The following is a 56,997-nucleotide window of genomic DNA, read 5'->3' as shown; positions in this document are numbered from 1 at the left end:
GCGACGTTCTGCCCGTCGATGCGTATTTCCCCCTTGTCCACGTCGTAGAAGCGCAGCAGCAGGTTGATCAAGGTGGACTTGCCGGCGCCGGAGCGGCCGACCAGGCCGACTTTTTCGCCCGGACGAATGTGTAGCGTCAGCTCATTGAGCACCTGGCGCTCGCCGTTGTAGTTGAAGCTGACCTTGTCGAAACTCACCGCGCCACCCGTGGTGACCAGCTCTGCAGCACCCGGCGCATCCTGTACCTTGGGGCCGCGGGTGAGGGTGGCCATACCGTCCTGCACGGTGCCGATGTTTTCGAACAGCGAGGTAATTTCCCACATGATCCAGTGCGACATGCCGTTGACGCGCAAGGCCATGGCGGTGATTGCCGCCACGGCCCCGGTGCCGACCTGGCCCTGGTGCCACAGCCACAGTGCATAGCCACCGGCACCAAAGATCAAGCCCACCACCAGCGCCTGGTTGACGATTTCGAACTGGCTCACCAGGCGCATCTGGCGAAAACCGGTCTGCTTGAAGTCTTCCATGGCTGCGCGCGCAAAGTGCGCTTCGCGGTTGGAGTGCGAAAACAGTTTCACCGTGGTGATGTTGGTGTAAGCGTCAGAAACCCGCCCGGTCATCGACGACCGGGCATTGGCCTGCTCCTGCCCGACTTTGCCCAGCCGGGGTACGAAATACAGCATGGCCAAGCCGAACAGCACGACCCAGGCAATGAAGGGCAGCATCAGTTTCAGGGCAAAGCCACCGGCCAGGGCAATGATCGCGATGAAATACACGCCAATCCCCGGCAGGATTTCGATAAGGGTGAACAGCACATCGCGCACTGCCAGTGCCGTCTGCATCACCTTGGTTGTGACCCGGCCAGAAAACTCGTCAGAAAAGAACGACAAGCTCTGGCGCAACATCAGGCGGTGAAAATCCCAACGCAGCCGCAGCGGCAGGTTGATCGCCAGCACCTGGTGCTGAACCATGGTGCGCAGCGCCACCAGCCCGATGCTGACCAGCAGGACGATGCCGATACCCCACAGCACACGGCTTTCCTCGGGGCCAACAGTACCGCCTGCCTGCCAGGACGCGAGCAGGTCGACCACCTGGCCGAGGAACGCGAACAGCCAGGCTTCGTATATCGACACCCCGGCACTGAGCAGTGCCAGCGCCAGAATGTAGCCACGGGCGCCGCGGGTACAAGCCCACATGAAGCGCAACAGGCCAACGGGCGGCGGTGGTACCTCATCGGGTGGGAAGGGGTCGAGCCGACGTTCAAAGATACGCAGCATGCTTGTCTCCGGAAAACGGTTTTTGCTTGGCCAATGCCCTGCCGGCTTGCCTTTGCCGACTTTTGTTTTTAACCCGGAAAAGGTCGGCCTTGGGGTGTTTGTTAACAAACCTTTGCAACTCATTACATTTCAGATTGATTTCATTCTGCCTTGATGCTGTATAATTGACGCAACTTTGTGTTCCGCATCATTTTCGTCGTTTTTTTGACGTGAGTCATAAGGCGTCAGCAGAGGATGTGACACATTCCGCCTTCAAACCGTTTCAATTTACCTTTTGTAGAGCCAGTGTTTTGACTAATGGAATGCAGTTGTTGGCGATTTCCGGCCTGAGCGTCGAGAGCAGCCAGCTTCATCAACAAGGACTGTACTGGTTAGCCTGTGACGCCGCCGAAGACGCCTCCTTGCTATGCCGCCAGGTGGTCGAAGGCATGCCCGATAATGCCAGGGCAGCACTGATCGCCGATGCGCAAGCCATGGATGACGTGCTGGGTGCGCTCGGCGCAACGCGCGGCCCGGCCGAGCTCGCGTTGTATGAGGCCAACTCGCAAGCCACCCGTTATCTGGTTGAAGACCTGCCTCGTCTTGATGCCCGTGGGCGTGTGCTGGTGCTGCTGGCACCGGCACACGCCTGGGCGGATACCGAAGTCGAGCACTGGTGCAATGCGCTGCGCCCGGCGTTGTTGGCTGAAGCGGCGTTGCTGCTGGTCGTCAGTGGGGGGCAGAGCACCGCCTTGGTCGAGCGCCTGCGCGTTTTCAACCAGTGCCTCGACGGCCTGGGGCAGGTGTACCGTGGCAAAGGTGGGGTGCGCTACCTGCAGCATTTCTGGAGCAACCCGCTTGGCAAAACCGCCACCCGGGACATGGAGCTGACTCGGCTGAGCGCGGGCTTTGCCGTTGCTGCCACGCATGAGGCACCCAGCGACACCGGTGGTGACGAGTTGCTGTGCCTGGCCCAGCGCCCGGTACTGGAAGGCGCGCCAGCCTTCTCCGAACACTGGCAGGTCTGCGAAAGCTTTGAGGAACTGGGGGGCAAAGCCAGCCGTGCGGTGTCTGCCACGGTGATCTTTGCCATGGACGGTGGGCAGCGTCTGGATAGCCTGGCGCGCCAGTTGCACCACCTGCGGCAGTCGCGTGGCAACGCCTTGAAGCTGGTGGTGCGCGAAATGGCGCCGACCCTGCGTTACCAAGACGAACAGTTGCTGCTGGCTTGTGGTGCCAGCCAGATCGTGCCGTTCGGTGCCAGCTTGTCACGCTTCCTGACCATGGTGGAGAGCATCCAGGGTTACGTCTGGCGTCGACACCTGCCAACCGACTTCGATGCCTTGCTGGCACGCCTGCGGCCGCTGGCCATCTGCGGGTTGGTAGCGCCACGGGCGTTCGCCGAGGCTGTGCAAAGCATGTGGCACGGGGTGCGCAACGGCGAAATCGTCCACCAGTTGCTGGTGTTGCGTCCGGCGCCCGGCCTGACCCCGCTGCAGGCTTGCTCGCGTACGGTATTCCGCCGTGATGGCGACATTGCCTGCGTGGTTGGCGAGGTGCTGTTCCTGTTCCTGTTCGCTTGCCGCTCGGAAGGGGTCGAGCAGGCGCTTGACCACATCTTCCAGCTGTCATGGAAAGAGCTGTTCATCAGCCAGGAGGTGCTTGCCGGTGTCGACAGCCTGGCCACTCCGGCTTTCCTCGACCGCAACCTACCGCAGCCACCCCGCAGCGACATGGCGGCGCAGTTGCCTGCACAGGCATGGTCGGCACTGGCACCGCGCAAGGTTGGCCTGGCCAAGCGGGGTGGCGCATGAACTTCGTGCAACTGCTGCAGGTGGTCGGCATTACCGCACTCGTCACGCTGGGCCTGGCCTTGTTGCTCGTGCACCTGTGTTCGGCATTACGTGACGGGTTGCGCCGTCGCCTTCCCCCCCGTTACCTGAAACCGCTGGGCGTACGCCGCCGCGCTGCACACCAGGAACCCCAGAATGACTAATACCACCATCACCCTCCCGGTACTGGCCCGCTGGCCTGGACTGGGAGGGTGGAACCTCTATTTTTTTGCAAAGTTTCTGCTGGTCGCACTTGGCATGCTCGACTTCCAGGCGCTGCCGAACCTGTTGTTTGCTGCGTTTCTGCTTATCCCTTTGCCGGGCCAGTGGCTGCGTATTGCCCGGCAACTGCTGGCGGTGCCAATCGGTATCGCGCTTTTCTACCAGGACACCTGGCTGCCACCCTTCAGCCGCTTGCTGGCGCAGCCGGGGGTGCTGGACTTCTCGTGGGACTATCTGCTCGAGCTGCTGGGCCGCTTCATCAACTGGAACCTGCTGGGGGCGCTGGCAATGTTGCTGGTGGGTTACCTGTACCTACGCCATTGGCTGCGCCTGAGCACCCTGAGCCTGCTGGGGTTGGCATGGCTGTCGGTCGGCGGCTTGCCGTTGCTGGGTGCAAGCCAGGCGCCCGGCGTGGCGGCGCGCACCGCAGCCGAACCCGCGCCTGCCACTGCAGTAGCCGACAATGCCACGCTCGACAGCTGGCTTGAGCGCTTCTTCGCCAGTGAGCGCGAGCGGGTGACGGCATTCCCTGCCGTTAATGCCGATGAGCAACCGTTCGACCTGCTGGTAATCAACATCTGCTCGCTGGCCTGGGATGATCTGTCTGCCGTGGGGCTGCGGGACAACCCGCTGTTGTCGCGCATGGACGTGATCTTCGACCAGTTCAACTCGGCGACCTCCTACAGCGGCCCGGCCGCCATCCGTGTGCTGCGTGCCAGCTGCGGACAGTCGTCGCACGCTGGCCTGTACCAACCGGCTCCGGAGCAGTGCCTGTTGTTCCAGAACCTGGCCCGGCTGGGTTTCCAGAGCAACACCTTGCTCAACCACAGCGGCCGGTTCGACAACTTCATCGGCGACATTACCCAGCAGCACATGCCGCAACCCGGCATGCGCAATACCGACTTTCCACGGGCGCTGGTGGGCTTCGACGGTTCGCCGATTGCCAGTGACCTGGATGTCCTGCGCCGTTGGTGGGGGCAACGCAAAGGCACCCCGGACGAGCATGTGTCACTGTTCTACAACAGCATCAGCCTGCATGACGGCAACCGTATCGTCACTGCCGACGGCGGTACCCGCGTGGCCGACTATGCCACCCGCGCCAATCGCCTGTTTGGCGAGCTTGGCACCTTCCTTGACGAACTGGAGCGCAGTGGCCGCCGGGTAGTGGTGGCCATTGTCCCTGAGCATGGGGCCGCGTTGCATGGTGACCGTATGCAGTTGTCTGGCATGCGCGAAATTCCCACGCCGTCGATTACCCATGTGCCGGTCGGCCTGAAGTTCATCGGCATGGGCCAGCCTGCCCGCAACGAGCCGCTGCGGGTCACTGCTGCCACCAGCTACCTGGCGCTGTCCGAGCTGATCTCGCGTGTGTATGCGGGCCTCGGCCAGCAGCAGGTGCTGGATGTGCCCGGCCTGCTGACCGACCTGCCAACCACCGAGCAGGTTGCCGAAACCTCTGGTGCACAGGTGCTGAATTACCAGGGGCGTGCCTACATGCGCCTGCAAGGCCAGCCTGACTGGCAGCCCATCCCCAAGGAGCGCCCATGATCACTGGCAAGTCAGACCCGTCCGACCGTAGCGACGATATTGCCCAGTTGCGTCAGCACCTGGACATGCCAGAGCTGAACTACCAGGACATCTCGATGCTGGTGGGCGTTCAGCAGGCCCTGCAGCGCTGGCCATTGCTGGGTGAAAGCTGCAAGGCCAGCAGCGACGAAGCGCTGTACGCAGCTGTCACCCTGCGCGAGAGGGTCGCGCCATGACCAGCCTGGCATTGCATGGGGTACGCGGAGGCCTGGGGCGCAGCGCCTTGCTGGCTGCATTGGGCTACGCGCTGCAGGGCGTGGGCGAGCGGGTGCTGCTGATTGACCTGTGCCCAAGCAACTTGCTCGGGCTGCACTTCAACCTGCCGCTGGATACGTCCGAGGGCTGGGCGCTGGCCGAGCGGGAAGGGCGGCCGTTCAGTGATGCCGTGTACGAGGTGCTCGATGGCCTGTGCCTGCTGCCGTACGGCAACCTGCCTGGCGGTGCGCAGCACCGTGTGCCCGATGCGCAGTCATGGCGCGCTCGCCAGGTCGAGCTGGCCGAGCATTTCGACTGGCTGTTGTACGACCTGCCGCAACTGCCGGGCGATACCACCGGCAATGGCATCGAGACTGATGTACGGGTACTGGTGGCAGAAGCCGAAATGGCCAGCCACCTGCTGCTCGGGCGACGCCCGCTCGAGCACTTCGACATGCTGCTGGTCAACCGCTACGACCCGGCCAGCCGCTTGCAGAGCGATCTGTTGATGGTGTGGCGTGACCTGTTTCGTGATCGATTGCCGATCCAGGTGGTCCATCGCGACGAAGCCTTCCTCGAAGCGCTGGCGTACAAGGCTCCCCTGGGTCTTTACGCACCGCAGAGCCTGGCCTGCCGGGATGTGCAAAGCCTGGCGGTGCGCTGTCTGACGAGGCGCCAGCCGTGACCCTGACCCCTCTGTCGGCCTATACCTGGTTCACTGTCCGTGGCGCGCGTCTGCCGGTCGCGTGGCTGTTCACCCTCGGCGTGTGGTTGGCCTTCCTGTTTCTGCGCCTGGAGTCACCCGCCTGGCAGGCGCTGCTGGCCGAGCGCCAACGCCTGTACCCGCAGCTGGCGGGCAAGCGCCCAACCCTGGGTGACCCGCTGCGTCTGTTGATCCAGAGCCTGTGGTTGTTGCTGCGGCGCCAACCGCAGGCACGTACAGCAGGGCCTGGCCGCCGCGCGTTGGGCGCGGTGCGCATGCACCTGCGGGCGGCAGGCGGGGTGGCGCGCCACTACCGCGGCCTGCTGATCGATGCATTGCAACAGGTACCCGCGCGCTACCGCGCCAGTGCTTTCAAGCACCAGGCCTCGGCACGCCTGCGCGGCCTGAGCGTGTTTGCCCGGCGGGCGTTCTATAGCGTGCTGACGGTATTCGCCCTCAGCCTCGCCCTGCTGTGCGTGACGGAACCGTTCGGCTATCTGGCGCAACTGATGTTCATCTGCCTGCTGCTGGTCATCGCCCTGCTGGTGCGACACATGCCGGGGCGTTTCCCGACCCTGATGCTGATCGTGCTGTCGACCATCATCTCGTGCCGCTATCTGTGGTGGCGCTACACCTCGACCCTGAACTGGAACGACACCACCGACTTGGTATTCGGGGTGATCCTGTTGGCGGCAGAAACCTATTCGTGGTTCGTGCTGATCCTGGGTTACATCCAGACCAGCTGGCCATTGCAGCGCAAGCCGGCAAACCTCCCGGCCAACGTCAGGCACTGGCCAACCGTCGATTTGCTGATCCCTACCTACAACGAAGACCTGTCAGTGGTGCGCACCACGGTAATGGCCGCGCTGGGCCTGGACTGGCCACGCGAGTGCCTGCGCATCTATATCCTCGATGATGGCCGCCGCGACGCGTTTCGTGCCTTTGCCGACGAAGTCGGGGTAGGGTATATCGTGCGGCCCGACAGCAAGCATGCCAAGGCCGGCAACCTCAACCATGCGCTGGGCGTCACCGACAGCGAGTTGATCGCCATCTTCGATTGCGACCATGTGCCGGTGCGCTCCTTCCTGCAACTGACCGTGGGCTGGTTCCTCAAGGACGCTAAACTGGCGCTGGTGCAGACACCGCACCATTTCTTCTCGCCTGACCCGTTCGAGCGCAATCTCGGCTCGTTCCGCCGCCGCCCCAACGAAGGGGAGCTGTTCTACGGCCTGATCCAGGACGGCAACGATATGTGGAACGCGGCGTTTTTCTGCGGCTCGTGTGCTGTGCTGTGCTGCGCCGCACTGCGCTGGAAAGCATCGGTGGTTTTGCCGTCGAGACCGTGACCGAAGATGCCCACACCGCCCTGCGCCTGCATCGCCAAGGGTGGACGTCAGCCTACCTGAGCATTCCGCAGGCTGCGGGCCTGGCCACTGAAAGCCTGTCGGCGCACATCGGCCAGCGCATTCGCTGGGCCCGTGGGATGGTGCAGATCTTCCGCACCGACAACCCGCTATTCGGGCGTGGCCTTAGCCTGTTCCAGCGGGTGTGCTACGCCAACGCGATGCTGCACTTCCTGGCCGGCCTGCCGCGGCTGGTGTTCCTGACGGCGCCACTGGCGTTCCTGTTGCTGCATGCCTACATCATCTACGCACCGGCATTGATGATTCTGCTGTACGTGCTGCCACACATGATCCACGCCAGCCTGACCAACTCGCGCATGCAGGGCAAGTACCGACAAACCTTCTGGGGCGAGGTCTACGAGACCGTACTGGCCTGGTACATCGCCCGCCCGACCACGGTGGCGCTGTTCGCGCCGAAAAAAGGCACGTTCAACGTCACCGCCAAGGGCGGCCTGATGGAGCAGGAACAGTTCGACTGGCGCATCGCCCAACCTTACCTGTGGCTGGCGGCGCTCAACGTGGTGGGTCTGGGCTTTGCGGGGTGGCGCCTGGTCACCGGCCCGACGGCAGAAATCGGCACGGTGATCGTCAGCTCGCTGTGGGTGATCTACAACCTGCTGATCATCGGTGCCGCAGTTGCGGTGGCCGCCGAAGTGCGCCAGGTGCGCCGCGCCCATCGGGTGCAGATGCGCTTGCCGGCGGGGCTGATGCTGGCCAGCGGTCATGCCTACCCCTGCACCCTGGTCGACTACTCCGACGGCGGTATCGGCCTGCAGGTACAGCCCGGTCTGGAGCTGAAACCGGGGGAGCAGGTACGCCTGCTGCTCAACCGCGGCCAGCGCGAGTTCGCCTTCCAGGCGTGCGTCACCCGTACCGTCGGGCAACACGTGGGCCTGGTGTTCCGCGACCTCGCCCTGCAGCAGCGTATCGACCTGGTCCACTGCACCTTTGCCCGCGCCGATGCCTGGCTTGGCTGGAACGAGCAGCACGAGGTCGAGCGCCCGCTGCGCAGCCTGATCGATGTGTTGAAGCTGGGCGGCGTCGGTTACGTGCGCCTGGTCGAGCACATGCCGCCATGGCTGCGGGCGTGGTTGCGCCCGTTGCGTTCGCTGGCGCTGTGGCTGGCCAGCTACTGGCCCCGCACACCGCGGGCAATCCCTTCCATGAACCCTGTTGATCGAGACGCATGATGACTGGTTATCCCGCGCGTACCTGGGGCCTGGCGATGGCGCTGTTTACCGCCTTGTCGCAGAGCGCCGCTGCTGCTTCTGTAGCTCCGCTTGCCGAGCCTGCGGTACCCACACCCACGGTACCAAACTGGCAGGTTGCGAAAACCTTCGAGCAGCTTGGACATGCGTCCGACAGCCTGCTGCTGGGGGTACGCAACAGCGAGCATATTGAGTTCGGCCTGCGTCGCGATCGCCTGGCCACCGATGCCAGCTTGCAACTGGACTACACGCCTTCGCCAGCCTTGCTGCCGAACCTGTCGCACTTGCGCGTCTACCTCAACGACGAGCTGATGGGCGTAGTTCCGGTGGAAAAAGAGCAGTTGGGCCAGCGTGTGCGTCGCCAGCTGCCGTTGGACCCGAAACTGCTCGGCGACTTCAACCGGGTACGTCTGGAGTTTGTCGGGCACTATACCGATGTCTGCGAAGACCCGGCCCACAGCGGCCTGTGGCTTAACCTTAACCGCAAGAGCCAGGTACAGTTGCACGAGCAGGCGCTGGTGCTGGAAAACGACCTGGCGTATTTCCCGTTGCCGTTCTTCGATACCCGCGACACCGGCAAGGTAGTGCTGCCGGTGGTGTTCAGCGGCGTGCCGAGCCTGGGCGAGCAGCGTGCGGCGGCAATCCTGGCATCCTACTTCGGCAGTCAGGCCGGTTGGCGCAAGGCCAGCTTCCCTGTGCTGTACAACCACCTGCCGGCCCGTGGCGAAAAACCTGCACCGAGCATCGTGTTTGCCAGCAACGACCGTCGCCCGGCGTTCCTCGCCGATCTGCAGCAGTTCCCGCCAGTCGACGGCCCCGTGCTGCAGGTGATCGATCACCCGGACGACCGCTTCAGCAAAGTGCTGCTGGTGCTGGGCCGTAACGACGACGACCTGATCAAGGCCGCCTCGGCGCTGGCGGTCGGCAACAATCTGTTCCGCGGCGCGCGCGTCAAAGTGGAACAGATGACCGCGCTGCAACCGCGTCAGCCCTACGATGCGCCGAACTGGACGCGCACCGACCGCCCGGTTCGATTTGCCGAGCTGCTGGATTACCCCGAGCAACTGCAAGTCAGCGGCCTGCAACCGCGGCCGGTGACACTGGAACTGAACCTGCCGCCCGACTTGTTCGTCTGGCGCAACCAGGGTATTCCGCTGCGCACCCTGTACCGCTATACGGCGCCAGCGGTGACCGACGAATCGCGCCTGAGCATCAGCGTCAACGATCAGTACATCACCAGCATGCCGCTGGTGGGCAATGACCGGCGCGGCGGTACCCTTGAGGAAATGCGCCTGGCAGTGCTGTCCGGTGACAACACTGCATTGACCGAGAACTCGCTGGTGCCGGCGCTGAAGATTGGCGACCGTAACCGCCTGCGCTTCGACTTCAGCTTTGCCAGTACCCTGGGCAGCGCCCAGCGCGATCGCTGCCAGACCTCGCTGCCGGTGGACGTGCGTGCAGCAATCGACGACAACTCCACCATCGACCTTTCCGGTTACCACCATTACATCGCCATGCCCGACCTGCGTGCATTCGCCCGCAGTGGCTTCCCGTTCAGCCGCATGGCCGACCTGTCCGAGACGCTGGTCATCATGCCGGCCAAACCTACGGCGATGCAGGTCGGCACTTTGCTCGACACGGTTGGCGGGTTGGCCGGACAGATCGGTTACCCGGCGCTTGGCCTGCAATTGATCGACGACTGGCAACAGGTCGCAGCGGCAGACGCCGACTTGCTGCTGATCGGCAGCCTGCCCGAGGCCCTTCGCGACGCGCCCGACCTTGGCCTGTTGCTCAGCGCCCAGCGTGACTGGTTGCTGCAGGGCCGCAGCGCATCGCTGCCCGGTGGCCAGCGTTTCGATACTGAGCCGGTGGCTGCAAGCAGCCGCGTGGCGGTCAGCGCCCAGGCGCCGATTGCGGCCATCACCGGGCTGAAGTCGCCGTTCCACGAGCAGCGCAGTGTTGTGGCCTTGCTGGCCAACAGCGACAGCGATTACGCATTGCTGCGCGACGTGCTTGGCGATGTAGGCAAGCTCGATGCGGTGGCGGGTTCGGTAACGCTGGTACGCAGCAGTGGCGTGAGCAGCCAGTTCGTCGGCGAGCACTACTTCGTGGGCGCGCTGCCGTGGTGGCTGCTGCTGTGGTTCCACTTGTCCGAGCACCCTGTGTTGCTGGCGGTGATCGCGGCTGTTTGCGTGGTGCTGTTCGCCTTCTTGTTGTGGCGGGCACTGCGCTGGGCAGGCAAGCGCCGCTTGGGTGAGGCGGGGTGATGATGCGTCAGATGCTGGTAGGGCTGGTCGCCTTAGGCCTGCCCGTTTTCGCCAATGCCGGGTCGGTTTGCCCATGGCCTGCCTGGGAGCGGTTCAAGGCCGAGCTGGTGAGTGTGGATGGGCGGGTCATCGACCCGAGTGACGAGCGCCTGATCACCACCTCGGAAGGGCAGAGTTACGCGCTGTTCTTCGCCCTGGTAGGCAACGACCGACAAACCTTCGCGCAGTTGCTGCGTTGGACCAGCAACAACCTCGCCGAGGGTGACCTGGCCCGGCATCTGCCTGCCTGGCTGTGGGGCCGTGACGGGCAGCAGCAGTGGCAGGTGCTGGACGCCAACAACGCCAGCGATGCCGATCTGTGGATCGCCTACAGCCTGCTGGAAGCAGGGCGGTTGTGGGACCAGCCGGCCTACACGCAACTGGGCCAGCACCTGCTGTGGCGTATCGCCGCGCAGACCGTGCGCAAGCTTCCAGGCCTTGGCGTGATGTTGCTGCCAGGTGACTACGGCTTCGAAGACGCCCAGGGTACCCGCCTGAACCCCAGCTACCTGCCGCTGCAGTTGCTCGACCGCTTCAGCGAGGTGGACCCCTTGTGGGGGGAGCTGGCGGCCAACACGCGGCGTTTGTGGTTGGCATCGTCGCCAAAGGGCTTTGCACCGGACTGGTTGCTGTGGACGCCGGCCGGAAAGCCAGCGGCAGACACGAAACATGGCAATGCCGGTGATTATGACGCCATTCGTGTGTACCTGTGGGTCGGCATGTTGGCCGAGGGGGCGGCGCAACGCCGCGAACTGGTCGCCCATTATGCGCCGATGGCGGCATTGACCCAGCGCCAGGGGCTACCTCCTGAGCACCTGGATGCACGTAGCGGTGAAGCCCGCGGCCATGGCCCGGCGGGTTTCTCTGCGGCCTTGCTGCCATTGCTTGCTGCCTCGCCAGAGCACGTGGCCGGCCTGGCGGCCCAGCGCCAGCGCTTGCGCGAACAACCGGTCGAGGCCAAGGCGTATTACAGCCAGGTGCTGGCGCTGTTCGGCCAGGGCTTCGACGAGGCCCGTTACCGTTTTGACCCGCACGGCCGCCTGTTGCCGGCCTGGAGTGCGCCATGCAGCGAATGATCGGCGTGTTGATGCTGGCGGCAATAACCTGCCAGGCAGATGCACAACCCAAGGATATCGATGAACAGCGCCAATGGCTGCTGGACCAGGTACGCCGCGGCGAAGCGCTGCACCGTGACGACCTGGTGCGCGATGCGCTGGGCCGTTTGCAGTTGCTTGAGCCGCGCAACCCGGAGGTATTGCTGGCGGCCTTGAGCCTGGCATTGCGCGAGAAGAACAGCAGTGAAGCCGAGCAGTTGAGTGCGCGGATCAGTGCCGTGGCGCCTGGCAGCCTGCAAGCACGTCAGGCCGCACGCCTGCTTGAACTTCAACAACCGGCGCCTGCGCGGCGCTTGCAGCAGGCGCGTCTGCTGGCGGTTACCGGCCGTAATGAAGAGGCGCTGGCGATGTACGAACAGTTGTTTGCCGGCGAACCACCCAGCCTTGAATTGGCCCTGGACTACTGGCGCGTGCGCGGCAACCTGCCAGGCCAACGCCCTGAGGCGATCCGCCAGTTGCAGCGGTTGGATCAGCAGTACCCGGGCAGTGCCGGGCTGCGCCAGACACTGGCCGGTTGGTTGTTCGCCGAAAAGCGTGACCGCGAGGCCTTGGCCCTGCTCGATCAGCTGGCGCGAGACCCCGGTGCACGGGATGCCGCTGCCCAGCGCGAGTTCGACTACCTGTCCGGGCAAGCCGTGAGTGCAACCAGCGCGGCAGCCTGGCAGGCCTTTCTTCAGCGTTACCCAGCTTCACCGTTGTTGGCACAGGCCAGCGAGACCTTGCAACAGCAGCGCAAGCTGCTGGCCGACCCGGCATGGCAGGCCGGTCAACGGGGTAAGGCATTGCTCGACAAGGGCCGTAATGCCGAAGCTGAAACGCAGCTGCGCCGCGCCCTGCGCCAGTACCCGGGCGATGCCAGCCTGCATGGGGCCCTGGGTTATGCGTTGATGCGCCAGGGCCGCCATGAAGACGCCCATGCGGCGTTCCGCGCGGCGAGCGCCAAGGAGCAGGACACCTACTGGATCAGCCAATGGAAGGACCTGGAGTCGTCCAGCCAGTATTGGGCCCTGCTGAAGAAAGCCGAGCAGGCCCTGGAGGCGAAAGACGTGCGCGGTGCGCGCGCACTTTACCGGCAGGCTCGCCAGCAACGGCCAAAGGATGAATACGCGTTGTTGGGCCTGGCAGATGTCTCGCTGGCCGAGGGCGATGTGGCGGCTGCCGAGCGGCAGTACCTGCAGGTACGGCGTATGGCGCCGGATAACGAAAGTGCCGTGCGCGGCTTGATGCGCGTTTACCAGGCGCAGTCGCCAGGCAAGGCGCAGGCATACCTGGACAGCCTGCCACCACGGCAGCAGGCGCAGTTCGCCAGCCTGCGACGCAGCCTGGAACTTGCGCGCCTGCGCCAGCAAGGGGACGAAGCCCTGCAGCGCGAGGACTGGTCGACGGCCAGCCATGTGCTGGGCCAGGCTTCAGCCCTGGCTCCCGATGAGCCTTGGCTGGTGTATCAGCTGGCCAACAGTCTGCGTCACCAAGGGCGCACTGGCGAGGCCGACGCGGCATTTGCCAGGCTGGTGCAGCACCAGCCACGTGATCCGGCAACGCGCTATGCCCACGGCCTGTTCCTGGAGTCCAGCGACCGTGATGCCTTGGCTCTGGACAGTCTGAGAGCGGTACCTCAGGCGACCTGGAGCGCGGACATGCACGCGCTGGAGCAACGTGTTCAACGGCGTATGACCCTGGCCTCTGCGCAGCAGTTGCAGGCACAAGGCCGCGGTGCCGAGGCGACAGCCTTGCTTGAAGCCGGCCTGGCGCGTGGTGAAGGCAGCTCGGACGACTTGATGCTGTTGGCTGACTGGGCAGCCGCGCGTGGTGAACATGGCAAGGCGCGCAGCTATTACCAGCGTGTGCTGGTCGCGCAGCCTGGGCGTCCTGATGCACGCCTTGGGGTGATGGAAAGCGCCGTGGCCGAAGGCAACCTGCAGCAGGCCCGGCACATGCTGGGCGTGAAGGTGCCACAATTTGCCGCTGATGACGGCAACGCCCAGCGGCGCCTGGCGGCGCTGTGGACCGCGTTGGGCGAACACGATCAGGCGGCCAGGCTGCTTGACCGGATTGCCGCGCAGCAGACGCGACCCGATCCGTTGTTGCGACGCGACGCAGCCCGCCTGGTAGCGCAGGATGATCCTCAACGAGCATTGGACCTTTACGCGGCAGCGATGGCTGATGCGCAGTTGCTGGACCGTGCTGCCGTAGCGCCACGGGATGACCGTGCATTGACCCTGGCCAGCCGCGAGCGGGATGGCGACGACTGGCTGGCCCGCAGCCTGCGCAGTGATGTGGACGCCCTGTATCGCCAGCGCAATACCCATGTGACGCTGATGCATGACTACGGCTGGCGCGAGGATGACGGTACGCCCGGCACGTCGGAGCTGAGTACCCAGTCGACCTTGTTGCATGTCGACACTCCTTGGCAGGAGGGCACCGCGTTTGCGCGAGTAGAGCGCATTGGCATGGATGCGGGGTCGTTCGAGCCGAACGATCAGGGAAGCTACACCCCCGACTTCGGCAGCTGCCAGTTTGTTGGCCAGACCGCTGACGGCAAAACACTGCCCGCGTGCACGGGGGGATCGCAGACTGCAAACGGCAGCCTGTTGGCGTTGGGTTGGCAGGGCAGCCGCTGGGCGTTCGACCTGGGCACCACCCAGGGCTATGCAATCAACAACTGGCTGGGCGGCGCAACGGTCAACGGTGACCTCGGGCAGGTTGGCTGGTCGCTGACCGCCTCGCGCCGGCCGATGAGCAATTCATTGCTGTCGTTCGCCGGCGCACGCGACCGCCCGACGGGCGTGCGCTGGGGCGGGGTCACTGCCAATGGCGCCACGCTCGGACTGAGCTGGGACCAAGGTGGCGACAACGGGGTGTGGGCCAGCCTGGGGCACCATTGGCTGTACGGCGAAAACGTGGCCGACAACCAGCGGACCCGGGCCATGGCCGGCTTTTACCACCGCGTGGTGGAAAAGGCCGACGAGCGTGTCCGTGTTGGCGTGACGCTGATGCACTGGCGCCATGACAAGGACCTGGGCGGCTACAGCCTGGGGCAGGGCGGTTACTACAGCCCGCAGCGCTACAGTTCGGTGGGCGTGCCGGTCAGTTATGCCTGGCGCAACTACGACTGGTCGCTGCTGCTGGAAGGTTCCGTCAGTTGGTCTCAGGCTCATAGTGGCAGTAGCCGCTTGTACCCGGACGCACACATCAACCGCAAGGTACTGGCAAATTATGGCGTCGATTCCAACATCGATGCGATGACCGAAGCCAGCGACAGCAGCGGGTTGGGCTACCGCCTGCGCGGTCTGTTCGAACGGCGCCTGAGTGACCAGTGGGTACTGGGCGGCGGCTTCGACTGGCAGCACAGCGATGACTATGCGCCTAGCCATGGCATGCTCTACCTGCGCTACCTGTTCGAACCGTGGCGAGGCAACCTGGCCCTGCCGGTGACACCGCTGGAGCCTTACAGCGAGTGGCGGTGACGGCAATCGCTGCGTTGCAAGGGGCGCGCCTGCACGGGGCGATGCGGGCCAAGGGTTGACACCAGGCACGCCGCCCCACCATTATCCAGCCATACCTACGCAACGGGCTTGCCAGCATGTCCACATCCAACCACGCCATTTCCGCTTCGGGCTTCATCGCTCAGGCAGACGCGTGCGTTGCCGTTGCCAAGAAATCCAAGAAACAGCCGCTCATCTGACCGAGGCGCGCTGTCTCGTCAGGTGGGCTGACGAGACAGAAGGCGCCAGGTATCCCTGCCACCACTTCCACTCTTCACCCTGCTGACGCTGACTTTCGGTCAACATCAGGAGTTTTTGCATGTCGAATTTCCGTGGTATCTGGATCGCCCTCGTCACGCCAATGCGCGCCAATGAAATCGACTTCCCAGGCCTGGAAAAGCTGGTGAAGAAGCTGCTCGAAGACGGTGTGGCCGGTTTTGTGGTGTGCGGTACCACGGGTGAGGCAGCGGCGTTGTCCAAGGCCGAGCAACTGGCAGTGCTGGATGCCGTGCTGGCCTGGGTGGAGCCTGGCAGGGTGGTGATGGGCCTGTCAGGTTACAACCTGGGTGAGTTGCTGGCGTTCCAGGCTGAAATCCAGCAGCGTGACATTGGCGGACTGCTGGTTCCCGCACCTTGCTACATCCGCCCTTCGCAGGCTGGCATCGAAGCCTTCTTCGCCACCGTGGCCGATGCCGCCAGCGTGCCAGTGATCGTGTACGACATTCCCTACCGCACTGGCGTACGCATGGAACGTGAAACCCTGCGCCGTATCGTGCGCCATCCACGCATTGCAGCGGTGAAAGACTGTGGCGGTGACAGCGAGACGACCATGGCCCTGATCGAGGACGGCCACGCCCAGGTGCTGGCCGGTGAAGACCTGCAGATCTTCAATAACCTGTGCCTGGGTGGGGCAGGGGCCATTTCAGCCTCCGCACATGTGCGCGCCGACCTTTACGTACGCATGGTGCAGCAGGTTGACAGCGGTGATTGGGCCGCCGCGCGGGGTACGTTCTACCAGTTGCTGCCCTGGATCAAAGTGGCCTTTGCCGAGCCCAACCCGGCCGTGGTCAAGGCGGCATTGCAGCTGCAAAGCCTGATTGCAGACGAGCTGCGCGAGCCCATGCAGGCGTGCACGAATACCACCCGAGACAAGTTGCAAAGCGTGCTGTGTTCACTCGGCGCCTGAAGCGGCAACGGTTGATGGCGGGTTGACAAGCCGCCACACCCGGCATATACCGTTGGTTGTCAGGAGCCGCGCATCAATGGCGATGTCGCGGCCTCCACACCGAACCCAAAGAGCAAATGAGCTCTCTCCGCATGCGGAGAGGGCTTTTTTTCGTCCCTGAAAAATAACAACAAGAGGTGGTCAACATGCGTCATGGTGATATTTCCAGCAGCAATGACACCGTCGGCGTCGCCGTGGTCAACTATAAGATGCCGCGCCTGCATACCCGCGATGAAGTGCTCGAAAACGCCAGGAAAATCGCCGACATCATTGTCGGCATGAAGCAGGGGCTGCCGGGCATGGATCTGGTGATTTTTCCGGAGTACAGCCTGCAGGGCATCATGTATGACCCGGCCGAAATGATGGAAACCGCCGTGGCCATACCCGGCGTGGAAACCGAAGTGTTCGCCCAGGCCTGCCGCAAGGCCAATGTCTGGGGCGTGTTTTCGCTGACCGGCGAGCGCCATGAAGAGCACCCGCGCAAATCCCCCTATAACACGCTGGTGCTGATCGACAACAATGGCGAGATCGTGCAGAAGTACCGCAAGATCATCCCCTGGTGCCCGATCGAGGGGTGGTACCCGGGCGACCAGACCTACGTTGCCGATGGCCCCAAGGGCCTGAAGATCAGCATGATCATCTGCGATGACGGCAACTACCCGGAAATCTGGCGCGACTGTGCCATGAAAGGCGCTGAGCTGATCGTGCGCTGCCAGGGTTACATGTACCCGGCCAAGGATCAGCAGGTGCTGATGGCCAAGGCCATGGCGTGGGCTAACAACTGCTACGTTGCAGTGGCCAACGCCGCGGGCTTCGATGGTGTGTATTCCTACTTCGGTCACTCGGCAATCATCGGTTTCGATGGTCGTACACTCGGCGAGTGCGGTGAAGAGGAGATGGGTATCCAGTACGCCCAGCTGTCGATCTCGCAAATTCGCGATGCGCGGCAGAACGACCAGTCGCAAAACCACCTGTACAAGATCCTGCACCGTGGCTACAGCGGTATGCATTTGTCTGGCGACGGCGACCGCGGCATTGCCGAATGCCCATTCGAGTTCTACCGCACCTGGGTGCTGGATGCCGAGAAGGCCCGCGAGAACGTCGAGGCCCTGACCCGGCGCACCTCGGGGGTGGCGCAGTGCCCGGTCGGCAGCCTTCCCTACGATGCCAAGGAAAAGGAAGCCCGCTGACGGGGTTGCCCAGCGTGCCTGCGGGCACGCTGTTTCACAAAGCGAGGGGAAGACCATGCCGTTCTTGAACGACCTGCTGGAGCAGACGCGTCGCGATGCGTCCTCCAGTGCTGCACTGAGTGCCGAAAACTGCCACACCCGGGCAATCGTCGAGACCCACCTGCGCATTGAAGACACCCTGGAGTCGCGTTTCCGCTTCGATGTCGCTGCCGTCATGCAGGTAGTACGCAACGAAGTGCTGGGCCAGGACGAAGCCTTGCAGGCCATCGAAGATGTGCTCACGGTGGTGCGTGCGGATATTCTCGACCCGCGCCGCCCGCTGTTCACGGCATTGTTCCTCGGCCCGACCGGGGTCGGCAAGACCGAGGTCGTGCGTGCCCTGGCCCGCGCCCTGCACGGTGATGCCGATGCCTTCTGCCGGGTCGACATGAACACGCTGGCCCAGGAACACTACGCCGCTGCTCTGACCGGCGCGCCACCGGGCTATGCTGGCGCCAAGGAAGGCCGCACGCTGTTTGACCAGGCGCTGCTGGACGGGAGCCAAGGGCGCCCTGGGATCGTGCTGTTCGATGAGCTGGAAAAGGCCGGCAAGGAGGTGTCCCAGGCGCTGCTCAATGTGTTCGACAATGGCCTGCTGCGCTTGGCCTCCGGTGAAAAGAGCTTCAATTTCCGTAACACACTGGTGTTCATGACCAGCAACCTGGCGGCAGACGAAATACGCCAGCACCGGCTGGGCCCGCTGGCGCCGCTGCGGCGTCTGCTTGGCCTGCAGGCAGGGCGCCGCGAGCGTTTGCTGGGGCTGGTGCGGCGGCGCCTGGTGAAGCGTTTTTCTGCCGAGTTCGTCAACCGCATCGACAGCACTGTGGTGTTCAATGCCATCGAACAGGAGGTGAGCGAGCGCATCGTTGAACTGGAGGTGTCGCGCCTGAACCGGCGCCTTGCCAAGCATCACTGCCACCTGCAACTGGATGCGGCGGTGGTTGGCAAGCTGGCCAGCGAAGGCCATGACCTGGAGTTTGGCGCGCGTGCGCTCAAGCGCTTTATCCGCCATGAGCTGGAAGTGCCACTGGCCGAGTACCTGCTTGGTAACCGCATCCCATGCCAGGCAGAAGTGACGTGCATGACGGTGGTCGGCCGCCTTGAGCGCGGGCGCATCCGTTTTTCGTTGCCGACATGACGGTTGTCACAGGATGGTGTGATGAGTAGACAAGACAGGCAATTGAAGGTGGGCTTGCTGTTCGCCGAAACCGGCGTTACCGCAGCCATTGAACGCTCGCAGCGCTTTGGCGCGCTGCTGGCGGTCGAACAGGTTAACCGCGAGGGGGGCGTACTTGGCGAACCGGTTCTGACCCTGGTCGGCGACCCCGGGGGCGACCCGGACCGTTATCGCAATCTGTGTGACGACTATGTGCGCAACCACGGTGTGCGCCTGATGCTCGGCTGCTACATGTCGCACACCCGCAAAGCCGTGATGCCCGTCATCGAGCGCGCCGATGGCTTGCTGTTCTATCCCACGCCCTATGAGGGCTTCGAGTACTCGCCCAATATCATCTACGGCGGGCCGGCACCTAACCAGAATAGCGCGCCACTGGCGGCATACCTGACACGTCATTACGGTGCCAGGGTCGCCTTCGTCGGTTCCGACTACATCTACCCGCGGGAAAGCAACCATGTCATGCGCCACCTGTACAAGCAGCATGGTGGCGAAGTGGTGGAAGAAGCCTACATGCCCCTGTACCCCTCGGCCGATGACCTGGCCCTGGTGGTCGAGCGGGTGGTGCGTTCTGCCCCTGACGTGGTGTTCTCGACCGTGGTCGGTACGGGGACGGCAAGCTTCTACCAAGCAATGGCGCAGCGCTATGGCAATGGCCCTCGGCCGCCGATCGCCAGCTTGACTACCAGCGAGGCAGAAATTGCCGAAATGGGGGCCGAGGCGGCCCGTGGCAACATCGTCGTGGCACCCTACTTCACCAGCGTCGAGTCACCGCAAAGCAACGCATTCGTCAGTCAGTGCCGTGCGTTCTTTCCGGCCGATGTGCGCATCACTGCCTGGGCCGAGGCGGCGTACTGCCAGATGCGCATGCTGTGCCAGGCGGTAAATGCCACCGGCAGCCTGGAGGTGGAGGTAATCCGCAATCACCTGTACCACGCGAGCATGGATAGCCCCCAGGGCAGGGTGCAGGTGGAGCAGCAGAACAACCACTCGCACCTGTTTTCACGTATCGGCGAGATCGATGCGCGCGGGCAGATCTGCATCAAATGGCAATCGCCTACGACCATCCGCCCTGACCCCTATGTGGTGGTTCACAACCTGGACGACTGGACCGTGAGCATGATGGGGGGCGGCCCCTCATGAGCACGTCGAACATCCTGAACACGCTGCGTGAACTGCACGTGGGCATCGTTTGTCCGCCCAGTGAAATCACTGATGCCCTGGTGTTGCAACTGATGCGTATCGGCTGCTCGGTGAAGCAGTGCTGGCCACCGCCCAAGGCGTTCGACACCCACACCGACCTGGTGTTTTGCGGGGTGTTCGAAGGCCGCCACCATGCCGAGCTGGGCAAGCTGCTGGCCCAGGGCGGCGTACGCCTGACCGCCATCGCCTTGGTGGAGTACGAGAGCCCGACCATTCTTTCGCAAATCCTGGAGCTGGGGTGTCACGGCGTGATGGTGCTGCCTCTGGACAACCACAAGGTACTTCCGGCGTTGGTGTGCGCCAGAAGCAACAGCGAAGCCCAGGCCCGCTTGATGCAGAAGAATGCCCAGTTGCAGGAGCGTCTGGAGCACCAGGCCGACATCAACAAGGCCAAGGTCCTGCTGATGGCGGCCCAGGGCTGGCAGGAGCCTGAAGCTCATGCCTACTTGTCGAAAGAAGCGATGAAACAGCGGCTGTCGATGTTGGAAATGGCAAGAAAAACCCTAAAACAATTCGAATGAGAAGAGGTTGCCATGTTGTACGGACTGGTTCTGCTGTATGTGGGTGCGGTGTTGTTCATCAACAGCATCTGGCTGATGGGGCGTATCACTGACCGCGAAGTGGCGGTGATCAACCTGTTTGTCGGTTTGCTCAGCCTGTTGGTGGCGGTCTACCTGATCTTCGTGGTGGGCTCGGCCGAAGGCATCAAGGCCGGTGCCTTGACCCTCCTGTTCGCCTTTACCTACCTGTGGGTGGCTGCCAACCAGGTGCTGCAGGTTGATGGGCGCGGGCTAGGCTGGTTCTGCCTGTTCGTCAGCGTGACGGCGCTGGTGGTGACAGTCAGTTCCATCCCTGGCGCCGAAGGGCTGTTGAAGGTATGGGATGTGCTGAACTGGGCGGCGTGGACGGTGTTGTGGTTCAGCTTTTTCCTGTTGCTGGCGCTGGCCAGGAAGATCCAGCGTCTGGTGGCGGCAATGACATTGCTGTGCGCGATCTTCACCGCCTGGGTGCCCGGGCTGTTGATCCTGTGGCAGCAGATGGGCTGACGGCCATGCGGCCGCTGTGGAGCAGCCTTGCGCTGTGACGCTGCCCTTACGGCAGGCGCTTTTCCATCGGCTGATACACCAGCCCGGCAAACTCACCCACGTCGCCTGCCAGGGTGAAGCCGTAGCGTTGGTAGGCGGGTACAGAGGACAATGATGCCTTTACCGTCACCACCTCAGCGCTGGCATGCGCCAGTGCTGCGTTCATCAGGCGCTTGCCTATACCCTGGCGTTGCAGGCCTGGTGCAATGAACAGCATCGCAATGTGACGGCCTTCCTTGAGCTCGATCAGCCCCGCGATAGCGCCTTCGACAAAACAGGCCAGCATAAGGTTGTCACCTTGCATGCGCTCGGCAAACGCCTGGGGTGCTGACACCTGGGTAAAGGTCTCGATACCTTGCGCCGACAGCGTGGGCGCGACAGCCTGCATGAAGGCATCCATGCACAAGGCGCAGGCTTGGGGGAGGTCGTCAGGGGTGAGCGTGCGTACTTGCATGGTAATCGTCCTTGTCGGGTGTCCTTCTGTTGCCCACTTAAACCTGTTACGGGTTCAGAGGCCGATGCGGCATCAAGCTGCCTTGGCAGCGCCCGGCTTGCGTTCGCCAATCAGGATGTCTTCGAAGAATGCACCGACAGGTTCGGTAGGGTGGCACAGTTGTATCTCCAGCACCCACACCACCTCGCTCGGGACAATCTCCACCTCGGCCAGCTTGTCCTGGCTATACAACACATGCGGGAAGTCGGCGATGCGATGCCCGGCCAGGTTGCGCTCCAGCTGCCAACCTTTGGCCTGGGCACTGCGCTCGGCGAAGTCATACAGTTCACGTCCGGTCAACCCGCGGCCCCAGGCCTGACGGGTCTCGTCGAACACTTCATGCAGTGCCTTCACGCAGGCGTGGTGCAAAGCGTGCTGGCCAAACACGAAGGTATCGCCATAGTCACCTTCATAGCCATCCCATACCGGCCCAACGTCGACCACGACGATGTCCGTGGTACGTAGCACACGTTGAAGGTCAATGCCTTGCCGTGGCGTACGCACGGTATCGTCACCAAAACGGATGTAGGTGGGGTGCCAGGTGTGTGAGGCGCCCATCGCCTGGAGGGTATGCGCGGCCATCTCCAGTGCCTGGGCGGTGGTCATGCCGACCTGCAGTTGGCTGGCAATGGCGGCCACGGCCCGTACCGACTGTTCGCGGGCTGCGAGCATGCCGTCCAGCGAATAACGTGGGCCGACCTTTTCCAGCTGAGGGTGCAGCGTGCTGGCTGATGAAGCCTGCGTTGTCCGTGCGCCGCTGGCGACAAAGGCCTCGGCGACAAAGCGATGGGGCTGTACCCCTGCTGCAAGGCATTGCTCGCGGACCTGGGTGATCATCGTGGCATTGCCACAGGCATAGACCTGGGTTTCGACCCAGCGATGCGTCTGGCTGAGCGCCACCTGCTGTATACGTGCCTGGGCCGAGAGCACCGGTTGCCAGCGAAAGTGCGGGTGCACACGGCTGGACACGTCGAGAAATTCGCGGTCATAGAAATCCGCCGGCGAAGAGCCGCCCCAATACAGCGTGACGTCGGCATCGCCGGCCAAGGCCGTCAGCAACAGCGGCTTGATGCCGGCGTAACCTGTGCCAGTGGCGAAAAGGATCAGCGGGCGTTGGTCATCGTGCTGCCAGGTACAGGCGCCCAGCGGGCCCTCGAGCTTTACCGTTGCACCTGCTTGCAGGGTGGGCAGCAAACCTTCAGTGAACAGGCCGCCGCTGACCTTGCGGATGTGAAACACCAGTTGCCCTTGTTCCCGGGCAGGCAGGTTGGCAATGGAGAAACAGCGGCTGTCACCGTTGTCCAACTGAAACCGCATGTACTGGCCCGCCCGCACCTCCAGCGGCTGAGCAGGCTGCAACACCAGCTCGACGATATCTGCGCTCAGCGCGCGCTTGCCAACCACCTGTGCCTGGGTTTCCAGTGCGGGTGCGTCCAGTGACCAGCCGGGTATTTCCAGGCGCATGTCGCTGCAGGCATGGCTCTGGCACAGCAACATCTCGTCGGCGGCCAAGGGGTAGGAAGGCGGCGGTGTGTCCGCATCCCGCTGCTTGTCCTGATGCTGCCCCGACACCACCTTGACCTTGCACGAGCCGCAGGCGCCGCGGCGGCAGGAGAAGGGTACCGGCAGGCCGCTGGCGAGCATGGCGTCGAGCAGCAGCTCCTGGCTGGCTTCGAAGGTTTTGCCCGAGGGCGACAATTCAATGACGTGGCGGCTTTGCATAAGCACCTCGGGGCAAATGGAGGTTCGATTGTTGCTATAGTCCAGGACCAGCAGAACCTCCAGTTTTGGATATTTCATATGGTCCAGCTTCGTAAATGGCAGCCACTGCTCAAACTCGATGGGGCACAGGCTTCGTACCGGCAGATCGTCGAAGGGCTGGTGGCCGCAATCAGCGAGGGTCGCCTGCGCCCTGGCACACCGTTGCCGGGCACGCGGCAGATGGCGCAACTGCTGAACGTCAATCGCAAGACCGTGATCCTTGCTTATGAGGAAGCCGAAACCAAAGGCTGGCTGCAAAGCGTGCAACGCCGGGGCACCTTTGTCAGCCAGCAGCTGGCGCCTGGCACAGCGGCCGTTTGCGGTGCCGTGCGGCCTTTTGCCCTGGCGCTGCCAGAGGAACCCGCCGTTGCCTACTTCAAGGCGAACGAACAGGCTGTAGCCCAGCAAGGGCGGCCGGGGGCCTTGTTCTTCGACAACGGCGCCTGTGACCATCGCCTGCTGCCACAGGCTGTACTGCACCGCTATTACCGCGATGCCTTGCGCAGCAGCTTCAGCAGCAATAGCGTGCGCCACGGCAGCGAGTGCAGCAGCCGCAATCTGCGCAGCGCCCTGGCCGACATGCTGCGGCACAATCGCAGCCTGAACGTTGGCGCCGAGCATATCTGCCTGACCCAGGGGGTGCAGATGTCGCTGTCCCTGGTGGCCAGTGTGTTGCTCAAGCCGGGTGACGTTGTGCTGGTCGAGCGCCTGAGTTACCCCCCCGCCTGGGAGATCTTCCGTCAGCTGGGTGCCCGCCTGGTGACTGTGGAGCTGGACCATGAGGGGTGCCGGGTCGATCAGCTTGATGCCCTGTGCCGGCAGCACAAGGTGCGGATGATGTACATAACACCCCATCACCAGTTCCCGACCACGGTCAGCCTGCCAGCCGGGCGCAGGCAACAGCTGCTGGAGCTGGCGCGCCAGCATGCCTTTTGCGTGGTCGAAGAAGATTACGACTACGAATACCACTTTGCCGGGCGGCCTTATCTGCCGTTGGCCAGCGACCGCCAGCAGCGGCACGTGGTTTACATTGGCTCACTGTCCAAGCCTTTGGGCAGCACGTTCCGTTGCAGCTATATCGTGGCACCGGTGGAAGTGACAACCGTGCTGGAACGCAGGGCGATGTTGACCCTGGGGCAGGGCGATGCAGTCATGCAGCAGATGTTGGCGGACCTGATCAATGATGGCGAACTGAAGAAGCACTTGCGCCGCGTCAACCGCGAGTACCGGCGCCGGCGCGAAACCTTGTTGGGGGGCTTGCGCGATGCGTTTGGCGAACAGATCAGCGTGCAGGCGCCAGAAGGTGGCCTGGCGCTGTGGGTGAGGTTTGCCGATGAGATCAATGTGGATCAGTTGGTCGACAAAGCGCTGGAACGGGACCTGGTGGTGCGCAGTGGGCGACAGTTTTCACCGTTTGGCCATGCCGAGAATGCCTTGCGCCTGGGGTTTGCTTCGCTGGATGCGGATGAGATTCGGCAGGCGACCCAACGGCTGGCAGACGCCGCGAAAGCGATTGGCAAGGCGCGGTGGCTGTAGGCATGGCCTTGTGTCGCGACAGGGGATGGCACGGGCTTCGCCCGTGTTCGCGGGCAAGCGCGCTCCCACAGTGATCGCGGTGGGCTCAGGATTTGTGCAGGAGGGTTACGCCCCCAAGGGGCGCGAGGCCTCTGGGCCTCAACGCATTCCGTTCGGTTACCGCACATAACCGCATCTCGGCGCCTCAAGCCTGCGCCAGCACCTCCGATAGCAGCACACCCACCCTCGAATCTTCGATCAGAAGTGGTGCCAACAAGGAGTACTGCCCGCATGCTTGCCAACCTGAAAATTCGCACCGGAATGTTCTGGGTGTTGTCGCTGTTCAGCCTGACCCTGCTGTTTTCGACGGCCAGTGCCTGGTGGGCTGCCGTGGGTAGCGACCAGCAGATCACTGAACTGGATCAGACTGCGCACCAGTCGGACCGGTTGAACAATGCGTTGCTGATGGCGATTCGCTCCAGCGCCAACGTGTCTTCGGGCTTTATCGAGCAGTTGGGTGGCCATGACGAGAGTGCAGGCAAGCGCATGGCGCTGTCGGTGGAGCTGAACAACAAGAGCCAGGCGCTGGTCGACGAATTTGTCGAAAACGCCCGTGAACCCGCCCTTCGCGTGCTGGCAACCGAGCTGCAGGCTACCTTTGCCGAATACGCCAAGGCGGTGGCCGGGCAGCGTGAAGCGACCCGCCAGCGTTCGCTGGAGCAGTATTTCAAGGTCAACAGCGATGCCGGTAATGCCATGGGGCGGTTGCAAACCCTGCGCCAGCAGCTGGTGACCACACTGAGCGAACGTGGCCAGCAAATCATGCTCGAGTCCGACCGGCGTCTGGCCCGGGCGCAATTGCTGAGCCTGTGCCTGCTGGGCATGACCGTGGTGCTGGCGGTGCTGTGCTGGGCGTTCATTGCCCAGCGTGTGTTGCACCCCCTGCGTGAAGCCGGCGGGCATTTCCAGCGCATTGCCAGTGGCGACCTGAGCGTGCCGGTGCAAGGGCAGGGCAACAACGAGATCGGCCAGCTGTTCCATGAGCTCCAGCGCATGCAGCAGAGCCAGCGCGACACCCTTGGGCAGATCAACGACTGTGCCCGGCAGCTGGACGCCGCCGCCACGGCGTTGAACGCGGTCACCGAGGAAAGCGCCAACAACCTGCGTCAGCAGGGGCAGGAGCTGGAGCAGGCCGCCACCGCCGTGACCGAAATGACCACGGCAGTGGAGGAGGTTGCGCGCAACGCGATCACCACCTCGCAAACCACCAGTGAATCCAACCAGCTGGCCGCGCAAAGCCGCCGGCAAGTCAGCGAAAACATCGACGGCACCGAAGCCATGACCCGCGAGATCCAGACCAGCAGTGCGCACCTGCAGCAGTTGGTGGGGCAGGTGCGGGACATCGGCAAGGTGCTGGAAGTGATCCGCTCGGTGTCCGAGCAGACCAACCTGCTGGCGCTCAATGCTGCCATCGAGGCGGCCCGTGCCGGTGAGGCCGGGCGCGGTTTTGCGGTAGTGGCGGATGAGGTGCGCACACTGGCCTACCGCACGCAACAATCGACCCAGGAAATCGAGCAGATGATCGGCAGCGTACAGGCGGGGACCGAAGCTGCGGTAGCATCCATGCAGGCCAGCACCAACCGCGCCCAGTCGACACTGGACGTGACCCTGGCCTCGGGACAAGTGCTGGAGGGCATCTACAGTGCGATCGGCGAAATCAACGAGCGCAATCTGGTCATTGCCAGTGCGGCCGAAGAGCAGGCTCAGGTGGCGCGGGAAGTAGACCGCAACTTGCTGAACATCCGCGAACTGTCCAACCATTCTGCGGCAGGTGCGCAGCAGACCAGCGAGGCGAGCAAGGCGTTGTCGGGGCTGGTGGGGGAGATGACGGCGTTGGTGGGGCGGTTCAAGGTTTGAGGCGCTGCGCCTGCGTGGAACATTAAGATAAGGTTAAACTTATTTAAAGTTCCCCTTGCGGGTTGACTTCGATACTACGCTTGAATAAAGTTCGACCGCCCCGAGCGCGGGGCCTTTTTTCCCTTCACTGAAGAATTCAATGGACACAGTATCTCGTCGCTGCCTGACCTCTGCCGAATGGCCGGGTCAGGCACTTGAACCGGAACACCGGTCCCGACACCCTGGTCGGGCAAGCCGCGCCAGAGCCTGATGCTCCGCCGTGACTTGCCGCCGCCGGTGTTGGCCGGTTGGAGGCAAGCTCATGAACCTCACGTCATTCGTTTCACATCGCCAGCCTGCGTGCCTTGCGCCGCGGCAGGCCCGCGCCTGGCCGCGGCGTCTGCACGGCTACCTTGACCACCACCAGCACCCCCCAAGTAGTTGCGGGGTGCTGGCGCGTCTTCATGCACGCTTGAGCACCCGCACTTCTCACTGAATAAAAGATATTGAACGGTATCTTTGTGCTCGAACTTTTCACGTTAAAAGTTCGCGGGATAACTATTGCCCTGTGTTTATGAAAAGGAATCAAACCATGGATTGCGCGAGTAGAAAGTTCGCTGCCGACACAACTTCCGACTCTCGGCAGCGGACAGACAACTGTCGGAAAGAACCAGCATTATTCAGCGACCCGACATGCCTTCGTTCACCGCCTGAGTGAAACGTCTGTGTGTCGTGCCGCCGCAGCGGCAGGAGCACAGCAACATGACTGTCAAACACCGTAACACCTCATCGGCCAAGGCCGAACGCGAAACCCGCCTGTCCACCCGCGCCGCCCGTGAAGCGCGCAATGGCCTGGCGGTCACCCTCGCCAACCTCGATGCCAGCGAACAGGGCCTGACCGAGCACGAAGCCGCCAAGCGCCTGGCGCGCGATGGGGCCAACCAGGTTGCCCACGACCCGCAACCCCACGCCCTGGTGCAGCTGCTCAAGGCCCTGAACAACCCGTTCATCTATGTTCTGCTGACCCTGGCCGGGATCAGCTTTGTCACCGACTACTGGCTGCCGGTCAGTGCAGGCGAAGCAGACGACGCCGACCTGACCAAGGTCATCATCATCATGACCATGGTCAGCCTCAGCAGCCTGCTGCGCTTCTGGCAGGAGTACCGCTCGAACAAGGCTGCCGACGCGCTCAAGGCAATGGTGCGCAGTACTGCCACGGTGTTGCGCCGCGAGCAGATCGGGCAAGCCCCGCGCCTGCGCGAAGTGCCCATGGACGAACTGGTGGCCGGCGACATCGTGCAGCTTTCTGCAGGTGACATGATTCCCGCCGATATCCGCCTGCTTGAAGCGCGCGACCTGTTTATCAGCCAGGCCGTGCTCACCGGCGAAGCGTTGCCGGTCGAAAAGTACGACACCTTGGGTAATGTCGCGCAGAAGTCGGCCGCCGAGCATGGCGCACATCAGGACAACCTGCTCGAGTTGCCGAACATCTGCTTCATGGGGACCAATGTGGTCAGTGGCCGCGCCCGCGCCGTGGTGGTGGCGACCGGCCGACGCACCTATTTTGGCTCGCTGGCCAAGGCCATTGCCGGTTCGCGCAGCCAGACCGCTTTTGACCGCGGCGTGAACAGCGTCAGTAGCCTGCTGATCCGCTTCATGCTGGTGATGGTGCCGGTGGTGTTCATGATCAACGGTGTGGTGAAAGGTGACTGGGGTGATGCCTTCCTCTTCGCGCTTGCCGTGGCAGTGGGCCTGACCCCGGAAATGCTGCCGATGATTGTCAGCGCCAACCTGGCCAAGGGCGCCGTGGCCATGGCCCGGCGCAAGGTGGTGGTCAAACGGCTGAACGCCATCCAGAACCTGGGCTCCATGGATGTGCTGTGCACCGACAAGACCGGTACGCTCACCCAGGATCGGATCATCCTCGAGCACCATGTGCGCTTCGACGGCCAAACCGACAAGCGCATCCTCGAGCTGGCCTGGCTCAACAGCCATCACCAAAGCGGCATCCGCAACCTGATGGACCAGGCCGTGCTGCATTTCGCCGGCCAGGACCGCCAGTTCCAGGCGCCTTCCGCCTACGCAAAGGTCGACGAACTGCCGTTCGACTTCATCCGCCGCCGCCTGTCAGTGGTGGTGAGGAATGCCTTGGGCGATCACCTGCTGGTAAGCAAAGGGGCGGTCGAGGAAATGCTCGCCATCGCCACCCATGTGCAGGAAGGCGACAAGATCGTTGCCCTCGATCCGTGCCGCCGCCAGCAGCTGATGGCCAGTGTCGATGCCTTCAACCAGGACGGCTTCCGCGTGCTGGTGGTTGCCACCCGGCAGATCCCGGCGGCCGAAGGCAAGGCGCAGTATCACACCGAAGATGAGCGCGATCTGGTCATCCAGGGCTTGCTGACCTTCCTCGACCCGCCCAAGGAAACGGCCGGCCCGGCCATTGCCGCCTTGCGCGACATGGGCGTGCAGGTAAAGGTACTGACCGGCGACAACCCGGTGGTCACGTCCAAGGTCTGCCGTGAAGTGGGCCTGGCGCCAGGCCAGCCGTTGCTCGGCCAGGACATCGAGGGCATGGACGACACCACCCTGAAGCTTCAGGTGGAGGAGCGCACCGTCTTCGCCAAGCTCACCCCGTTGCAGAAATCACGGGTGCTCAAGGCCCTGCAGGCCAATGGTCACACCGTGGGCTTCCTTGGCGACGGCATCAACGACGCCGCCGCCCTGCGCGATGCTGACGTCGGTATCTCGGTGGACAGCGGCACCGACATCGCCAAGGAATCGGCCGACATCATTTTGCTGGAAAAGAGCCTGATGGTGCTCGAGGAGGGCGTGCTCAAAGGCCGCGAAACCTTCGGCAACATCATGAAGTACCTGTGCATGACTGCCAGTTCCAATTTCGGCAACGTGTTCTCGGTCCTGGTGGCCAGTGCGTTCATTCCGTTCCTGCCCATGCTGGCGATCCACTTGTTGCTGCAGAACCTGATGTATGACTTTTCCCAGCTGTCGCTGCCCTGGGACCGCATGGACAAGGCGTTCCTCAGCAAGCCACGCAAATGGGATGCCCGCAACATCGGCCGCTTCATGTTGTGGATAGGTCCTACGTCGTCGATCTTCGACATCACCACGTTCGCCCTGATGTGGTACGTGTTCGCCGCCAACAGCGTCGAAATGCAGGCGCTGTTCCAGTCTGGCTGGTTCATCGAGGGCTTGCTGTCACAGACGCTGGTCGTGCACATGCTGCGCACTCGCAAGGTACCGTTCTTCCAGAGCACCGCTGCATTGCCGGTGGTATTGGCAACGGGGCTGGTCATGGCATTGGGTATCTACATCCCGTTCTCCCCGGTGGGCGCGATGGTTGGCCTGGTGCCGCTGCCGTGGCAGTACTTCCCTTGGCTGGCCGCCACCCTGCTGGGCTACTGCGTGGTTGCCCAAGCCATGAAGACCCTCTATATCCGCCGTTTCGGCCAGTGGTTCTGAGCGATGCAAGGAGAGCAGACCATGCGAGTACTGATTTGTGCAGGACGCAACTACGCCGACACCCGACGCTGCCGCCAGGCCTTGGACGACGTCCAGCGCCAGCGGCCGATCCGGGTGTTGATCCACGGTGGCAGCCAGTTTCTTGGAGGGGAAATCGAAAGCTGGGCGCGCGAGCATGGCGCCGATCTGGTGCGTTACCCGCCAAACTGGCAACTGCACGGCAAGCAGGCCGAACGCTTGCGCAACCTGTTCATGCTCAACGACAGCCGCCCTGACCTGTTGCTTGCCTTGCCCGGTGGCGATGACACCGAGGAGCTGCTGGCCAGGGCCCGTGGCGCCGAGGTTCAGGTGATGTGCGCCAGGCAACCGCGCCAGCCCGAGCGGGGCGATTGCAGCTAATGCAAGCGCCTGGGGCCGTACGGCACCTGCGGGCTTGCCCGCGAAGCAGGCGCCTCGGTTTCACGGCCTCAAGCTTTGCGCAGCCGCCCTGGGCGGCTGCTTAGCCTGGCTGCGCCGCCAGATCGTTACTGACGTTGCGCCCCAGCACCAGCACGGTGACAAAGCCACAGCCCACCAGCGCCGTGGCCAGGCTCAGCAGTACCGCAGTGCCCAGATGGTCCACGACTTGCCCGCCGAAGAACGAGCCCACGGCAATGATCACCTGGAACAGGGCCACGAACAGCGGCATGCCACGTTCGACATCCTTGGGCGCCACGACAAACATCCAGATATTGGCACAGGCCGGGAACGCACCGAAGGCAAAGCCCCACAGTGCGATCAGCATCGCGGCACCCGTCATGCCGGTGGCGAAGTGCGGGAACAGGGCGGTGCTGACTGCGATCATGAGCGCGACCAGCATCAGGGTATGCCGCACGCTGCGGTTGGCGGCAAAGCCGGCGAAGATGTTACCCATGAAGCCGGCTACGCCATACAGCAGCAACAATGAACCGATCGTAGGCCCGTCAAAGCCGGCATTCTGTTTGAAGAACGGTGCGACGTAGGTGTACGCAGCAAAGTGCGCCAGGCCGATCAGCAACACGGCGATCAAACCGACCCGTGCTTGCGGGTTGATGAACAACGCCGGCAGGTCGCGGATGCGAATGGCCTTTTCCGGCATCAGCCGCGGCAGCAGGAACACCTGTGCCAGCAGCACCGGTACGCCTACCAGTGCAGTGACCAGGAACGTCATGCGCCAGCCCATCAGGCCACTCAGCCAGGTGCCGACAGGCACGCCCACTACCGTCGCCAGGGTTACGCCCGCCATGATGATGGAGTTGGCTTTGGCTACGCCCATCCCGTCAGGTGCCAGGCGGCCGCTGAGGGCGATGGCTGTCGCCCAGAAGCCGCCGATACTGATACCCAGTAGCACACGGCCGACCAACAGCAGGTTGAAGTCGCCGGCGTAGGCCACGATGGCGTTGGCGATGATCATGATCAGCGTCAGGCCGATCAGCAGGTAGCGCCGGTCCAGCGCGCCGACGCCTACGGAAATCAACGGGGCGGCTAACGCAGCCATGATGCCGGGCAGGGTCACCATCAGGCCGGCAAGGCCTGCACTGATGCCCAGGTCGCTGGCCACATCGTTCAGCACGCCCACCGGGAGGAACTCACTGGTGACCAGGGCGAAAGCACCCACGGCTACCGAGAGGATTGCCAGCCATTGCTGGGTCACGCTTTGTTGGCTGTGTTCGGGAAGGCCGCGAGGGGCCTGGCTGTTGCTTGGCATGGGTTAGGTTCCATGAGGGATCTCGCCTGTAGCAGGCGCAGGAGCGGGGGGATTTGCAGGGGATTGTAGAGGCGGCCTTGCCTGGCCGACAGGCAGGCCGCTCGATAGTAATCATCAGTGCAATCGATGAAACGCCTTGTGGAGCGCGCGCTGGCAGCGACTACGCCCTACCGGTACCGCACGGTGCAGGCCATGGCAATTTGCAGCCTGCAGCGTCAGCTTCTCTTTCCTGCGTCGTATACCGGGGGTACCCAGCGAGTGATCGAACGCACCGTACGGGCGTCGCCGTCGGCTACTTTTGCTGTTGCTCACCCTCCACCCACTGCTGGTAGGTGATGCGGCTGATGTGCTCAGTACGATAGTCGTCAAGAAAGCGGTTGTGCTTGTTTTCTTCGGTGTGATGATGACGGAAGCCACACTTCGCCTGGGCCGCCTGTGACTGGCTGTTGTCAGTGTAGTAGCCGCACCACAGTGCCTGCAGTTTCAGGGTTTCGAAGGCGTGGCGCATGACTTCCCGCACCGCCTCCGGAACCAGGCCTTTGCCCCAGTAGGGAACCCCGATCCAGTAGGAAATTTCACCTTCCTGTTCACTGATCTCGAGGTTGCTGTTACTGCCAGTCAGCAGGCCGACACAGCCTACGGCACGTTGATTCTGCTTGAGCTCAAGGGCGTACACTTCGGGGTGGTTGAACACTTCGCGAATGACCTCGCGGCTGTGCTCCACACTGGTGTGCACAGGCCAGCCCGCAACGGGGCCGACGCGCTCGTCCTTGGCATATTCGTACAAATCAGCAGCGTCGCTCTCCAGCCAAGGGCGAAGCAGCAAACGTTCGGTTTCCAATTTCATGTCCTGTACTCGTGTCTGGTCCGTGGGCCAGCGTATGGCCGACTGGCCACGCTGTAAACGTCGCTACCTTGGCATTATCGGTACTTTTCGAAACTGCGCGGGTGCTTGATGTTAGGCTGTTGGCTCTATCTGGCGGTGGTACCGAGTGCGATGCATCACATTCCGAAACTTTACGCGGCTGGTGATCCGATCCAGACAGGTGAAAGCACGCTTGCCGATGGGCAGGGGGCGCCACTGTCGTTCGGTCATGCCTATCTGACACTGCTTGTGTGCCTGTCCGGGGCTGCCCGTTTCACGCTGAACTTCAAAGAACATGCTGTCAGGCGCGCAGATGTGCTGGTGCTGGCCGAAGACACCATAGCCTTGCTCAAATGTCGCTCACGATGCTTCAAGGTGTTTTTCTGCCTGATACCACAAGCACTTGCTGCCGAGGTCGCCTACCCACTGCCCAATTCATTGTTCGTCTTTCTGCACGACCATCCGCACTGTGCACTTGCCGAAAGCGAGAGGCCGCTGCTGGAAGGGTGGCTGAGGCAAATGCGCGATATTGTGCGCTGCTGTGCCACTTATCAGCACATCATGCTGCGCAACCAGCTGCAGAACCTTTTCCTGAAGATTGCCGAGCAGCTTCCCGTGTTACCGACAGCAGGCAGGGCGTTCAGCCGCAAGGAAGCACTGAGTTGGCGATTCTGGGAGCTGGTAGGCAAACACAGCACCCGGCAGCGCGAGGTTAAGTTCTATGCCGACGCGCTTAACATCACCCCGTTCTATCTGTCGCAACTGACAAAGGTGTATTTCAATGCCAGCCCGAAAGGTTTGATCGATCGGCAGGTGACCCTGGAAATCAAGGCACTGCTTTCCTACAGTAATCACGCTGTCGGGCAAATTGCCGATGCGCTCAATTTTGCCGACGCGTCTTACCTGTGCCGCTATTTCAAACGTCAGACCGGTTTTTCGCTTTCCAGCTACCGCAGGCAAGCGCAGAACGTGCAAGGGCAGGGCTGACGCTTGCACAGCGGCGCCTGCCGAGGACGCTTAGCAGCGTGCTCGGCAGGCACGGTATGCTATGGCGAGACCAGCACATCACACTGCGATTCGTTCAATACATGCTTGGTGACGCTGCCCACCAGCAGTTCCTCCAGCGCGCTTGCCCCCTGCTTGCCGACCACGATCAGGTCGCACTCCAGCTCCTGTTCCTGCTCGGCAATGCGCCAGCCAGGGTCGCCGTGCACCAGGATCTGCCGTGCATCGGCCAGGCCGGCAGCCTCACTCAGCGCCGCGAGCTGTACTTGTGCATCCTTGCGGATGACATTGCGGTAGTGGGTGAGGGTGTCGTGGTCGAGATGGGCGAAGCGCACGCTGGCTTCGAACGGGGCTTCGTACACATGCAGCAGAATGATCTCTGCTTGCGGGGCAATGGCCTTGGCCAATTCGAGGGTGCGCAGTGAAACGGACGAAAAATCGACTGGCACCAGCACGGTACGGTAGGCATCACGAGGGGCCGGCTTGACCACCAGCAAAGGGCAGGGCATGCGGTTGAGCAATTTCTGCACGGTCGAGCCCAGCAGCAGGCGCCGCGCCACGCTCTGGCCCCTGGCCCCACACACCAGCAGGTCGCTGTGCTTGTCCTGCACCACCCGGTTGATCTCCGTGATCACCGAGCCGCTGGCGACCTGCACGCCAGCGGAGATACCGTAACGCTGGAACAGCAGCGCTGCCAGTGCGTGGGTTTTCTCGCCTGCGCAATCCAGTACGCGTTTCAACAGATCGTCATCAGGCGTCACCAACTGTTTGAGGCGCTCGAAGGGTGCCGGGTTGGCAACGTAGAGCAGGTCCAGCGAGGCCTGTTGCGCATCGCTCAGGTAGGCCGCGCGCTCAGCGGCGTTGCGGGCATGTGGGGAAAGGTCGGTGGCAACCAGTATGTGTTTCATCGGGTTCATGTGGGGCTCCTTGGCCAAGGCCGCGCACAGAGATCAAGCGGTAAACCTTGAGCACTGTGCGCCTGGCGGTGCTTGAGTCATTCCTTGCGTGCAGCCATCGTCGCGCGAACCCGGCGCGAGGGCTTGATCTGGATCAATGGCGTGTAGGTGTAGCGGCAGGTCATGCCGGCAACAGCACTGCCGGTGTAGCTGCAAGGCTGATTACCCAGGGCTGGCGGGCCGCCTCATTACTGTCTTGACCCTCAGCCTCTCAGCCCAGATTTCCCAGTGGCTTCTGCCATGAAACCGCATTAACTGTCGCAGCGCTGTCGGCCCTGCAACAGCAGCAGTTCGGTGAGCGTGTCCATGGCCGGTGTTGCCTGGCTGCCTTTACGGGTCACCAACTCGTAGGGGTCGCTGACCGAGGCCATGCTCAAGGGCAGTATGCTGACCTGTTGATTCATTGCACATTGCTGGGCCACGTCGATCGACACCAGCGCAACGAAGTCAGGACGGTTTTGCAACAGCGACAAGGTCGCCAGGATCGAAGTGGTTTCAACCAGGTGCAGCGGGAAGCGCAGCCCGGCATCGTGAAATTCGCGCTCCAGTTGCACGCGCATGGGCATGTTGGCCCGGTAGACGATCCAGCGGCTCTCGGCCAGGTCGGCAAGGCTCAGGCTTGGCGCATGCTTGAGCGGGTGGTCGATGTTGGCGATGACCGCCAGTGTCTCATCCTGGACAAAGGTGCTGGCGAACAGCTGCGGCGTATTGCTGACACTGGTGCGGCACAGGGCGATGTCCAGGCGGCCGCTCTCGATCTGCGTCAGCAGCGACTGGCTGGTGTCTTCGATGATTTCGAACGACATCTGTGGCTGGATGCTGGCCAGCTGTGACACCGCCTTCATCAGCAACGGCACCGCGCCCATGATCGCCCCCACAGCCAGCCGGCCGCCGACCCCACGCAGGATTGCATCTAGATCGTGCCGCAGGTTGGCGATATCGGTCTGTAACAGGCGTGCGTAGCGGATGGCGCAGTGTCCGGCGGCCGTGGGCTCCAGGCCTCGGTTGGTGCGGTTGAACAGCACAGTGCCGAAGGTGGTTTCGATTTCCTGCAAGGCCTTGCTGGCACCAGGCTGGGTAAGCCCGACGCTGCTTGCTGCACCGAGCAGCGAGCGGTGCTCGTCCAACTCGATCAACAAGCGCAGGTGGCGGGCGTGCAGGCGGGACATGATCGAATTGAGCGATGGGGTCATCTGGTATTCGTCCTGGTTATACCGATATGGATTGTTCTCAATACCATGGCCAGCCGCGCATTCCTATACTGGCGCTGCACAGTGTCGCATCCAGTGCCGCTGAAACGCCCAGAACAATAAAGCCAGGAGCCTGCCAAGCCTTATGTCCCTGATCAACTACATCACCCAGATTCAATTCGATATCGGTGCCATTGCCTGCCTGCCTGCCGAATGTGAGCGCATTGGTATAACCAGGCCTTTGATCGTGACCGACCGTGGCGTGCGTGCCGCCGGTATCGTCGATACGGCGTTGAACACCTTCGGCAGCGATACCACACAACTGCCGATCTACGACGGTACGCCATCCAACCCCAACGAGCATGCCGTGCGTGAGGCTGTGGCCATGTTCAAGGCATATGGCTGTGATGGCATCATCGCCATTGGCGGTGGCTCGGCAATCGACCTGGCCAAGGGGGTGGCTGTGTGTGCCCGGCACGACGGCCCGTTGAAGGGCTTTGCGGTGATCGAGGGCGGCCTGGCCCGGATCACCCCGGCAACTGCGCCGGTGATTGCCGTGCCGACTACAGCCGGCACGGGGAGCGAGGTCGGGCGCGGTGCCATCCTGATACTCGATGACGGGCGCAAGGTGGGGGTGATCTCGCCCCATGTGGTGCCCAAGGCCGCCATCTGTGACCCGGCACTGACCCTCGGGTTGCCGGCACACCTCACGGCTGCCACCGGCATGGACGCGATTGCCCACTGCCTGGAAACTTTCATGGCACCTGCGTTCAATCCGCCTGCCGACGGCATTGCCCTGGACGGCCTGTGGCGGGCCTGGCGCTTCATCGAACGAGCCACCCGCGAGCCGGGCAACCTGGACGGGCGCATCAACATGATGAGCGCATCGCTGCAAGGTGCGCTGGCCTTCCAGAAAGGCCTGGGCTGCGTGCACAGCCTTAGCCACGCGCTGGGCGGGATCAACCCGCGCCTGCACCACGGCACCCTCAATGCGATCTTCCTGCCTGCCGTCATCCGCTTCAACCGCACGGCCGAAACGGTGGTGAATGAACACAAGATGCAACGCATCGCCCAGGCGATGGGGCTGGCCGATGACAGCCAGATCGAAGATGCCATTCGCGACATGACCCGTACGCTGGGCCTGCCGACCGGCCTTGGCGAACTGGATGTCAACCCGGACCTGTTCCCGCGCATCGTCCAGGGCGCGTTGGCCGATCACAGCCACCGCACCAACCCACGTGAGGCATCTGCCGAGGACTACCAGTGGCTGCTTGAAGCGTCCATGTAAGCCGTTACCTGCTGTTCAACCAATAACAACAAAAGTGAACGCCCATGAATACCAAATATGCGCAACCCGGGCTTGCCCGCGAAGCTGAAGCGGTCGCCAGCTCGAACCCGTTCAGAAAGTACCAGGTCATCACCGTCAGCCTGTTGTTGGTGATCGGCATCATCAACTACGTCGACCGCAGTGCGCTGTCGATTGCCAATACGTCCATCCAGCGCGACATGGGCATCACGCCGTCACAGATGGGCATTCTGCTGTCGGCGTTTTCCCTGGCGTATGCCTTTTCGCAACTGCCCTTGGGCGTGATCATCGACCGCCTGGGCAGCAAGATTTCGCTGGGGGCGGCCCTGCTGGGCTGGTCGGTGGCACAGACGGCTTCTGGCCTGATCAACAGTTTTTCTGCATTCATCGGGCTCAGGGTGGTGTTGGGAATTGGCGAGGCGCCGATGTTCCCGTCGGCGGCCAAGGCGCTGGCAGAGTGGTTCGAGGCCGAGAAGCGGGGGACGCCGACCGGCATCGTGCTGTCATCGACCTGCATCGGGCCGTGTCTGGCGCCGCCGTTGCTGACGCTGCTGATGGTCACCTGGGGCTGGCGCGGCATGTTCATCGTCACCGGAGTGTTCGGCATTCTGGTTGCCGCCTGCTGGTTCGCCTTCTACAAAAGCAAGGTGCGGTACCTGGCTGAACTGCCTGCCGAGGCGCGTGAGCAACTGCTGGCGGCCCAGGCGCATAAACAGGCGGTGCCAAGCGCCAGGCCCAGTGTGCAGGCACAACTGGCGGCGTGGGCCGAACTGTTCCGCCACAAGAGCACCTGGGGCGCAGTACTGGGCTTCATGGGGGTGATCTACATGCTGTGGCTGCACCTGACCTGGCTGCCGGGCTACTTCGAGCGCGAGCATGGCTTGAGCCTGTACCAGACCGCCTGGGTGGTTTCGCTGGCCTATGTGTTCGGCGCGTTGGGCACCATTGTCGCGGGCCGCATCTGCGACCGCCTGGTGAAGCACGGTGCCAGTGTGCTGGGTAGCCGCAAGCGGGTTGTCGTGACTGCGTTGTTCGCGGCGGCCGCATTCACCGTTCCCCTGTCGTTCGGTAGCGGCTTTCTGCTCAGTGTGGCGCTGCTGTGTTGCGCACTGTTCAGCGTGAACATGGCCAGCTCTACCGCATGGATGATCGCCAACACCGTGGTCGATAGCCAGCGCGTGGCCTCGTTTGGCTCGATCCAGAACTTCGGCGGCTACCTGGCAGGCTCTGTGGCGCCCATCGTGACCGGGTTCAGCATTCAGCAGACCGGGTCCTTCGCTTCGGCATTCCTGATCAGTGCTGCCGTGGCCGCGGTTGCTGCGATGGCTTATGTGTTGTTGTTGAAGCAGCCGGTTTCCACTGATTGCTGAGCATGCACCTGCAGGCGGATTTCATCAGGCAGTTAAATAACAATTTGTGATGATGGGCATCATGACAATATATTTATCATTATCAATTTCAGGCCATAGCATCTGTTGCCCGCCATCGCCTATCTCAATGAGGTCTTGATGAACCGTTCGCTCTTCGTACACCAACGCACTGCAGCCTTGCTACTGCAACACTGGCGCAGCGGTGACCTGCTGACGGAACTGCCCGCCAGCCTCAAGCCCGAGACATTGAAACAAGGCTATGACAGCCAGGACCAGTTGTTTGCTGCTGCCGCAGGCCCGCGCGCCGGGTGGAAGCTGGGCGTCGGCAGCCCAGCTGGCATGCGTGCAGGCAAGTTGTCGCGGCCCTTGATTGGCCAGTTGGAAGCGGGGCGTTGCCATGCCGATGGCGCACATATCCAGCTGCCAGCGGTTACGCCGGTGACCATCGAATGCGAAATTGCCTTCGTGCTGGACCGGGATATTCCTCCGCAAGCCGGGCGCGTACCGGTGAGTGAGGATATTCGCGCCACGTGCGTCACCTTTGAAGTAGTGCGTTCGCGCTTTGTCGACCGCAAGGCTGTCGGCTGGCCAAGTTTTGTGGCTGACAACGTGGGGTTTGAAGCATTGGTGGTCGGCACTAGCCTGGGCGCCGGTATCAATGTGGCGTTGCTCGCCGACCTGGCCGAAACCACCGAGGTGCATGTGGATGGCCAACGACGCGCCGGTGGCTTGTCTGGCGATGCGGCCACCGACCCGCTGGTGTCGCTGGCTCACCTGTACGCGCACGCTGCCGAGCGTGGCCAGACCCTGAAGGCCGGGGATGTGGTGACCACCGGGGCCATGTGCCAGCCGTTCGACCTGCATGAAACAGGCCACCAGGTCAGCGCCAGGTTCCTTGGCCAGACCCTGACGTTCACGCTGTAACGGCCGACCATTGCTCGAACGCTGCCAGCATTCTTTGCCGGGTCTGTGGGTCGGCGGGGATCAGGTGTTCGATGCGCAGTGACTGCACGGTGACATCCTGCGGCATGCCAAAGGTGGTGAACGTGGACAGGAACCGCAACTCGCCATACGGGGTGTTCACGCGGGTCAGCAGCAGAGGGGTGGCTGTCGTCATCAGGCACGGGCTCGACGGGGCCGGCAAGTCGCGCAAGCGCGCTGCCAGTGCCGGATTGCCTGCGGCCTCCCTGGATGCACGTTGCCAGGCTGCAGCGCGGATTTCCGGCGCGTTGGCCAGGTGATCACCCAGGCCACCGGGGCACAGCAGTGTCTGCAGCAGGTTGAGGCCGGTTGCCGGCTGTGCGCTGACACCGGCCATCGCCAGCAGCAGCCCGGTACTGGCGTTGGCGGCGATGACGTCCCAGTGGCTGTCGATGACAATCGCCGGAGCGGGGTTGTTCACCTGCAGAATATGCTCGATGGCAGTATTCACCAAGGCCAGTGCAGGCGCATCGAGTGGCGTGGCGGCGTAGCGGGGCGCGTATCCTGCAGCAACGAACACTTCGTTGCACCGCTCCAGCGGCGCATCCAGGGCCGAGAGAAGGGCATGCAACGTGCCTGGGCTGGCCTTGGCGCGTCCTGTTTCCACACAGCTCAGATGACGCTGTGACAGCCCCGTCAGCAGCGCCAGCTCCAGCTGGCTGAGGTTGGCCTGACGGCGCAGTTCGCGAAGATGCTGGCCCGCTGAGATGTGCGGGTCAGGGGTGCTGCGATGGAACAGATGCTGATTCATGCGTTGCCCTGATCGTCCTTGAGTGCAATGTCCATGACCTCACGGGTCATTGAGTGCAAGCAACCCTATCACTACTGTGCCGGCAAACCCTATCAAGGAGAGCTATATGGGCTTGCGTATCTGCGCGCTGGCAATACTGGTGCTGTTTTCGCTGTATACCGGCTGGACCATGCTGATTGCCGAGCAATCGCTGCTGGCATTCGGGCTGGCACTGCTGGCGCAGCCGGACACGGCCCAGGTGGTCACCGACCTGTACCTGATGGCCGGGCTGGCCGGTTGCTGGATGGTGAGAGACAACCGCATGCGCGCCAGCGCCGGGATCGCGGTGCTGCCTTACCTGCTGCTGACCGTCGTGTTCGTTTCGCTGGGGCCGTTGCTGTACCTGGTGATCAGAGGCGTTGCCGAGGGGCGCCAGCCATGAGCAGTGCCTTGCAGGTCTATGCGCTGTGTGTGGTGATGCTGTTCCTCAAGATGTTCCTGGTTTCCTGCTATCAGGGCTATCACCGCTTGCGCTTCGTCGCGTTCACCAACCCGGAGGACGCTGCCGTGTTCGGGCGCGTCGCCCAGGCCGCAGAACGCCCGCAGGTGATACGGGCTGCCAAGGTATGGGCCAACGACCTGGAGAACATTCCCCTGTTCTTTGCCCTCGGCGGGCTGGCTGTTGCGCTGGAAGCCGCCACGCTACCGGTGTTGTGGCTGAGTGTGGTGTTCACGGTTGCCAGGATCCTGCACACGCTGGCCTACCTGCGCGGTTTGCAGCCTTGGAGAACGTTGTTCTATGGCATCGGGGTCATTTGCCTGCTGGGATTCTGCTTACTCATCACCGCGAGAATAGCCGGCTGAACCAAAATATTGCATGAGTCATCTTGATGCTTTCACATAGCAGTACTAATACTTAAGCACTGCCGAAGGGGATGATCATGCAGACACGCTTCGTTGTGGTTCCCGCAGTGCCACTCAAGAAAGAGGCTTATCCTCGGCGGCTTGGCTTTCCCGCCGCACTGGGGGAGGGTTACGACCTCTACGACACCCAAGACAAGATGCGTCTGAGCCTGAACTTTTCCACCCGTGCCCAAGCCGAGTTCGAATGTGCATGCCGCAACCGCTGTGCGGATGCCGGTGATGCAGGTCTTGCCGGCATCGGTTGATCGCCTGCAGTGGCCAGGTTGTTGTTCCTGGTGCTGCGTTACAGGGTCTTCGCGCTTGCCGGTTTGCCTGAACGGTTGAAACCCTGCGCGTCTAAAAAGTGCCGGCTAATGGGCGAGCGGTGCTTTGGCCTCGTACGGCCGTCATCCAATCGGCAGATTCAAGCGTTAGCGTTGAGGCCGGAGCCGTTTCAGGGTTCCAGCTCGGCGCCTGATGGCACAGTCAATAAGCTCTACCGCGCGGCCTGCCATTCAATAGTCACAAAGTTGTAACACAGCTGATGCAAAGTGTGCCGGCCATCACATGGAGCACATTTTGATGAAACGCCTGATGAAGTCTGCTGCACTCGCCGTTGCCGTTTCCCTTTGCGCCACCTCGGCAGCCTTTGCTGCAGAAAACGTTCGGTTGACCGGTTCGGGCGCCAGCTTCCCTGCACCGATCTACCTGACCTGGTTCAAGGACTTCAGCAAGAACACGGCTGGCGTCACCGTCGATTACCAGTCCAAGGGCAGCGGCGCGGGCGTTCAGGACTTCCTGAACAAGACCGTCGACTTCGCCGCCAGCGACTCGGCCATGAGCGAAGCAGACATTGCCAAGGTTGGCGAAGGCGTGCAGTTGCTGCCAATGACCGCCGGTGAAATCGTCCTGGCTTACAACCTGCCGGGTAACCCTAAAGGGCTGAAGCTGCCGCGCGACGTCTACTCCAATATCTTCCTCGGCAAGATCACCCAGTGGAACGACCCGCAAATCGCGGCGGCCAACCCTGACCTGAAGCTGCCTGCCACCCCGATCACCGTGGTCGTGCGTGCCGACTCCAGCGGCACCACTGCCGTCTTCACCAAGCACCTGTCGGCCATCAACGCTGACTTCAAGCAAGGACTGGGCGAAGGCAACACCGTCAACTGGCCGGCCACCGACAAGTTCATCAAGTCGCCGAAGAACGACGGCGTAACCGCCACTGTCCGCCAGACCCCGGGCGCCATCGGCTACATCGAGTACGGCTTCGCCAAGCTGGCCAAGGTCGACTTCGCCATGTTGCAGAACAAGGCTGGCCAATACGTCGTGCCGAATGCCGAGAGCGGTGCTGAAGCACTGGCGGCGGTGAACATGCCGGAAAACCTGGTGGCCTGGCTGCCTGACCCGGACGGTGCCAAGTCCTACCCGATCACTTCCTATACCTGGATGATTTTCCGCAAGGACAACGGCAACCCGGAAAAAGCCAAGGCCATGCGTGAAATGGTCGAGTACAGCCTGACCAAAGGCCAGACCATCGCCGACTCGATGGGTTACATCCCGCTGCCGCCGTCGGTAGTCGACCAGGTGCGTAAAGCGTCCGCCAACATCCAGTAATACCCAGGCGCTCCCGGTATCGGCATGAAGCCATGCCGGGGGTGTTTGTCCCTTGTCCCGGAACTCGCCAATGAACACTCCTTTTGCCATACCGGATAACCCCGACTCCGCGTGCCAGCCACCGTCTGCGAAAGACTTTCTGGTCGATCGCACCTTCCGTGCGCTTGCGCGCATTGGCGTGGTGCTGGTACTGGCGCTGGTCTTCGCGCTGGTCTACGAAGTCGGCCGCAAGGCACTGCCCGGCATTGAAAAGCACGGTTTTGACGTGTTGTTCGGCAGCGTCTGGGACGTTAACCAAGGCAAGTACGGTATTCTGCCAGCGATCTGGGGTACGCTGTACAGCGCCTTGATCGCCCTGTTGATCGCCGGTTTCTTCGGCGTCAGCATGGCCATTTTCCTGACCCAGGATTTCCTTCCGGCCAAGCTTGCCGCGGTGTTTCGCACCATCGTCGAGTTGCTCGCCGCCATCCCCAGCGTGGTGTACGGCCTGTGGGGCATCTATGTGGTCATCCCGGCGATTCGCCCGCTGACCGCCTGGCTGAACAGCGAGCTGGGCTGGATCCCGTTTTTCGGCACTTCCCTGAGTGGCCCAGGCCTGCTGCCTGCGGCGTTGGTACTGGCGATCATGATCCTGCCGACCATCGCGGCGGTTTCCCAGGATGCGCTGACCAGCGTACCGATGAAAACCAAGCAGGCTGCCTACGGCATGGGGACCACCCACTGGGAAGCCATCCTCAAGGTGATGGTGCCCTCGGCGGCTACCGGCATCTTCGGCTCGCTGGTGCTCGGCCTGGGCCGTGCACTCGGTGAAACCATGGCGCTGGCCATGCTGGTCGGCAACGCCAACACCATCTCCCTGTCCTTGTTCGCACCGGCCAACACCCTGGCGGCGCTGTTGGCGCTGAACTTCCCGGAAGCCGGCCCGAACGAGGTCGAAGTGCTGATGTACGCGGCACTGGTACTGATGTTCATCACCCTGCTGGTGAACGTCCTCGGCTCGATGATCATGCTCTACGCTCAGCGTGGTAACAAACAATGACTGACCTGACGACCCCTGTAGCCGCGCTGCCCAGCCTGCAGCGCAAGCTGGAAGGCCGCGCCCTGCGCAGCCTGGTATTGACCACCCTGGCATGGTTCGCGGCACTGGTGGCCAGCGTGCCGCTGATTTCCGTGCTGTACATGCTGATCACTCGCGGCGGGGCACGCCTTAACCTGGAAGTGTTCACCGAGCTGCCGCCGACCGGCTTCGAGATGGGCGGTGGTTTCGGTAACGCCATGGCCGGTACCTTCGTCATGGTCGGCATTGCCGCCGCCATCGCTGTGCCGGTCGGTATCCTGGCAGCGGTGTTCCTGGCCGAGCTCGGCCCCGACAGCAAGCTGGCCAACGCTGCGCGCTTTGCCGCCAAGATGCTCACTGGCCTGCCCTCGATCCTGGCCGGGGTGTTTGCCTACGCCCTGGTGGTGATGACCACCGGTACCTACTCGGCACCGGCAGGCGGCGTGGCGCTGGCGGTATTGATGCTGCCGATCGTGGTGCTCACCGCTGAAGAGTCGATGAAGATGGTGCCCAAGATCATGAAGGACGCCGCCTACGGCATGGGCTGCACCCGTGCCCAGGTCATCTGGAAGATCGTTCTGCCCACCGGCCTGCCGGCCATCCTTACCGGGGTGATGCTGGCCGTGGCTCGCGCCGCTGGCGAAACCGCGCCACTGCTGTTCACCGCGTTGTTCAGCAACTACTGGATCTACCACGACGGCGACCTGGCGGTGATGAACCCCACAGCCTCGCTTGCGGTACTGATCTACAACTTCTCCGGCATGCCGTTCGACAACCAGCTGGAGCTCGCCTGGGCGGCCTCGCTGGTGCTGGTAATGATCGTGCTGGTCATCAACATTTTGAGCCGAGTCTTCGGCAAGCCCAAGTATTGAGAAAGGGAGCATCCAACTTGAACGTATCCACTGCGCAAAGAGCCGCTCCCATGGTCAGCGAAGCCCCCATCGTCATGGACTGCAAGCTCGACAAGATTTTCTACGGTAACTTCATGGCCGTGCGTGACAGCCATGTGCCGATCAGGAAAAACGAGATCACCGGTTTCATCGGCCCTTCGGGCTGCGGCAAGAGTACCGTGCTGCGTAGCTTGAACCGTATGAATGACCTGGTGAAGGGTTTCCGTTTCGAAGGCCATGTGCACTTCCTTGGGCAAGATGTCTACGGCAAGGGTGTCGACCCTGTTGTAGTACGCCGCTATATCGGCATGGTGTTCCAGCAGCCCAACCCGTTCTCGATGAGCATCTTCGACAATGTGGCCTTCGGCCTGCGCCTGAACCGCTACAAAGGCGACTTGGGCGATCGCGTGAAGCACGCCTTGCAAGGCGCCGCGCTGTGGGACGAAGTGAAGGACAAGCTCAAGGTCAGCGGGCTGTCACTGTCCGGTGGCCAGCAGCAGCGCCTGTGCATCGCCCGTGCCATCGCCACCGAGCCGGAAGTGCTGTTGCTGGACGAGCCCTGCTCGGCACTCGACCCGATTGCCACCCGCCGCGTGGAGGAGCTGATGGTCGAGCTGAAAAAGGACTACACCATCGCCCTGGTGACCCATAACATGCAGCAGGCGATTCGTGTGGCCGACACCACCGCGTTCTTCTCGGTGGATATTTCCCAGGGCACCCGCACCGGCTACCTGGTCGAGATGGGCCCGACCGCGCAGATTTTCCAGAACCCGCGTGAGCAACTGACCAGCGACTACATCAGCGGCAAGTTCAGCTAAGCCATACAAGCTCAAGGTGGCCGGGTGTTGCAGCCAGGAAGGTTGCAACACCCGGCCGCGTTACCTTCCGTTAAAGTGTTACCCGGGATTACCAATGCGAGCGACGCGTCGTCTTGATCTGTCAGCGGTAGAGCGCGCACTGCGCGAGGTGCAGGGCCGTTTTGCCGAACTCAGCCAGCATTTCACCGAACCGCGGGACCCGTTTACCGACGAGGTGCTGCTGAATGTGGTTGAAGGCTATGCGCTAATTGACGACTATGTCGCTCGCGGTATCGACCTGTTCGACCTGCAACAGCTGAACCTGATGCTGGAAATCAATGCCACCGTGCTATGCGGCAGCGATCCGGCCCGTCGCCTGGAATTCGCCCCGCACCTTGCGGCAACCGAAGCGCACTTTTTCAACAACGTGGAAGGTGGCATCAAGGATTTGTACAACTGGTACTGCGCGTACCGCAGCGATTCCATCTGGAAGCGGGCAGCGGGTGTGTATGTACGGATCCTCAGCAAGCCGCAGCTGTTCATCGAAGGCAACAACCGCACGGGTTCGCTTATTGTCAGCTATTTGTTGATGCGTGCCGGGCTGCCGCCATTCGTGCTGTCGCTGGACAACGCCGAGGGTTACTTCAACCCGTCCTCGGTCATACGCAACTCCGCCAAACACGGTGTCAAGGCTTTGTACGAACTCCCCAAGATCAAGAAAAAGTACGCCGCGTTCCTGGAAGCGAAGGCGCCTGAGCCCGGCAAGTTCTTCCTGAACGGCACGCCCGTGCCTGCCTGTGAGGGGAGCCGCTGATGCAAGGTTCATCCCTGTTCGCACGAGGACGGCAAGCCATCGAACGCAAGCTCAAGCGTGGCCAGGTACGCATTTCGTTCGATATCGACGACACGCTGGCCTGCCTGCCCGAACACGCCGCCGCCGAGGACAGCAAGCTGCCGGGTTTCGTCCATCGCTGGCTGGGTGAGCCCCTGCGCAGCGGCACCCGCGAACTGATCCGCGACCTGCGCCGCCAGGGCTGCAGCATCTGGATCTACACCTCCTCGGGGCGTACCCCGGCTTACATCCGCCGCTGGCTGATGCTTTACGGCATTCATGTCGATGGCGTGGTCAACAGCGATCGGCACCAGCACATCCTGGCCCAGAACGGGCTGGAAAACTCACCCTCCAAGCTGCCTTCGGCTTTTGATATCGATCTGCACGTAGATGATTCCGAAGGTGTGCGCCTGGAAGGGGTCGACCACGGTTTCCGCGTGGTGGTGGTGTGCCCGAAGGATGAGCACTGGGCGCAGAAGGTGAAGGAGGCGGTGGTGGATGTGCAGGCACGGCTGGCCTGGCAGCAACCGCATCGCTATGAGATGCCCGCTTGTCAGCGTTCGCAGGCACTGGCTTCCTGAAGCCAGGAGATTCCGCTCAGACAATGTAATTGGGGCTGCTTTGCAGCCCTTCGCGGGNCCCGCGAAGGGCCGCAAGGCGGCCCCGGTTCATTCAATCGTATGGATGCCCGCTTGCCACTCCTGCCTAAGCCATAAGTCTCGAACCCAGACCCAAGCAGGTACCGGGACCAAATCACCGGGCCACACCCTCCCGCCCCAAAGCACTCGCCACCCCACGCCAAAGCAGCGTTTCTGGCAATTTGCCCACTTCTGATAATCGCCTCCGACATCCCGTCCCCGTTTGGAGCGCGCCATGCACAACAACAATAAGCACCTGCCGCCTCGTTTTCTCGCAGCCGCCATCGCCAGCTTTTCTGCGCTTGGCCTGAGCAGCGTCGCCGAAGCCGAGATCATGCTGTACGACAAGGACCAGACGACGTTTTCCACCGATGGCTATATCAACGCCTTCTACGTCAACAGCGAGGTCGATCGCGAGGGCGAGCAGTTTGACCGCCGCCAGTCGCGGGTGAAGATGGGCTTCTTGCCCAACTACCTCGGCTTCAACATGGGCAAGCAGGTGGATGACCTGAAGCTCGGCGCGCGTGCCTCGTTCTGGGTAACCATCAACGACAGTGAAACCAACGGCACCGACACCGCCATCGACGTGCGCCAGTTTTACGGCACGGTGGCCAATCCCGAGTGGGGCGAGGTGCTGATCGGCAAGGACTTCGGGCTGTTCGCCCGCTCCAACATCCTGCTCGACGAACTGCTGGCCGGCTATGGCCAGGTCAGCGACACCCTGGGGCTGGTGGACGGCGGCGGAGTGTCGTTCGGCAACATTGGCAGCGGTTACCCATACCCGTTCCCTACCTCACAGATCACCTACCGTACGCCCGTGATGGAGGGCCTGCGGGTGGCGGTGGGCATCATGGACCCGGTGGACACCAACGACAGCAGCCCGACCGGAAAGGCCTACCAGGAAAACCCACGCACCGAGAGCGAGATCACCTACCAGTTCGACCTGGGTGGGGCGCAGATCTACAGCTGGGTCAACGGCAGTTACCAGACCTCGGACAATACTGACTCCACGGTAGAAACGATCACTTCCAAGGGGGTGGGTTACGGGGTGCAGGCAAAGATGGGCGGCTGGTCGCTGACCGGCTCGGGGTTCCAGGCCAAAGGCATCAACCCGTTCTTCACCAACAATGCCGGCGAACCGGTTTTACGCAATGTCGACAGTGATGGCTACCTGCTGCAGGGCTCGTACAAGTTCGGCAAGAACCGCGTGGCGCTGTCCTATGGCAAGACCAAGGACGATGGCAACGGTGCGGTTGGCAGCGGCGCGGACTACGAGACCCGGGGTGTGGCGCTGTTCCATGACATCAACGACAACCTGAAACTGGTGGCCGAGTACAACCAGTTTTCCATCGACGGGCATGACACCAGTGCGCAGAACGAAGACACCGATACCTTTGCGGTGGGCGCGGTGTTGACCTGGTAAGCGGCCGGGGCCGCTAGGTGGCCCCGAATGACACGGTCTTTTACGCCCATGGAACCGCCCACCCGCTACCCAAGTAGCATTCGTCACCCACCACCACCTCCTTAAACTGATCACTCAGCCACCCCGTGCCGGAGACCACGATGCAGCAGGCTCATAACGACGGTGTGGTCAGTGCCATGTCGCAGGCTACCGACGCACGGCTGGCCGCTCAGGACCTGGCGCGGCAGTTGCTGCACCCGCACCTGGGGTTCGTGCTGTTTTTCTGCTCCGCCGAATACGACTTGCAGGCTTTGGGCGAAGCGTTGGAACAAGACTTTGGCGGTATACGCCTGGTCGGCTGCACCAGCGCCGGTGAAATCACCCCGCTGGGCTACGGCCGCAATTGCGTGACGGCGGTGGGCTTCGATCACCGGCACTTTTCGATCGCCACCGCGTTGATCGATGAGATGGAGCGCTTCAGCCTGATCGACGCGCAGCAGATGGTCGAGCGGCTGGTCGGCACCTGCCGCAGCAATACCCTGGCGCCAATCAAGGGCCACAGCTTTGCACTCACGCTGCTCGATGGCTTGTCCAGCCGCGAGGAGATGGTGCTTGCCGCACTCAGCGCAGCCCTGGGGGATATCCCGCACTTCGGCGGCTCGGCCGGTGACGACAACTACCTGAACCGCACCCATGTGTATTACGGCGGTACATTCCACAACGGTGCAGCCGTGGTGGTGCTGGTCAACACCTGGCTCGACTTCGAAGTGTTCACCACGCATCACATCCTGCCGCGCCAGGAAAAGCTGGTGGTCACCGGTGCCGACAGCGCCCAGCGCCGGGTTTTCGAACTGAATGCCGAGCCGGCGGCCGAGGAATATGCCCGCCACATTGGTGTGCCCGTGGCTGCGCTCGATCACCGGGTGTTCGCCGCCCACCCGCTGGCCGTGCGCATTCATGATCAGTACTACGTGCGGGCGATCCAGCAAATGCACCCTGACCTCAGCTTGAGCTTCTACTGCGCGGTGGAGAACGGCATCGTGCTCACGGCCATGACCCCGGGCCCGCTGTTGCCGAACCTGCACCAGCTGTTCGATGGCCTGCACCAGCGTCTCGGACCGTTGCTGCTGACCATCGGTTGTGATTGTTTCCTGCGGCGGCTGGAACTGGAGGCCCATCACGGCCTGGAGCCGGTCGGCGCGTTCCTGCGCGAGCAACGGGTGATCGGCTTCAACACCTACGGAGAACAGTTCAATGGCATGCACATCAACCAGACCTTCACCGGGGTCGCCATTGCCCGCAACCGGCCTCCTGTCGGTCGCTGAACTGCAGGCCGAGCTGACCCGGCTGCAGCACCAGAACCACAAGCTGCAGCGTATCAATGACGCACTGATCGAGCGCATCGAGTCGGGCGTGACCCGGGGCAACGACCCCTACGCCGCGTTCCAGCATTCAGTGGTGCTGGCCGAGCAGGTGCGCGAACGCACCGATGCGTTGAACCAGGCCATGGCCGAGCTCAAGGCCGTCAACCGCCTGCTCAGCGAGGCCCGGCAGCGGGCCGAGACGGCCCATCAGCACCAGATTCGCCTGATTACCGACAACGTCCCGGCGCTGATCGCCTACCTGAACGCCGATCTGGTCTACGAATTCACCAACAAGGTTTACGAAGAATGGTATTGCTGGCCGCATGGCGTGATGCTGGGCCAGAGCCTGCGCGAGGCCCACAGCGAGCAGCATTACCAGCGCCTGGAAGGCTACGTGGCGCGGGCGCTGGCGGGGGAGAGCGTAACGTTCGAGTTTGCCGAGACCAATATCAACGGCCAGGAACGCTACATGCTACGTTCCTACGTACCGAACCGCCTGGCCAGTGGCGAAGTGGTGGGTATCTTCGTGCTGATCCGCGACATCACCGAGCGCCGCAACACCGCACAGGCGTTGCACCAGGCCTATCAGCACCTGGAGCAACGGGTGCGCGAGCGCACTGCCGAACTGACCAGCCTCAACGACCAGTTGCTGCGCGAAATCGAAGAGCGCAGCCAGGCCGAGTCGCGTCTGCGCGAGGCCAAGCGCGAGGCCGAGCAGGCCAACCTGTCGAAAACCAAGTTCCTTGCGGCGGTCAGCCATGACCTGCTGCAACCGCTGAACGCGGCGCGGCTGTTCACCAGTGCGTTGCTCGAGCGCGACGAACCGCAAAACGCTGCCCACCTGGTACGAAATGTCAGCAATTCGCTGGAGGATGTGGAAAACCTGTTGGGTACCCTGGTGGATATTTCCAAGCTCGATGCCGGGGTGATCAAGGCCGATGTCGCCCCGTTCGCCCTCCACGAACTGATGGACAACCTGGCTGCCGAATACGCCCAGGTGGCGCGTAGTGAAGGGTTAGAGCTGCATTTTGTGGGGTGTTCTGCCGTCGTGCGCAGTGACATCCAGCTGCTGGCGCGCATCCTGCGCAACCTGCTCAGCAATGCTATCCGCTACACCCGCAGCGGGCGCGTGGTGCTGGGGTGTCGGCGCCAGCGCGGTGGCGTGCGGATTGAAGTGTGGGACAGCGGCATCGGTATTGCCGAAGAACACCTGGAAGACATGTTCCTGGAGTTCAAGCGGGGTGATGTGCAGCGCCCGGACCAGGACCGTGGGCTGGGCCTGGGCCTGGCAATCGTGGAGAAGATCGCTGGCATCCTCGGCCACCGGATTCGCGTGCGGTCATGGCTGGGCAAAGGTTCGGTGTTCGCTGTCGAGGTGCCGCTGAGCGCCACTGCACCCAAGGCCCAGCCAAGCCAGGCGATCTGCGAGCCGATGCTCGAACGCCTGCGCGGGGCGCGGGTGTGGGTGCTGGATAACGATGCGGCGATTTGTGCGGGCATGCGTACCTTGCTGGAAGGTTGGGGCTGCCGGGTGGTCACTGCGCTGTCGGAGGAAGACCTGGCGCGCCAGGTGGACAACTACCATGCCGAGGCCGACCTGCTGATTGCCGACTACCACCTGGACAATGACTGCAATGGTGTCGACGCCGTAGCGCGGATCAATGCCCGCCGCGCCCAGCCGCTACCGGCGCTGATGATCACGGCCAACTACAGCAACGATCTCAAGCAGCAGATCCGCGAGCTGGGTTACACGCTGATGCACAAGCCCGTAAGGCCGATGAAACTCAAGACGGCGATGAGCCATCTGCTGGCCAGTGGCGTGGCATAGCGGTTGGCCGCTTCGCGGGGTTACCCACGAAGCCGTCGGAACAGGTCAACGGCGCAGATAATCAGCAAAATCGATATCGCCAGCACTGAGGATGGCTTGTACCCGGTTGTGCACATTAAGTTTGCGCAAGATCGCCGAAACGTGGGCCTTGACGGTGGTTTCGGCGATGTCCAGCGTGTAGGCGATCTGTTTGTTCGATTCGCCTTTGGTCATGCGCTCGAGCACCAGCAGTTGCTTGCGGGTCAGGGCCTGGAGCATTTCCGGCGGGAAGCTTGGGGCATCGTTATGGCGCCGGCTGGTGCTGTTTTTTTGTGCGCGGATGATGTCTGGCGGCAGGTAGACATTGCCATTGAGGATCTGCTCGATCGCTTCGATCATCTGTGAGCGTGGCGACGACTTGGTGATGAAGCCCACGGCACCGTAGGTAATGGCCTGCAGCACGATCTGCTTTTCCTGCTCGGCCGAAACGATGACCACCGGCGTGGTCGGCGCCTCGTTGCGCAGGGTGATCAGGCCATTGAGGCCGTGCATGCCGGGCATGTTCAGGTCGAGCAGGATCAGGTCGAGGTCGTCATGCGCCTGGGTCAGGGCCAGGGCGCTTTCAAGGTCCGCGGTCTCCATGACCTCGCTGCCCTGGAAGCCATCGCTGATGACATTGTGGATGGCTTCGCGAAACAGGGGGTGATCGTCGGCAATCAGAATTTTGTACATGGCCTTTTCACCTTGTTTTTATTGGATGGAGCGGGGCACGCATACACAGGCATTTCAGGGGAACGGCACCGGTTGTGCCGGCTGCAATGGCAGGTTGGCTTGCTGCCATGCATCCAGGCCGTCGCGGTACCAATACAGGTTGGTATAGCCCAAGGCTTTCGCGCGTTTTACCGCGTTCCAGCTTAACCAGCAATCGGAGCGGCAGTAAAAGACCAGTGGTTGGTCCGGGTGCCCGGCCGTGGCTTTTTGCAGGTTACGCACGAAGTAGTCCTGCCATGCCGGGCTCAGTTCGCCGTCGCCGGCGTTGGCCAGCCACAGGCTGCCGGGGAGGTTGCTGTGAGGTTCGTCTTCGATGAAATGACCTTGCAGCCATTGGCGGCGATAGACGTCGATCAGCACCGGCCTGGGCGTCTGGCCCAGCAGGCTTTGCAAAGTGGCGGTGTCGACGACCTGGCCGCCTTCGACCTGTTGCGGGGTCGGGCTGCGATAGTGCGTGGTGCGATAGCCGTCGGCGGAGAACAGCGGCGCCGTGTCAGCCTGGGCGATGCCTAGCGTCAGGCTCAGCGAAAGTACCGCCAGCAAAGAGCGTGGTAGCCGGGGCAGGGCACGTGGCATGGAGGTTTTTCCTTTTTGTTATGGACTCATTACATGCCAGTGGCGGTGCTTTGTGAATGCGACGATAGACAGTAAATGCAGTACTAAAGTAGTAGATGGCCGGGCGCCTGAGGGCAGGGAGACGCCCAAGGTGTGGGAGCGGGCTTGTGTCGCGAAAGGGCCGCAAAGCGGCCCTCGGATTTCAGCACTGTACATAGATTGCCGGGGCTGCTGCGCAGCCCTTTCGCGACACAAGGCCGCTCGCACACGTTCAGTGACAGGTCTTCAATCAGTGCAGTATCTGCGCCAGGAACGCCTTGGCGCGCTCGGTGCGCGGCTGGTTGAAGAACACCTGCGGCGGGCTGTCCTCGATGATCTGCCCACCCTCAAGGAACAGCACCCGCTCGGCGACCTGCCGGGCAAAGCCCATTTCATGGGTGACGCACAGCATGGTCATGCCCGTGCCCGCCAACTGCACCAGCACATCCAGCACCTCGGCGACCATTTCCGGGTCCAGCGCCGAAGTGGGCTCGTCGAACAGCATGATCCGCGGTTTCATGCACAGCGCCCGGGCGATTGCCACGCGCTGCTGCTGGCCGCCGGACAGCTGGCTGGGGTACTTGTGCGCCTGGCTTTCGATGCCGACCTTGCTCAGGTACATGCGTGCCCGCTCCTCGGCGTCCTTGCGTGACAGCCCGCGCACGCTGGTGGGGGCCAGCAGGCAGTTGTCGAGCACGCTCATGTGCGGGAACAGGTTGAAGTGCTGGAACACCATGCCGATGTCGCTGCGTACCTGTGCGGCCTCGCGCGTGGTGGCCGCCAGGTCGATGCCGTCCACCTGGATGCTGCCCTGCTGGGCGACTTCCAGGCGGTTGATGCAACGGATCAGGGTCGACTTGCCCGAGCCGGACGGCCCGCACAGCACGATGCGTTCGCCTTCGCGCACCTGCAGGTCGATGTCACGCAGCACGTGGAACGCGCCATAGTGCTTGTTCAGGCCTTCGATGCGTATCAGCACCGAACGCGGGTCGGGTTCGGGGGCAAGGGTGGCAAGGCTCAGTGGTGCGGTCATCTTGTTGTTCTCCCGCGTGGGTTCAGTCGAAACGGGTCGCGCTGTAAGGCGCGGGGTCGGTGAAGGGGGGCTCGCCAGTGAGCAGCTCGGCCAGCAGCCGGCCGCAGACCGGGCCCAGCGTGAGGCCGTGATGGGCATGGCCGAAGTTGAACCACAGCCCTGGGTGGCGCGGCGCCGGCCCGATCACCGGACGCATGTCGGGCAGGCAGGGGCGGCGGCCCAGCCATGGCGTGTCGTCCAGACGATCGCCGAGGGCCGGGAACAGCTTGCGCGCCAAGGCCTCGCAGCGGCCCAGCTGAATCTGATTGCCAGGCGCGCTGGCTGCGTCGAACTCGATGCCGGTGGTCAGGCGCACGCCGCGCGCCATCGGCGCCAGTACATAGCCGCCTTGGGTGTCGCAGATCGAGTGCTCCAGCTGAGCGCCGTCACGGGTGCTGTAGTGCATGTGGTAGCCCCGCTTGATGGCCAGCGGGATCTGGTAGCCCAGGCCGCTGAACAGGTCGGCTGACTGAGGCCCAAGGCAGGCCACCACCTCGTCGGCAGTGATCGGGCCACGCTGGCTCTCTACCCGCCATTGGCCATTGGCCTGGCGCAGGCTGCGCGCATCGCCATGCACGAACTGCCCGCCGCGCTGCAGGAACAGCGCCGCATAGCCACGGGTGAGCGCGCCGGGGTTGTTCACGGTTTTCGGGTCGAGCCAGTGGATGCCACCGACCACGGTGGCGTCCAGCTGATGTTCACGTGCCTGCAGCTGCCCGCATTCAAGGATTTCGAACCGCAAGCCGTAGCGGCTCAGGCCCTTGGCATCGGTTTTTGCCTGCTCGAACAGCGCGGGGTCGCGGAACACTTCGATCCAGCCTTTGGCTTGCACCAGGCCCTCCAGGCCGGCGGCAGCGATCAGCGCGTCATGCTCGTCGACACAGCGCTGCACCAGCGGCAACATATCGGCGGCGGCGCCGGCCAGGCGCCCGGGTGCCGACTGGCGCCAGTAACGCCACAGCCACGGTGCGGCCTTGGGCAGGTGCGCCAGGCTGTAGCGCACATCGGGCTGGCGGTTCAGGCCGTAGCGCAGCAGTGCGCCGAGTTGCCGCGGGAAGGCATAGGGGATGACACTGGAGCGCTCGATCAGCCCGGCGTTACCGTGGCTGGTGCCGCTGCCCGGTTCGTCGCGGTCGATCAGAATTACCTGGCGCCCGCGTGCCTGCAGGTGCAGCGCGGTGCTGACGCCGACGATGCCGGCGCCGAGGACAAGGGTCTGGCAATGCATGAAACGTATCCTTCGGTCAGTTCAGGTGGCGGCCCAGGCGGGCTTCCAGGTGTTTCAGCAGGCGCCGCACCAGTTCGACGATCACCAGGTAGAGCACGGCGGCCCACAGGTAGATCTGGAAGTCGAAACTGCGCGAGAAGGCCAGTTTGGTCACGCCCATCAGGTCGTAGATCGTCACCAGCGAGGCGATCGCGCTGGCCTTGATCATCAGGATCAGTTCGTTGCCCAACGGGCCAATGGCTACCAGCAGCGACTGCGGCAATATCACCTTGAAGAACGTGGTCGAGCGCTTCAGGTTCAGCGCCCGCGCCGCTTCATGCTGGCCAGGCGCAACCGCCATCAGGCTGCCGCGGAAGATCTCGGCCTGGTAGGCGGCAGTGTTCAGGGTGAACGCCAGCAAGGTGCAAAACCACGCATCCCGGAAGAACCACCACAGGCCGACGTCCTGCCAGAAGCCCTTGAGCGAGCCCAGGCCGTAATACAGCAGGAACAATTGCGCCAGCAGCGGCGAGCCGCGGAAGAAGTACACGTAGCCAGCTGCCATGCGCTGCAGTACCAGGCTGCGAGACAGGCGGGCAAGGGCCAGCAGAAGGCCGAGCACAGCACCCAGGCTGAAGGAAATCGCCACCAGCTTGGCGGTTACCAGCAGGCCGTCGATGAAGCGCGGGCCGTAGCGTTCCAGCAGGTCGGGGTCAAGCACCATTGCCAGCAGTTGATCGAAGCTCATGCGCGTGCTCCTTGCAGGTGGCGGTTGCTGCGCCGTTCGATGTAGGCGAACACGCGCCCCGACAGTGCCGCGAACAGCAGGTAGCCCAGGCAGGCGACACCGTAGAAGAACATCGGCTCCTTGGTTACGCTGACCGCCAGGTTGGTCTGGCGCATCAGGTCTACCAGCGAGATGGTCGACACCAGCGAGGTGTCCTTGAGCAGCGACAGCCAGTTGTTGGACAAGCCGGGCAGGGCGATGCGGGTCAGTTGTGGCAGCAGCACCTTGAAGAAGCCGGTGCGCTTGCTAAGCCCAAGCGCCGAGCAGGCTTCCAACTGGCCTTTGGGCAGGGTCTTGAAGGCAGCCAGCCAGATCTCGCTGGAAAACGCGGCGAACACCAGGCTGAAGGCGATCATCGCGGCGAGGAAGGTGTTGATGAGGAACTCACCTTGGTAGCCCATGGCGGCGAGGATCTTCTGCGCGGCGATCTGGCAGCCGTAATAGATGATCAGCAAGGTCAGCAGCTCGGGCAGGCCGCGGAAGACGGTGGAAAAAGTGGTGGCCCAGGCCCGTGGCAGGCGTTTGCGTGAGCGCGCCGCCAGCGCGACCACCAGGCCCAGTGGCAGGCCGATGGGCAGGCAGGCCAAGGCCAGGGAAACGGTAACCAGCGCGCCGGCCAGCAACGCCTGGCCCCAGCCTCCGCTGGCGAAAGACAGCAAGGACAATTGATCGAGCATGACGAACCTCTTGGGCGGGTTATGCGGCCTTGTGGGAGCGGCCTTGCGTCGCGACAGGGCTGCGTAGCGGCCCCAGGGTTCATGCA

General features: G+C 62.8%; 49 protein-coding genes and 1 pseudogene (1 of these 50 running past the window's edge). 36 read left to right on the top strand and 14 right to left on the bottom strand.

Annotation, left to right across the window (positions count from 1 at the left end; genetic code table 11):
• Positions 1–1,277: the 5' portion of an ABC transporter ATP-binding protein gene (locus ACTJJN_RS17240; RefSeq protein WP_004574230.1), read on the bottom strand. It extends 577 nt beyond the left edge of the window; the window shows 1,277 of its 1,854 coding nt (coding positions 1–1,277); its start codon is at positions 1,275–1,277; its stop codon lies beyond the left edge, outside the window.
• Here ACTJJN_RS17240 and ACTJJN_RS17235 point away from each other — a divergent pair.
• The 16 genes and pseudogenes from ACTJJN_RS17235 to ACTJJN_RS17160 all read left to right on the top strand — a co-directional run bounded on the left by ACTJJN_RS17235 (position 1,276) and on the right by ACTJJN_RS17160 (position 21,189).
• The gene (locus ACTJJN_RS17235; protein ID WP_195743556.1) at positions 1,276–1,431 is read left to right on the top strand and encodes a hypothetical protein; all 156 of its coding nucleotides are present in this window, start codon (positions 1,276–1,278) and stop codon (positions 1,429–1,431) included. The genes ACTJJN_RS17240 and ACTJJN_RS17235 overlap by 2 nt on opposite strands.
• A gap of 148 nt (positions 1,432–1,579) precedes the next feature.
• Positions 1,580–3,070, top strand: coding sequence for a BcsE family c-di-GMP-binding protein (locus ACTJJN_RS17230; protein WP_221100460.1), 1,491 nt, complete (start codon positions 1,580–1,582; stop codon positions 3,068–3,070).
• Entirely contained in the window at positions 3,067–3,252 is a 186-nt protein-coding gene (gene bcsF / locus ACTJJN_RS17225; protein ID WP_088512734.1) for a cellulose biosynthesis protein BcsF, read from the top strand. Before ACTJJN_RS17230 ends, bcsF begins: the two co-directional genes overlap by 4 nt.
• Positions 3,245–4,858, top strand: coding sequence for a cellulose biosynthesis protein BcsG (gene bcsG / locus ACTJJN_RS17220; RefSeq protein WP_221100415.1), 1,614 nt, complete (start codon positions 3,245–3,247; stop codon positions 4,856–4,858). The genes bcsF and bcsG overlap by 8 nt, the downstream gene beginning before the upstream one ends.
• Positions 4,855–5,073 (top strand): cellulose biosynthesis protein BcsR, encoded by a 219-nt coding sequence (gene bcsR / locus ACTJJN_RS17215; protein WP_014859246.1) that lies wholly within the window; start codon positions 4,855–4,857, stop codon positions 5,071–5,073. Before bcsG ends, bcsR begins: the two co-directional genes overlap by 4 nt.
• On the top strand, positions 5,070–5,777 hold the full coding sequence (bcsQ, locus tag ACTJJN_RS17210; protein ID WP_012052046.1) for a cellulose biosynthesis protein BcsQ: 708 nt from the start codon (positions 5,070–5,072) through the stop codon (positions 5,775–5,777). Before bcsR ends, bcsQ begins: the two co-directional genes overlap by 4 nt.
• Positions 5,774–8,388, top strand: a pseudogene (bcsA, locus tag ACTJJN_RS17205) (UDP-forming cellulose synthase catalytic subunit). The gene bcsQ and the pseudogene bcsA overlap by 4 nt, the downstream one beginning before the upstream one ends.
• Positions 8,385–10,673, top strand: a complete 2,289-nt coding sequence (gene bcsB / locus ACTJJN_RS17200; protein WP_014859244.1) for a cellulose biosynthesis cyclic di-GMP-binding regulatory protein BcsB — start codon at positions 8,385–8,387, stop codon at positions 10,671–10,673. Before bcsA ends, bcsB begins: the two are co-directional and overlap by 4 nt.
• Positions 10,673–11,788, top strand: a complete 1,116-nt coding sequence (bcsZ, locus tag ACTJJN_RS17195; RefSeq protein WP_014859243.1) for a cellulose synthase complex periplasmic endoglucanase BcsZ — start codon at positions 10,673–10,675, stop codon at positions 11,786–11,788. Before bcsB ends, bcsZ begins: the two co-directional genes overlap by 1 nt.
• Positions 11,776–15,294 carry a cellulose synthase complex outer membrane protein BcsC gene (gene bcsC / locus ACTJJN_RS17190; protein WP_088512730.1) on the top strand — a complete coding sequence of 1,173 codons (3,519 nt, stop codon included), beginning with the start codon at positions 11,776–11,778 and terminating at the stop codon, positions 15,292–15,294. The genes bcsZ and bcsC overlap by 13 nt, the downstream gene beginning before the upstream one ends.
• A 337-nt stretch (positions 15,295–15,631) precedes the next feature.
• Positions 15,632–16,498 carry a 4-hydroxy-tetrahydrodipicolinate synthase gene (gene dapA, locus ACTJJN_RS17185; protein WP_012052051.1) on the top strand — a complete coding sequence of 289 codons (867 nt, stop codon included), beginning with the start codon at positions 15,632–15,634 and terminating at the stop codon, positions 16,496–16,498.
• A gap of 185 nt (positions 16,499–16,683) precedes the next feature.
• Positions 16,684–17,727 (top strand): aliphatic amidase, encoded by a 1,044-nt coding sequence (locus ACTJJN_RS17180; RefSeq protein ID WP_012052052.1) that lies wholly within the window; start codon positions 16,684–16,686, stop codon positions 17,725–17,727.
• Between the two features lie 55 nt (positions 17,728–17,782).
• Complete coding sequence (locus ACTJJN_RS17175) at positions 17,783–18,904, top strand: AAA family ATPase (RefSeq protein ID WP_440781457.1); 1,122 nt, start codon at positions 17,783–17,785, stop codon at positions 18,902–18,904.
• A 21-nt stretch (positions 18,905–18,925) separates the two neighbouring features.
• Positions 18,926–20,083 (top strand): transporter substrate-binding domain-containing protein, encoded by a 1,158-nt coding sequence (locus ACTJJN_RS17170; protein WP_088512727.1) that lies wholly within the window; start codon positions 18,926–18,928, stop codon positions 20,081–20,083.
• The gene (locus tag ACTJJN_RS17165) at positions 20,080–20,664 is read left to right on the top strand and encodes an ANTAR domain-containing response regulator (RefSeq protein ID WP_012052055.1); all 585 of its coding nucleotides are present in this window, start codon (positions 20,080–20,082) and stop codon (positions 20,662–20,664) included. Before ACTJJN_RS17170 ends, ACTJJN_RS17165 begins: the two co-directional genes overlap by 4 nt.
• A 12-nt stretch (positions 20,665–20,676) precedes the next feature.
• Entirely contained in the window at positions 20,677–21,189 is a 513-nt protein-coding gene (locus tag ACTJJN_RS17160) for an AmiS/UreI family transporter (protein ID WP_012052056.1), read from the top strand.
• 46 nt (positions 21,190–21,235) lie between these two features.
• Here ACTJJN_RS17160 and ACTJJN_RS17155 read toward each other — a convergent pair whose 3' ends face one another.
• Together ACTJJN_RS17155 and ACTJJN_RS17150 are read right to left on the bottom strand one after the other, a co-directional pair.
• Entirely contained in the window at positions 21,236–21,682 is a 447-nt protein-coding gene (locus ACTJJN_RS17155; protein WP_012052057.1) for a GNAT family N-acetyltransferase, read from the bottom strand.
• Between the two features lie 72 nt (positions 21,683–21,754).
• A complete protein-coding gene (locus tag ACTJJN_RS17150; RefSeq protein WP_324737467.1) occupies positions 21,755–23,521 on the bottom strand; it encodes an NAD(P)H dependent flavin oxidoreductase family protein in 1,767 nt (588 codons plus the stop codon).
• Here ACTJJN_RS17150 and pdxR point away from each other — a divergent pair, their 5' ends adjacent.
• The 4 genes from pdxR to ACTJJN_RS17130 all read left to right on the top strand — a co-directional run bounded on the left by pdxR (position 23,522) and on the right by ACTJJN_RS17130 (position 30,769).
• A complete protein-coding gene (gene pdxR / locus ACTJJN_RS17145) occupies positions 23,522–25,018 on the top strand; it encodes a MocR-like pyridoxine biosynthesis transcription factor PdxR (protein ID WP_440781456.1) in 1,497 nt (498 codons plus the stop codon). It begins immediately after the preceding gene.
• 270 nt (positions 25,019–25,288) lie between these two features.
• The gene (locus ACTJJN_RS17140; RefSeq protein WP_392489625.1) at positions 25,289–26,914 is read left to right on the top strand and encodes a methyl-accepting chemotaxis protein; all 1,626 of its coding nucleotides are present in this window, start codon (positions 25,289–25,291) and stop codon (positions 26,912–26,914) included.
• Between the two features lie 741 nt (positions 26,915–27,655).
• The gene (gene mgtA / locus ACTJJN_RS17135) at positions 27,656–30,370 is read left to right on the top strand and encodes a magnesium-translocating P-type ATPase (protein WP_440781455.1); all 2,715 of its coding nucleotides are present in this window, start codon (positions 27,656–27,658) and stop codon (positions 30,368–30,370) included.
• 21 nt (positions 30,371–30,391) lie between these two features.
• Positions 30,392–30,769, top strand: coding sequence for a DUF2493 domain-containing protein (locus tag ACTJJN_RS17130; RefSeq protein WP_003254146.1), 378 nt, complete (start codon positions 30,392–30,394; stop codon positions 30,767–30,769).
• A gap of 100 nt (positions 30,770–30,869) precedes the next feature.
• On the opposite strand, the gene ACTJJN_RS17125 is transcribed toward ACTJJN_RS17130, so the two are convergent.
• Together ACTJJN_RS17125 and ACTJJN_RS17120 are read right to left on the bottom strand one after the other, a co-directional pair.
• Complete coding sequence (locus ACTJJN_RS17125) at positions 30,870–32,096, bottom strand: MFS transporter (RefSeq protein WP_012052062.1); 1,227 nt, start codon at positions 32,094–32,096, stop codon at positions 30,870–30,872.
• 292 nt (positions 32,097–32,388) lie between these two features.
• On the bottom strand, positions 32,389–32,943 hold the full coding sequence (locus tag ACTJJN_RS17120) for a GNAT family N-acetyltransferase (protein WP_324737469.1): 555 nt from the start codon (positions 32,941–32,943) through the stop codon (positions 32,389–32,391).
• Between the two features lie 150 nt (positions 32,944–33,093).
• Here ACTJJN_RS17120 and ACTJJN_RS17115 point away from each other — a divergent pair, with 150 nt between their 5' ends.
• Positions 33,094–33,948 carry a helix-turn-helix transcriptional regulator gene (locus tag ACTJJN_RS17115; RefSeq protein WP_440781454.1) on the top strand — a complete coding sequence of 285 codons (855 nt, stop codon included), beginning with the start codon at positions 33,094–33,096 and terminating at the stop codon, positions 33,946–33,948.
• A 59-nt stretch (positions 33,949–34,007) separates the two neighbouring features.
• Here the strand turns inward: ACTJJN_RS17115 and ACTJJN_RS17110 are convergent, their stop codons facing one another.
• Complete coding sequence (locus ACTJJN_RS17110) at positions 34,008–34,883, bottom strand: universal stress protein (protein ID WP_012052064.1); 876 nt, start codon at positions 34,881–34,883, stop codon at positions 34,008–34,010.
• 290 nt (positions 34,884–35,173) lie between these two features.
• A complete protein-coding gene (locus ACTJJN_RS17105; protein WP_012052065.1) occupies positions 35,174–36,115 on the bottom strand; it encodes a LysR family transcriptional regulator in 942 nt (313 codons plus the stop codon).
• A gap of 142 nt (positions 36,116–36,257) precedes the next feature.
• On the opposite strand from ACTJJN_RS17105, the gene ACTJJN_RS17100 reads away from it, so the two are divergent.
• The 3 genes from ACTJJN_RS17100 to ACTJJN_RS17090 all read left to right on the top strand — a co-directional run bounded on the left by ACTJJN_RS17100 (position 36,258) and on the right by ACTJJN_RS17090 (position 39,712).
• Positions 36,258–37,400: an iron-containing alcohol dehydrogenase gene (locus ACTJJN_RS17100; protein ID WP_440781453.1), complete on the top strand. Its 1,143-nt coding sequence runs from the start codon at positions 36,258–36,260 to the stop codon at positions 37,398–37,400.
• A gap of 44 nt (positions 37,401–37,444) precedes the next feature.
• On the top strand, positions 37,445–38,788 hold the full coding sequence (locus ACTJJN_RS17095; protein WP_440781452.1) for an MFS transporter: 1,344 nt from the start codon (positions 37,445–37,447) through the stop codon (positions 38,786–38,788).
• A 138-nt stretch (positions 38,789–38,926) separates the two neighbouring features.
• Positions 38,927–39,712, top strand: coding sequence for a 2-keto-4-pentenoate hydratase (locus tag ACTJJN_RS17090; protein ID WP_440781451.1), 786 nt, complete (start codon positions 38,927–38,929; stop codon positions 39,710–39,712).
• On the opposite strand, the gene ACTJJN_RS17085 is transcribed toward ACTJJN_RS17090, so the two are convergent.
• Positions 39,702–40,520, bottom strand: a complete 819-nt coding sequence (locus ACTJJN_RS17085; protein WP_440781450.1) for an MmyB family transcriptional regulator — start codon at positions 40,518–40,520, stop codon at positions 39,702–39,704. The genes ACTJJN_RS17090 and ACTJJN_RS17085 overlap by 11 nt on opposite strands.
• Positions 40,521–40,626: 106 nt before the next feature.
• On the opposite strand from ACTJJN_RS17085, the gene ACTJJN_RS17080 reads away from it, so the two are divergent.
• From ACTJJN_RS17080 to ACTJJN_RS17025, 12 genes are all read left to right on the top strand, one after another.
• Positions 40,627–40,941: a hypothetical protein gene (locus ACTJJN_RS17080; protein ID WP_012052070.1), complete on the top strand. Its 315-nt coding sequence runs from the start codon at positions 40,627–40,629 to the stop codon at positions 40,939–40,941.
• A complete protein-coding gene (locus ACTJJN_RS17075; RefSeq protein WP_440781449.1) occupies positions 40,938–41,363 on the top strand; it encodes an MAPEG family protein in 426 nt (141 codons plus the stop codon). The genes ACTJJN_RS17080 and ACTJJN_RS17075 overlap by 4 nt, the downstream gene beginning before the upstream one ends.
• Before the next feature lie 71 nt (positions 41,364–41,434).
• Positions 41,435–41,668, top strand: coding sequence for a hypothetical protein (locus ACTJJN_RS17070; RefSeq protein ID WP_014753437.1), 234 nt, complete (start codon positions 41,435–41,437; stop codon positions 41,666–41,668).
• Positions 41,669–41,984: 316 nt separating this feature from the next.
• On the top strand, positions 41,985–43,016 hold the full coding sequence (pstS, locus tag ACTJJN_RS17065) for a phosphate ABC transporter substrate-binding protein PstS (protein ID WP_003254123.1): 1,032 nt from the start codon (positions 41,985–41,987) through the stop codon (positions 43,014–43,016).
• A gap of 70 nt (positions 43,017–43,086) precedes the next feature.
• Complete coding sequence (gene pstC / locus ACTJJN_RS17060) at positions 43,087–44,055, top strand: phosphate ABC transporter permease subunit PstC (RefSeq protein ID WP_004574212.1); 969 nt, start codon at positions 43,087–43,089, stop codon at positions 44,053–44,055.
• Positions 44,052–44,945: a phosphate ABC transporter permease PstA gene (gene pstA / locus ACTJJN_RS17055; protein WP_003254119.1), complete on the top strand. Its 894-nt coding sequence runs from the start codon at positions 44,052–44,054 to the stop codon at positions 44,943–44,945. Before pstC ends, pstA begins: the two co-directional genes overlap by 4 nt.
• A gap of 50 nt (positions 44,946–44,995) precedes the next feature.
• A complete protein-coding gene (gene pstB / locus ACTJJN_RS17050; RefSeq protein WP_003254117.1) occupies positions 44,996–45,781 on the top strand; it encodes a phosphate ABC transporter ATP-binding protein PstB in 786 nt (261 codons plus the stop codon).
• Between the two features lie 94 nt (positions 45,782–45,875).
• Entirely contained in the window at positions 45,876–46,574 is a 699-nt protein-coding gene (locus tag ACTJJN_RS17045) for a hypothetical protein (RefSeq protein WP_004574211.1), read from the top strand.
• On the top strand, positions 46,574–47,173 hold the full coding sequence (locus ACTJJN_RS17040; protein ID WP_440781448.1) for a hypothetical protein: 600 nt from the start codon (positions 46,574–46,576) through the stop codon (positions 47,171–47,173). Before ACTJJN_RS17045 ends, ACTJJN_RS17040 begins: the two co-directional genes overlap by 1 nt.
• Before the next feature lie 292 nt (positions 47,174–47,465).
• Positions 47,466–48,653: a porin gene (locus ACTJJN_RS17035; RefSeq protein ID WP_010953581.1), complete on the top strand. Its 1,188-nt coding sequence runs from the start codon at positions 47,466–47,468 to the stop codon at positions 48,651–48,653.
• 140 nt (positions 48,654–48,793) lie between these two features.
• Entirely contained in the window at positions 48,794–49,957 is a 1,164-nt protein-coding gene (gene nosP, locus ACTJJN_RS17030) for a nitric oxide-sensing protein NosP (protein WP_003254110.1), read from the top strand.
• Positions 49,926–51,824, top strand: a complete 1,899-nt coding sequence (locus ACTJJN_RS17025) for a PAS domain-containing hybrid sensor histidine kinase/response regulator (RefSeq protein ID WP_440781447.1) — start codon at positions 49,926–49,928, stop codon at positions 51,822–51,824. Before nosP ends, ACTJJN_RS17025 begins: the two co-directional genes overlap by 32 nt.
• 45 nt (positions 51,825–51,869) lie before the next feature.
• Here the strand turns inward: ACTJJN_RS17025 and ACTJJN_RS17020 are convergent, their stop codons facing one another.
• The 6 genes from ACTJJN_RS17020 to ACTJJN_RS16995 form a co-directional block, all read right to left on the bottom strand.
• On the bottom strand, positions 51,870–52,535 hold the full coding sequence (locus ACTJJN_RS17020; protein WP_012052074.1) for a response regulator: 666 nt from the start codon (positions 52,533–52,535) through the stop codon (positions 51,870–51,872).
• Positions 52,536–52,589: 54 nt separating this feature from the next.
• A complete protein-coding gene (locus ACTJJN_RS17015) occupies positions 52,590–53,150 on the bottom strand; it encodes a PQQ-dependent catabolism-associated CXXCW motif protein (RefSeq protein WP_012052075.1) in 561 nt (186 codons plus the stop codon).
• 268 nt (positions 53,151–53,418) lie between these two features.
• Positions 53,419–54,201: an amino acid ABC transporter ATP-binding protein gene (locus tag ACTJJN_RS17010; protein ID WP_003247711.1), complete on the bottom strand. Its 783-nt coding sequence runs from the start codon at positions 54,199–54,201 to the stop codon at positions 53,419–53,421.
• A gap of 22 nt (positions 54,202–54,223) precedes the next feature.
• On the bottom strand, positions 54,224–55,468 hold the full coding sequence (locus ACTJJN_RS17005; protein ID WP_012052076.1) for an NAD(P)/FAD-dependent oxidoreductase: 1,245 nt from the start codon (positions 55,466–55,468) through the stop codon (positions 54,224–54,226).
• Positions 55,469–55,484: 16 nt separating this feature from the next.
• Positions 55,485–56,195: an ABC transporter permease gene (locus ACTJJN_RS17000; protein WP_003247716.1), complete on the bottom strand. Its 711-nt coding sequence runs from the start codon at positions 56,193–56,195 to the stop codon at positions 55,485–55,487.
• Positions 56,192–56,911, bottom strand: coding sequence for an ABC transporter permease (locus ACTJJN_RS16995; protein ID WP_003247720.1), 720 nt, complete (start codon positions 56,909–56,911; stop codon positions 56,192–56,194). Before ACTJJN_RS16995 ends, ACTJJN_RS17000 begins: the two co-directional genes overlap by 4 nt.
• Positions 56,912–56,997: the final 86 nt, after the last annotated feature.

Source organism: Pseudomonas sp. 22515 (assembly GCF_052044625.1).
Taxonomy (GTDB): domain Bacteria; phylum Pseudomonadota; class Gammaproteobacteria; order Pseudomonadales; family Pseudomonadaceae; genus Aquipseudomonas; species Aquipseudomonas alloputida.
The sequence above is the reverse complement of the archived record's forward strand: the minus strand, read 5'-3'. Positions and strand labels throughout refer to the sequence as shown.

What these genes read in the sequence shown, in the direction of transcription:
- ACTJJN_RS17235 (WP_195743556.1), top strand. Translation starts at nt 1,276, where the DNA reads ATGCTTGTCTCCGGAAAACGGTTTTTGCTTGGCCAATGCCCTGCCGGC.
- ACTJJN_RS17230 (WP_221100460.1), top strand. Translation starts at nt 1,580, where the DNA reads ATGCAGTTGTTGGCGATTTCCGGCCTGAGCGTCGAGAGCAGCCAGCTT.
- bcsF (WP_088512734.1), top strand. Translation starts at nt 3,067, where the DNA reads ATGAACTTCGTGCAACTGCTGCAGGTGGTCGGCATTACCGCACTCGTC.
- bcsG (WP_221100415.1), top strand. Translation starts at nt 3,245, where the DNA reads ATGACTAATACCACCATCACCCTCCCGGTACTGGCCCGCTGGCCTGGA.
- bcsR (WP_014859246.1), top strand. Translation starts at nt 4,855, where the DNA reads ATGATCACTGGCAAGTCAGACCCGTCCGACCGTAGCGACGATATTGCC.
- bcsQ (WP_012052046.1), top strand. Translation starts at nt 5,070, where the DNA reads ATGACCAGCCTGGCATTGCATGGGGTACGCGGAGGCCTGGGGCGCAGC.
- bcsB (WP_014859244.1), top strand. Translation starts at nt 8,385, where the DNA reads ATGATGACTGGTTATCCCGCGCGTACCTGGGGCCTGGCGATGGCGCTG.
- bcsZ (WP_014859243.1), top strand. Translation starts at nt 10,673, where the DNA reads ATGATGCGTCAGATGCTGGTAGGGCTGGTCGCCTTAGGCCTGCCCGTT.
- bcsC (WP_088512730.1), top strand. Translation starts at nt 11,776, where the DNA reads ATGCAGCGAATGATCGGCGTGTTGATGCTGGCGGCAATAACCTGCCAG.
- dapA (WP_012052051.1), top strand. Translation starts at nt 15,632, where the DNA reads ATGTCGAATTTCCGTGGTATCTGGATCGCCCTCGTCACGCCAATGCGC.
- ACTJJN_RS17180 (WP_012052052.1), top strand. Translation starts at nt 16,684, where the DNA reads ATGCGTCATGGTGATATTTCCAGCAGCAATGACACCGTCGGCGTCGCC.
- ACTJJN_RS17175 (WP_440781457.1), top strand. Translation starts at nt 17,783, where the DNA reads ATGCCGTTCTTGAACGACCTGCTGGAGCAGACGCGTCGCGATGCGTCC.
- ACTJJN_RS17170 (WP_088512727.1), top strand. Translation starts at nt 18,926, where the DNA reads ATGAGTAGACAAGACAGGCAATTGAAGGTGGGCTTGCTGTTCGCCGAA.
- ACTJJN_RS17165 (WP_012052055.1), top strand. Translation starts at nt 20,080, where the DNA reads ATGAGCACGTCGAACATCCTGAACACGCTGCGTGAACTGCACGTGGGC.
- ACTJJN_RS17160 (WP_012052056.1), top strand. Translation starts at nt 20,677, where the DNA reads ATGTTGTACGGACTGGTTCTGCTGTATGTGGGTGCGGTGTTGTTCATC.
- ACTJJN_RS17155 (WP_012052057.1), bottom strand. Translation starts at nt 21,682, where the DNA reads ATGCAAGTACGCACGCTCACCCCTGACGACCTCCCCCAAGCCTGCGCC.
- ACTJJN_RS17150 (WP_324737467.1), bottom strand. Translation starts at nt 23,521, where the DNA reads ATGAAATATCCAAAACTGGAGGTTCTGCTGGTCCTGGACTATAGCAAC.
- pdxR (WP_440781456.1), top strand. Translation starts at nt 23,522, where the DNA reads ATGGTCCAGCTTCGTAAATGGCAGCCACTGCTCAAACTCGATGGGGCA.
- ACTJJN_RS17140 (WP_392489625.1), top strand. Translation starts at nt 25,289, where the DNA reads ATGCTTGCCAACCTGAAAATTCGCACCGGAATGTTCTGGGTGTTGTCG.
- mgtA (WP_440781455.1), top strand. Translation starts at nt 27,656, where the DNA reads ATGACTGTCAAACACCGTAACACCTCATCGGCCAAGGCCGAACGCGAA.
- ACTJJN_RS17130 (WP_003254146.1), top strand. Translation starts at nt 30,392, where the DNA reads ATGCGAGTACTGATTTGTGCAGGACGCAACTACGCCGACACCCGACGC.
- ACTJJN_RS17125 (WP_012052062.1), bottom strand. Translation starts at nt 32,096, where the DNA reads ATGCCAAGCAACAGCCAGGCCCCTCGCGGCCTTCCCGAACACAGCCAA.
- ACTJJN_RS17120 (WP_324737469.1), bottom strand. Translation starts at nt 32,943, where the DNA reads ATGAAATTGGAAACCGAACGTTTGCTGCTTCGCCCTTGGCTGGAGAGC.
- ACTJJN_RS17115 (WP_440781454.1), top strand. Translation starts at nt 33,094, where the DNA reads ATGCATCACATTCCGAAACTTTACGCGGCTGGTGATCCGATCCAGACA.
- ACTJJN_RS17110 (WP_012052064.1), bottom strand. Translation starts at nt 34,883, where the DNA reads ATGAACCCGATGAAACACATACTGGTTGCCACCGACCTTTCCCCACAT.
- ACTJJN_RS17105 (WP_012052065.1), bottom strand. Translation starts at nt 36,115, where the DNA reads ATGACCCCATCGCTCAATTCGATCATGTCCCGCCTGCACGCCCGCCAC.
- ACTJJN_RS17100 (WP_440781453.1), top strand. Translation starts at nt 36,258, where the DNA reads ATGTCCCTGATCAACTACATCACCCAGATTCAATTCGATATCGGTGCC.
- ACTJJN_RS17095 (WP_440781452.1), top strand. Translation starts at nt 37,445, where the DNA reads ATGAATACCAAATATGCGCAACCCGGGCTTGCCCGCGAAGCTGAAGCG.
- ACTJJN_RS17090 (WP_440781451.1), top strand. Translation starts at nt 38,927, where the DNA reads ATGAACCGTTCGCTCTTCGTACACCAACGCACTGCAGCCTTGCTACTG.
- ACTJJN_RS17085 (WP_440781450.1), bottom strand. Translation starts at nt 40,520, where the DNA reads ATGAATCAGCATCTGTTCCATCGCAGCACCCCTGACCCGCACATCTCA.
- ACTJJN_RS17080 (WP_012052070.1), top strand. Translation starts at nt 40,627, where the DNA reads ATGGGCTTGCGTATCTGCGCGCTGGCAATACTGGTGCTGTTTTCGCTG.
- ACTJJN_RS17075 (WP_440781449.1), top strand. Translation starts at nt 40,938, where the DNA reads ATGAGCAGTGCCTTGCAGGTCTATGCGCTGTGTGTGGTGATGCTGTTC.
- ACTJJN_RS17070 (WP_014753437.1), top strand. Translation starts at nt 41,435, where the DNA reads ATGATCATGCAGACACGCTTCGTTGTGGTTCCCGCAGTGCCACTCAAG.
- pstS (WP_003254123.1), top strand. Translation starts at nt 41,985, where the DNA reads ATGAAACGCCTGATGAAGTCTGCTGCACTCGCCGTTGCCGTTTCCCTT.
- pstC (WP_004574212.1), top strand. Translation starts at nt 43,087, where the DNA reads ATGAACACTCCTTTTGCCATACCGGATAACCCCGACTCCGCGTGCCAG.
- pstA (WP_003254119.1), top strand. Translation starts at nt 44,052, where the DNA reads ATGACTGACCTGACGACCCCTGTAGCCGCGCTGCCCAGCCTGCAGCGC.
- pstB (WP_003254117.1), top strand. Translation starts at nt 44,996, where the DNA reads ATGGTCAGCGAAGCCCCCATCGTCATGGACTGCAAGCTCGACAAGATT.
- ACTJJN_RS17045 (WP_004574211.1), top strand. Translation starts at nt 45,876, where the DNA reads ATGCGAGCGACGCGTCGTCTTGATCTGTCAGCGGTAGAGCGCGCACTG.
- ACTJJN_RS17040 (WP_440781448.1), top strand. Translation starts at nt 46,574, where the DNA reads ATGCAAGGTTCATCCCTGTTCGCACGAGGACGGCAAGCCATCGAACGC.
- ACTJJN_RS17035 (WP_010953581.1), top strand. Translation starts at nt 47,466, where the DNA reads ATGCACAACAACAATAAGCACCTGCCGCCTCGTTTTCTCGCAGCCGCC.
- nosP (WP_003254110.1), top strand. Translation starts at nt 48,794, where the DNA reads ATGCAGCAGGCTCATAACGACGGTGTGGTCAGTGCCATGTCGCAGGCT.
- ACTJJN_RS17020 (WP_012052074.1), bottom strand. Translation starts at nt 52,535, where the DNA reads ATGTACAAAATTCTGATTGCCGACGATCACCCCCTGTTTCGCGAAGCC.
- ACTJJN_RS17015 (WP_012052075.1), bottom strand. Translation starts at nt 53,150, where the DNA reads ATGCCACGTGCCCTGCCCCGGCTACCACGCTCTTTGCTGGCGGTACTT.
- ACTJJN_RS17010 (WP_003247711.1), bottom strand. Translation starts at nt 54,201, where the DNA reads ATGACCGCACCACTGAGCCTTGCCACCCTTGCCCCCGAACCCGACCCG.
- ACTJJN_RS17005 (WP_012052076.1), bottom strand. Translation starts at nt 55,468, where the DNA reads ATGCATTGCCAGACCCTTGTCCTCGGCGCCGGCATCGTCGGCGTCAGC.
- ACTJJN_RS17000 (WP_003247716.1), bottom strand. Translation starts at nt 56,195, where the DNA reads ATGAGCTTCGATCAACTGCTGGCAATGGTGCTTGACCCCGACCTGCTG.
- ACTJJN_RS16995 (WP_003247720.1), bottom strand. Translation starts at nt 56,911, where the DNA reads ATGCTCGATCAATTGTCCTTGCTGTCTTTCGCCAGCGGAGGCTGGGGC.